Origin of the sequence: Ruminococcus sp. Marseille-P328 (genome assembly GCF_964249465.1) — a bacterium.
In the GTDB taxonomy this organism is placed as follows: domain Bacteria; phylum Bacillota; class Clostridia; order Lachnospirales; family Lachnospiraceae; genus Blautia_A; species Blautia_A faecis.
Genome location: NZ_CAXUBQ010000024.1, coordinates 1 through 57671, shown reverse-complemented (window position 1 = coordinate 57671; position 57671 = coordinate 1). Strand labels below are relative to the sequence as shown.

Annotated in this window: 54 protein-coding genes, 1 tRNA gene and 1 pseudogene; 13 read left to right on the top strand and 43 right to left on the bottom strand. The window is 43.8% G+C overall.

The genetic code is table 11. The features are described 5' to 3' along the window. Positions 1-62: 62 nt before the first annotated feature. Positions 63-476 (bottom strand): Rrf2 family transcriptional regulator, encoded by a 414-nt coding sequence (locus ACESTK_RS16020; RefSeq protein WP_118581465.1) that lies wholly within the window; start codon positions 474-476, stop codon positions 63-65. A 154-nt stretch (positions 477-630) separates the two neighbouring features. Next, entirely contained in the window at positions 631-1152 is a 522-nt protein-coding gene (locus ACESTK_RS16015) for a shikimate kinase (protein ID WP_148462237.1), read from the bottom strand. A gap of 296 nt (positions 1153-1448) precedes the next feature. Between ACESTK_RS16015 and ACESTK_RS16010 the strand changes: the two genes are divergently transcribed. Further along, positions 1449-3089 (top strand): ABC-F family ATP-binding cassette domain-containing protein, encoded by a 1641-nt coding sequence (locus ACESTK_RS16010; protein WP_118581462.1) that lies wholly within the window; start codon positions 1449-1451, stop codon positions 3087-3089. Positions 3090-3243: 154 nt separating this feature from the next. On the opposite strand, the gene ACESTK_RS16005 is transcribed toward ACESTK_RS16010, so the two are convergent. From ACESTK_RS16005 to ACESTK_RS15990, 4 genes are all read right to left on the bottom strand, one after another. Then, positions 3244-4074, bottom strand: coding sequence for a hypothetical protein (locus ACESTK_RS16005; RefSeq protein WP_373120226.1), 831 nt, complete (start codon positions 4072-4074; stop codon positions 3244-3246). 224 nt (positions 4075-4298) lie between these two features. Further along, positions 4299-4781 carry a Cys-tRNA(Pro) deacylase gene (gene ybaK, locus ACESTK_RS16000; RefSeq protein WP_118581456.1) on the bottom strand — a complete coding sequence of 161 codons (483 nt, stop codon included), beginning with the start codon at positions 4779-4781 and terminating at the stop codon, positions 4299-4301. A 669-nt stretch (positions 4782-5450) separates the two neighbouring features. Further along, positions 5451-6461 (bottom strand): GGGtGRT protein, encoded by a 1011-nt coding sequence (locus ACESTK_RS15995; protein ID WP_118581437.1) that lies wholly within the window; start codon positions 6459-6461, stop codon positions 5451-5453. A 27-nt stretch (positions 6462-6488) separates the two neighbouring features. Then, positions 6489-7181 carry an iron-sulfur cluster assembly scaffold protein gene (locus tag ACESTK_RS15990; protein WP_118581434.1) on the bottom strand — a complete coding sequence of 231 codons (693 nt, stop codon included), beginning with the start codon at positions 7179-7181 and terminating at the stop codon, positions 6489-6491. Between the two features lie 271 nt (positions 7182-7452). Between ACESTK_RS15990 and ACESTK_RS15985 the strand changes: the two genes are divergently transcribed. Next, positions 7453-8196, top strand: coding sequence for a TraX family protein (locus ACESTK_RS15985; protein ID WP_187565583.1), 744 nt, complete (start codon positions 7453-7455; stop codon positions 8194-8196). Positions 8197-8255: 59 nt separating this feature from the next. On the opposite strand, the gene ACESTK_RS15980 is transcribed toward ACESTK_RS15985, so the two are convergent. Next, complete coding sequence (locus tag ACESTK_RS15980; protein WP_373120224.1) at positions 8256-8438, bottom strand: DUF6783 domain-containing protein; 183 nt, start codon at positions 8436-8438, stop codon at positions 8256-8258. On the opposite strand from ACESTK_RS15980, the pseudogene ACESTK_RS15975 reads away from it, so the two are divergent. After that, positions 8355-8681: pseudogene (locus ACESTK_RS15975) on the top strand (DUF6783 domain-containing protein); the annotation flags it as partial. The gene ACESTK_RS15980 and the pseudogene ACESTK_RS15975 sit on opposite strands and share 84 nt — an antisense overlap. 465 nt (positions 8682-9146) lie before the next feature. On the opposite strand, the gene ACESTK_RS15970 reads toward ACESTK_RS15975, so the two are convergent. From ACESTK_RS15970 to selD, 3 genes are all read right to left on the bottom strand, one after another. Continuing rightward, a complete protein-coding gene (locus tag ACESTK_RS15970) occupies positions 9147-11240 on the bottom strand; it encodes a DNA topoisomerase (protein ID WP_187565585.1) in 2094 nt (697 codons plus the stop codon). A gap of 1 nt (position 11241) precedes the next feature. After that, positions 11242-11997 carry a formate/nitrite transporter family protein gene (locus ACESTK_RS15965; protein ID WP_118581426.1) on the bottom strand — a complete coding sequence of 252 codons (756 nt, stop codon included), beginning with the start codon at positions 11995-11997 and terminating at the stop codon, positions 11242-11244. Positions 11998-12085: 88 nt separating this feature from the next. Continuing rightward, positions 12086-13234 carry a selenide, water dikinase SelD gene (gene selD / locus ACESTK_RS15960; protein WP_243243638.1) on the bottom strand — a complete coding sequence of 383 codons (1149 nt, stop codon included), beginning with the start codon at positions 13232-13234 and terminating at the stop codon, positions 12086-12088. Here selD and ACESTK_RS15955 point away from each other — a divergent pair. Further along, complete coding sequence (locus tag ACESTK_RS15955) at positions 13233-13442, top strand: DUF6783 domain-containing protein (RefSeq protein WP_373120223.1); 210 nt, start codon at positions 13233-13235, stop codon at positions 13440-13442. The genes selD and ACESTK_RS15955 overlap by 2 nt on opposite strands. 28 nt (positions 13443-13470) lie before the next feature. Here ACESTK_RS15955 and ACESTK_RS15950 read toward each other — a convergent pair whose 3' ends face one another. The 7 genes from ACESTK_RS15950 to ACESTK_RS15920 form a co-directional block, all read right to left on the bottom strand. Next, complete coding sequence (locus tag ACESTK_RS15950) at positions 13471-13677, bottom strand: DUF6783 domain-containing protein (RefSeq protein WP_373120222.1); 207 nt, start codon at positions 13675-13677, stop codon at positions 13471-13473. Between the two features lie 16 nt (positions 13678-13693). Then, positions 13694-14779, bottom strand: coding sequence for an aspartate-semialdehyde dehydrogenase (gene asd / locus ACESTK_RS15945; RefSeq protein WP_118581417.1), 1086 nt, complete (start codon positions 14777-14779; stop codon positions 13694-13696). A gap of 223 nt (positions 14780-15002) precedes the next feature. After that, positions 15003-16382 (bottom strand): argininosuccinate lyase, encoded by a 1380-nt coding sequence (argH, locus tag ACESTK_RS15940; RefSeq protein ID WP_118581414.1) that lies wholly within the window; start codon positions 16380-16382, stop codon positions 15003-15005. A gap of 290 nt (positions 16383-16672) precedes the next feature. Beyond that, the gene (locus ACESTK_RS15935; RefSeq protein ID WP_173716235.1) at positions 16673-17332 is read right to left on the bottom strand and encodes an epoxyqueuosine reductase QueH; all 660 of its coding nucleotides are present in this window, start codon (positions 17330-17332) and stop codon (positions 16673-16675) included. After that, complete coding sequence (locus tag ACESTK_RS15930) at positions 17301-18182, bottom strand: phosphatidylserine decarboxylase (RefSeq protein ID WP_373120221.1); 882 nt, start codon at positions 18180-18182, stop codon at positions 17301-17303. The genes ACESTK_RS15935 and ACESTK_RS15930 overlap by 32 nt, the downstream gene beginning before the upstream one ends. Positions 18183-18359: 177 nt before the next feature. Further along, on the bottom strand, positions 18360-19013 hold the full coding sequence (locus ACESTK_RS15925) for a CDP-alcohol phosphatidyltransferase family protein (RefSeq protein WP_330602409.1): 654 nt from the start codon (positions 19011-19013) through the stop codon (positions 18360-18362). A 9-nt stretch (positions 19014-19022) separates the two neighbouring features. Then, entirely contained in the window at positions 19023-20057 is a 1035-nt protein-coding gene (locus tag ACESTK_RS15920) for a YbhN family protein (RefSeq protein WP_373120219.1), read from the bottom strand. Positions 20058-20202: 145 nt separating this feature from the next. On the opposite strand from ACESTK_RS15920, the gene ACESTK_RS15915 reads away from it, so the two are divergent. After that, complete coding sequence (locus ACESTK_RS15915) at positions 20203-20970, top strand: ABC transporter ATP-binding protein (protein WP_270431806.1); 768 nt, start codon at positions 20203-20205, stop codon at positions 20968-20970. Further along, positions 20963-21661: an ABC transporter permease gene (locus ACESTK_RS15910; protein WP_373120218.1), complete on the top strand. Its 699-nt coding sequence runs from the start codon at positions 20963-20965 to the stop codon at positions 21659-21661. Before ACESTK_RS15915 ends, ACESTK_RS15910 begins: the two co-directional genes overlap by 8 nt. A gap of 107 nt (positions 21662-21768) precedes the next feature. Here the strand turns inward: ACESTK_RS15910 and ACESTK_RS15905 are convergent, their stop codons facing one another. The 16 genes from ACESTK_RS15905 to ACESTK_RS15830 all read right to left on the bottom strand — a co-directional run bounded on the left by ACESTK_RS15905 (position 21769) and on the right by ACESTK_RS15830 (position 39094). Continuing rightward, positions 21769-22266, bottom strand: coding sequence for a GNAT family N-acetyltransferase (locus ACESTK_RS15905; protein ID WP_373120217.1), 498 nt, complete (start codon positions 22264-22266; stop codon positions 21769-21771). Continuing rightward, positions 22263-22343: a DUF6783 domain-containing protein gene (locus ACESTK_RS15900; RefSeq protein WP_373120234.1), complete on the bottom strand. Its 81-nt coding sequence runs from the start codon at positions 22341-22343 to the stop codon at positions 22263-22265. The genes ACESTK_RS15905 and ACESTK_RS15900 overlap by 4 nt, the downstream gene beginning before the upstream one ends. Positions 22344-22397: 54 nt before the next feature. Further along, a complete protein-coding gene (locus ACESTK_RS15895) occupies positions 22398-23966 on the bottom strand; it encodes a recombinase family protein (RefSeq protein WP_373120216.1) in 1569 nt (522 codons plus the stop codon). Continuing rightward, a complete protein-coding gene (locus ACESTK_RS15890; RefSeq protein ID WP_255610631.1) occupies positions 23963-24085 on the bottom strand; it encodes a hypothetical protein in 123 nt (40 codons plus the stop codon). The genes ACESTK_RS15895 and ACESTK_RS15890 overlap by 4 nt, the downstream gene beginning before the upstream one ends. 169 nt (positions 24086-24254) lie before the next feature. Then, complete coding sequence (locus tag ACESTK_RS15885) at positions 24255-24491, bottom strand: hypothetical protein (RefSeq protein ID WP_118581393.1); 237 nt, start codon at positions 24489-24491, stop codon at positions 24255-24257. A 63-nt stretch (positions 24492-24554) separates the two neighbouring features. Continuing rightward, a complete protein-coding gene (locus tag ACESTK_RS15880; RefSeq protein WP_148462252.1) occupies positions 24555-25925 on the bottom strand; it encodes a DUF4832 domain-containing protein in 1371 nt (456 codons plus the stop codon). Continuing rightward, positions 25922-26593: a DUF4956 domain-containing protein gene (locus ACESTK_RS15875; RefSeq protein WP_373120215.1), complete on the bottom strand. Its 672-nt coding sequence runs from the start codon at positions 26591-26593 to the stop codon at positions 25922-25924. Before ACESTK_RS15875 ends, ACESTK_RS15880 begins: the two co-directional genes overlap by 4 nt. Before the next feature lie 106 nt (positions 26594-26699). Next, positions 26700-27428 (bottom strand): VTC domain-containing protein, encoded by a 729-nt coding sequence (locus tag ACESTK_RS15870; RefSeq protein WP_178090631.1) that lies wholly within the window; start codon positions 27426-27428, stop codon positions 26700-26702. After that, complete coding sequence (locus ACESTK_RS15865) at positions 27418-29223, bottom strand: CotH kinase family protein (RefSeq protein ID WP_373120214.1); 1806 nt, start codon at positions 29221-29223, stop codon at positions 27418-27420. The genes ACESTK_RS15870 and ACESTK_RS15865 overlap by 11 nt, the downstream gene beginning before the upstream one ends. After that, positions 29210-30679, bottom strand: coding sequence for an exopolysaccharide Pel transporter PelG (pelG, locus tag ACESTK_RS15860; RefSeq protein WP_373120213.1), 1470 nt, complete (start codon positions 30677-30679; stop codon positions 29210-29212). The genes ACESTK_RS15865 and pelG overlap by 14 nt, the downstream gene beginning before the upstream one ends. Then, the gene (gene pelF, locus ACESTK_RS15855) at positions 30660-32084 is read right to left on the bottom strand and encodes a GT4 family glycosyltransferase PelF (RefSeq protein WP_195992172.1); all 1425 of its coding nucleotides are present in this window, start codon (positions 32082-32084) and stop codon (positions 30660-30662) included. The genes pelG and pelF overlap by 20 nt, the downstream gene beginning before the upstream one ends. An 84-nt stretch (positions 32085-32168) precedes the next feature. After that, complete coding sequence (locus ACESTK_RS15850) at positions 32169-34010, bottom strand: DUF2194 domain-containing protein (protein WP_373120211.1); 1842 nt, start codon at positions 34008-34010, stop codon at positions 32169-32171. Next, a complete protein-coding gene (locus ACESTK_RS15845) occupies positions 33986-34891 on the bottom strand; it encodes a hypothetical protein (RefSeq protein WP_373120210.1) in 906 nt (301 codons plus the stop codon). The genes ACESTK_RS15850 and ACESTK_RS15845 overlap by 25 nt, the downstream gene beginning before the upstream one ends. Beyond that, the gene (locus ACESTK_RS15840) at positions 34888-37002 is read right to left on the bottom strand and encodes an NAD-dependent epimerase/dehydratase family protein (RefSeq protein ID WP_373120208.1); all 2115 of its coding nucleotides are present in this window, start codon (positions 37000-37002) and stop codon (positions 34888-34890) included. The genes ACESTK_RS15845 and ACESTK_RS15840 overlap by 4 nt, the downstream gene beginning before the upstream one ends. A gap of 330 nt (positions 37003-37332) precedes the next feature. After that, entirely contained in the window at positions 37333-38058 is a 726-nt protein-coding gene (locus tag ACESTK_RS15835; RefSeq protein WP_187565593.1) for a hypothetical protein, read from the bottom strand. Positions 38059-38353: 295 nt separating this feature from the next. Further along, positions 38354-39094 carry a DUF3825 domain-containing protein gene (locus tag ACESTK_RS15830; protein ID WP_118581369.1) on the bottom strand — a complete coding sequence of 247 codons (741 nt, stop codon included), beginning with the start codon at positions 39092-39094 and terminating at the stop codon, positions 38354-38356. A 300-nt stretch (positions 39095-39394) separates the two neighbouring features. Here ACESTK_RS15830 and ACESTK_RS15825 point away from each other — a divergent pair, with 300 nt between their 5' ends. The 4 genes from ACESTK_RS15825 to rfbD all read left to right on the top strand — a co-directional run bounded on the left by ACESTK_RS15825 (position 39395) and on the right by rfbD (position 43686). Beyond that, positions 39395-40591 carry a methyltransferase domain-containing protein gene (locus tag ACESTK_RS15825; RefSeq protein ID WP_118581366.1) on the top strand — a complete coding sequence of 399 codons (1197 nt, stop codon included), beginning with the start codon at positions 39395-39397 and terminating at the stop codon, positions 40589-40591. A 195-nt stretch (positions 40592-40786) separates the two neighbouring features. Further along, positions 40787-41683: a glucose-1-phosphate thymidylyltransferase RfbA gene (gene rfbA, locus ACESTK_RS15820; RefSeq protein ID WP_118581363.1), complete on the top strand. Its 897-nt coding sequence runs from the start codon at positions 40787-40789 to the stop codon at positions 41681-41683. 27 nt (positions 41684-41710) lie between these two features. Continuing rightward, a complete protein-coding gene (gene rfbB, locus ACESTK_RS15815; protein WP_373120207.1) occupies positions 41711-42730 on the top strand; it encodes a dTDP-glucose 4,6-dehydratase in 1020 nt (339 codons plus the stop codon). A gap of 14 nt (positions 42731-42744) precedes the next feature. Next, entirely contained in the window at positions 42745-43686 is a 942-nt protein-coding gene (gene rfbD / locus ACESTK_RS15810; protein WP_173718598.1) for a dTDP-4-dehydrorhamnose reductase, read from the top strand. Positions 43687-43839: 153 nt separating this feature from the next. Here rfbD and ACESTK_RS15805 read toward each other — a convergent pair whose 3' ends face one another. From ACESTK_RS15805 to ACESTK_RS15790, 4 genes are read right to left on the bottom strand one after another with little or no spacing between them, the layout of a single operon-like run. Next, entirely contained in the window at positions 43840-44814 is a 975-nt protein-coding gene (locus ACESTK_RS15805; protein WP_195992179.1) for a DUF4203 domain-containing protein, read from the bottom strand. Positions 44815-44835: 21 nt separating this feature from the next. After that, a complete protein-coding gene (locus ACESTK_RS15800) occupies positions 44836-46080 on the bottom strand; it encodes a transglutaminase domain-containing protein (RefSeq protein WP_173716250.1) in 1245 nt (414 codons plus the stop codon). Between the two features lie 9 nt (positions 46081-46089). After that, positions 46090-47601: an AAA family ATPase gene (locus ACESTK_RS15795; RefSeq protein WP_373120205.1), complete on the bottom strand. Its 1512-nt coding sequence runs from the start codon at positions 47599-47601 to the stop codon at positions 46090-46092. Then, positions 47598-47756, bottom strand: coding sequence for a DUF6783 domain-containing protein (locus ACESTK_RS15790; RefSeq protein ID WP_308768409.1), 159 nt, complete (start codon positions 47754-47756; stop codon positions 47598-47600). Before ACESTK_RS15790 ends, ACESTK_RS15795 begins: the two co-directional genes overlap by 4 nt. Between ACESTK_RS15790 and ACESTK_RS15785 the strand changes: the two genes are divergently transcribed. Beyond that, positions 47688-47894 (top strand): DUF6783 domain-containing protein, encoded by a 207-nt coding sequence (locus ACESTK_RS15785; protein WP_319017806.1) that lies wholly within the window; start codon positions 47688-47690, stop codon positions 47892-47894. The genes ACESTK_RS15790 and ACESTK_RS15785 overlap by 69 nt on opposite strands. Here the strand turns inward: ACESTK_RS15785 and ACESTK_RS15780 are convergent. Then, entirely contained in the window at positions 47854-49314 is a 1461-nt protein-coding gene (locus ACESTK_RS15780) for a VWA-like domain-containing protein (RefSeq protein ID WP_373120204.1), read from the bottom strand. The genes ACESTK_RS15785 and ACESTK_RS15780 overlap by 41 nt on opposite strands. Then, positions 49311-50198 carry a leucine-rich repeat protein gene (locus ACESTK_RS15775; protein WP_173718603.1) on the bottom strand — a complete coding sequence of 296 codons (888 nt, stop codon included), beginning with the start codon at positions 50196-50198 and terminating at the stop codon, positions 49311-49313. The genes ACESTK_RS15780 and ACESTK_RS15775 overlap by 4 nt, the downstream gene beginning before the upstream one ends. A 130-nt stretch (positions 50199-50328) precedes the next feature. On the opposite strand from ACESTK_RS15775, the gene pduL reads away from it, so the two are divergent. Continuing rightward, the gene (pduL, locus tag ACESTK_RS15770; protein WP_118581346.1) at positions 50329-50967 is read left to right on the top strand and encodes a phosphate propanoyltransferase; all 639 of its coding nucleotides are present in this window, start codon (positions 50329-50331) and stop codon (positions 50965-50967) included. Between the two features lie 226 nt (positions 50968-51193). Here the strand turns inward: pduL and ACESTK_RS15765 are convergent, their stop codons facing one another. Beyond that, positions 51194-53398 (bottom strand): C40 family peptidase, encoded by a 2205-nt coding sequence (locus ACESTK_RS15765; RefSeq protein WP_270431846.1) that lies wholly within the window; start codon positions 53396-53398, stop codon positions 51194-51196. A 344-nt stretch (positions 53399-53742) separates the two neighbouring features. Next, a complete protein-coding gene (locus ACESTK_RS15760; protein WP_118581340.1) occupies positions 53743-54339 on the bottom strand; it encodes a zinc dependent phospholipase C family protein in 597 nt (198 codons plus the stop codon). Positions 54340-54750: 411 nt separating this feature from the next. Here ACESTK_RS15760 and ACESTK_RS15755 point away from each other — a divergent pair, with 411 nt between their 5' ends. After that, a complete protein-coding gene (locus ACESTK_RS15755) occupies positions 54751-56184 on the top strand; it encodes a polysaccharide deacetylase family protein (protein ID WP_202187721.1) in 1434 nt (477 codons plus the stop codon). 205 nt (positions 56185-56389) lie between these two features. Here ACESTK_RS15755 and ACESTK_RS15750 read toward each other — a convergent pair whose 3' ends face one another. Both ACESTK_RS15750 and ACESTK_RS15745 read right to left on the bottom strand, forming a co-directional pair. Further along, the gene (locus ACESTK_RS15750) at positions 56390-57316 is read right to left on the bottom strand and encodes an SH3 domain-containing protein (RefSeq protein WP_226855122.1); all 927 of its coding nucleotides are present in this window, start codon (positions 57314-57316) and stop codon (positions 56390-56392) included. Positions 57317-57368: 52 nt separating this feature from the next. Then, positions 57369-57440 (bottom strand) — tRNA-Arg (locus ACESTK_RS15745). Positions 57441-57671 lie beyond the last annotated feature (231 nt).

The window sequence follows — 57671 nt, the reverse complement described above, 5'->3', positions numbered from 1 at the left end:
AGTAAGCATAAAAAAAGCCAGCCAGATACTCCTTTATGGAGTCTGACCAGCTTTTTAGCATATTACATTTCCGGCATGAGAACTTCCTGAAGGGATTTTCTCTTAAGCATTTCCCACACCCCCTGCTGAATCTCACAGAGTTCTCTGTGCATGTAGCAAGGAAGATGATCTCCTTTTCCATCTGTTGGACACTCATAACCTGAAGCCATACATTCTATAATGAACAAATCCGGGTCAATAGCCTTATATACGTCAAACAGAGTCAGTTCACCAAGTGATTTATTCATGGCATATCCACCATGGACTCCGCGATATCCTTTCACAATACCGGCTTTCTGAAGTTTCTTTAGTATCTTATAGGCAAAGGGAGCGGTAATGGATTCCTTCTCGCAGATTTCATTAACGCTAAGGCGAGTTTCCCCTGACAGTGCCCGAAGAACTCTTGCTGCGTAATCGCACTCTCTTGTAATAAACATGTCTGTACCTTCTCCTTACTGGACACAAATCATACTGATTCTTATATTATGTCCCTTTTCTTCTCTTCCCCTCCCAGTATGTTCAAATTATAGCAATTTTCAACTTCTATTTCAATAGTTTTTTAATTTTTTTAACATTAATTTCACACTATTTTTAGTTATCGACCGTTTTTAGACGTTTATTTATTTCCAGGCAGATTTCTTCCGCTGTCCGATTGTCTGTTTTTATAACAAAGTCTGCAGCAGCTTCATACTTGGGACGCCTTGCCTCCATCAATTCTTTTATGTATTCCGGATTCATATTTTTTTCCAGAAGAGGTCTGTTGTGGCTGCCTTTCACTCTTTCGTAAACAGTCTCTGGTTCTGCTGTCAAAAGAACAATCGTTCCATTCTTCTTCATCTCATCTACATTGCACTGACGCATTACAGTTCCTCCGCCACACGATACTACGATATTATCCATGGCAGAAATTTTTTTTACAAGTTCGGTCTCCAGATTCCGAAAATATTCTTCCCCTTTTTTTTCAAAAATTTCTGGAATGCTCATTCCCTGTTCCTGAACAATCTGCTCATCCATCTCAATTTTGTCAAAACCGCATACCTCATGCAGGCAATTCAGGATCATACTTTTACCGGTTCCCATAAAACCGGTAAGATATATCTGTTTCTTCGGCATAATTTTTCCTCCAGTTGAATGCCAGGGAAGCAGCACCGTACACTACCTTTTAGAAAAAACTTCCGGAGCTTTTATTCATTCTGGCATTATATTCAGCCATTATAACAGCGGCTTTTTTTTTTGTAAAGTCTAAGGTTTTTGGATTTTGTAAGTTTTCTCCATGTTTCTGCTGTAAAACAGCCTTTAAACAAGAAATAATTGTTGCAAATTTGCCAGTTTACGATAAAATGAAAATCGGCTATACTTATCATTATATGTGTATTTATAAGGATAACGTTTTAATATAGGAGGAAAATATGATTTCAGCAAACAATATTACTTTGCGAGTTGGAAAGAAAGCTCTTTTCGAAGATGTCAATATCAAATTTACAGAAGGAAACTGCTACGGTCTTATTGGAGCCAACGGTGCAGGAAAATCTACATTTCTGAAGATTCTTTCCGGCCAGCTGGAGCCTACCAAGGGCGACATTGTGATCACACCAGGACAACGTCTCTCTTTTTTACAGCAGGATCACTTCAAATATGATGCCTATACAGTTCTCGACACTGTAATTATGGGTAACCTTCGTCTCTATGAGATCATGAAAGAGAAGGAAGCCATTTACGCCAAGGAGGATTTTACCGACGAAGACGGAATCCGTGCCAGCGAGCTTGAAGGTGAATTCGCAGAGATGAACGGATGGGAAGCAGAATCCGATGCTGCTACTCTTCTGAACGGTCTTGGAATTGACACTGAATTCCACTATGCACAGATGGCTGACCTGACCGGTAGCATGAAGGTCAAGGTTCTTCTTGCACAGGCACTTTTCGGAAATCCTGACATTCTGCTGCTGGATGAGCCTACCAACCATCTGGATCTTCCCGCGATTGAGTGGCTTGAAGAATTCCTGATCAATTTTGATAATACTGTTATCGTGGTATCCCATGACCGTTACTTCCTGAACAAGGTTTGTACACAGACTGCTGATATTGATTATGGTAAAATTCAGCTGTACGCAGGTAACTATGATTTCTGGTATGAATCCAGCCAGCTTCTGATCAAGCAGATGAAAGAAGCAAACAAGAAAAAAGAAGAGAAGATCAAAGAGCTCCAGGAATTTATTTCCCGATTCAGCGCTAACGCTTCCAAGTCCAAGCAGGCAACCTCCCGTAAGAGAGCCCTTGAGAAGATCCAGCTGGATGACATGCGTCCTTCCAGCCGTAAATATCCCTACATCGACTTCCGCCCAAACCGTGAAATTGGAAATGAAGTTCTCATGGTCGAAAATCTTTCCAAAACCATTGATGGCGTGAAGGTTCTGGATAACATTTCCTTCACTCTTGGACGTGAGGACAAGGTTGCTTTCGTTGGTGCCAATGAGCAGGCGATCACTACTTTCTTCAAGATCATCACTGGAGAAATGGAACCGGATGAAGGTAATTACAAATGGGGAATCACTACCACCCAGGCTTATTTTCCCAAAGACAATACTCAGGAATTCGATAACGATCTTACGATCACAGACTGGCTGACACAGTATTCTGAGATTAAGGATGCCACTTATGTACGTGGTTTCCTTGGACGTATGCTCTTCCCTGGTGAGGATGGTGTGAAACGTGTCCGCGTACTTTCCGGTGGTGAGAAGGTTCGCTGCCTTCTTTCCAAAATGATGATTTCCGGTGCCAACATCCTGATTCTGGATGAGCCTACTAACCATCTGGACATGGAGTCCATCACTGCATTGAACAATGGTCTGATCAAATTCCCGGGGGTAATTCTTTTCACCTCTCATGATCATCAGTTTGTTCAGACAACTGCAAACCGTATTATGGAAATTCTTCCAAATGGTACTATGATTGACAAGATCACTACTTATGACGAATATCTTGCAAGTGATGAGATGGCTAAAAAGCGCCATGTCTTTGAGATTACTGAGGAAGACGCTCAGGATAATTAAAGCGCGTTTGAAAAGTCTTTTCGCAAGATGTACCGCACAAATTTTCCAAACGCATTCTTAAAAAGCTCCTCCTGCCAAATCAACTGGCAGGAGGAGCTTTTTGCAGATATCACTGTTTACTTTTCTAGAGCGTGTTTAAAAAAGGGTTCAGGGTTTATTTACTGTTTCCTGCATATCCGCTTACCTTGATATAATCAGACGGATAGTAATAAGTTACATTGCCTTTCTTCGTGGTCAGAACACCTGTATAGGATCTTCCGGCAGAGCTCTGTGGAATCAGCATAAAATGATACTTGGTTCTTCCATTGGTAGTCAGATATTTTCTCTTATAGAGTTTGCCGCCCTTCTTATTGGTGTAGCGTCTGAATGCCACATACTTGGACTTGAAGCTGTAATTTTCATAAGAGGTTGTGTTTAATCTGCGATTAATGTTAGCGCCCTTCTTAGCTGCAACAATTAATGGTAAAGTAGAAAGATTGCTTCCGGTTCTTGTCATCTTGATCCACTGACCTTTCTTGATGGTCCTTGTGTTCTTCAGTGGACTATGGCTGGAGCTCTGGTATGCTGCTGTAATCTTGCTCTTGGCATTCGGTGAGGTGATTTTCACGCTAAGTTTCACAGAACCTGATGTAACCTTAAGGCAGGCGATCATTCCTTGATTGGAAGAGGTGCTGCTCTTAATGTATGTGTTGTTAATAATCTGGCCAGAATCTGTTCTGGCGCCCTTCAAAGCTTCTGCTTCTCCGCCATATGCATATACAATATCATATCTGGTGCCGGAACTCTGCGGCTGAATGCGGTAACTGTAATTCGTAATCGCATTTGACTGAATATTGGTATTCAATAAATGAATACATCTGCCTGCTTTTACTGTGATTGGTTTAAACGATTTGGTTGCCGCTGATACCGGCAAGGTACAAAGCATGGTCATAGCAGCCGCTGCGACCCCGATCAATAGTTTCTTAAACTTCTTTCCTTCTCTCATAAATCCTCCTTGCTGCTCGTCTTGCGAGCTTAATATAATACATTTGCTGGTGGCTTTTGCTTACCGAACCCTTATCAGGAACACTTTATCATTTGTTTCTGATTCGCACTGCTGACTGTGCCAGAGTGTGTTTGAAAAAGGCATTTGGCATATAGCAGCATGCAGTGTTTTCTTTATAAATATTTTAGCATATTTCGCTTTGTTTTCTGTAAAATATATGTTTCTTACTCTTCTGCTGTGATTGCAGCCAGTTTGCCGCCTGTCACTTTCAGAAGATCCGCTACCGGCACTTTCAAGGTCAGGCCGATTCTCCCCCCGCTTACATAAATTTCCTGAAAATTTCCTGCCGAAGCATCAAAAACCGTGGGAAAAGGTTTCTTCATTCCAATAGGGCTGCAGCCACCGCGAACATAGCCTGTGATCTTCGTAATATCTTTCACATGGATCATATCAACTGCCTTCTCTCCTACTGCTTTGGCAGCTGCCTTACGATCCACTTCTTTCTCAATCGGAACTACAAATACATAATATCCGCCGCTTTTCCCTTCCATCACAAGCGTTTTAAAGGACTGCTCATAAGGTGCTCCTGTAATATCCGCACAATGGATTCCATCAATAAATTCATCACATTCATAAGCAAGTGTTTCATACTTTACCTTCTGTCTGTCCAGCATTCGCATTGCATTTGTCTTTGCTTCTTTTGCCATTTCGGGTCAACCTCCTGTAATGTATTGGCATAGTAAAGTTTTACCATAGAATTATGTTTTCGTCAATGGAATCTGTCGGGCTGATTTTGTCCCAGAAAAAAAAGGAGGGCCAGGACTTATCAAAAAGTCCTGGCAAGTATGAGAAAGAAAATATGATCTATACGATTAAAAAGGTTATCGCCTTTGTTTGATTATTAATATACCTGGAATCTGTGATGAAATTGTGAGGGAGATTTGATGGGTTTGTGAAAATTTCTGTGAGTAGAAGTCAAATTTTAGCACCCACATTATATGATATGAGTGTCAAAAGGTCTTTTGACACTCATTTGATACCCGGATTGCTACGCAGCTACGCTGCTCCCGCAATCCTCCAAATATTCGAAATCCGCTGATTTACTGCGTAAATCGCTACTTTCTCATATTTGGCGTGTCCCAAGCTCAAAAGCCTTATCGTGCAAGCACGAACAGCTTTTTTGACCTTTTGACACTGGTATCATTATATATATGCATTCAGAATTCCACTCTCATTTTGCCCACGCGAAATTGTTTGTGTGGACATGACGCAGGCAGAGCCTGCATGTTAACTTTGTGGATAAAAAATGAGCACCCTGTATTTTGTACAGAGTGCCCAATTTTATTGCTATATAGCAATTATAGTTTATTCAATTATTAGAACTTACCAGCCTTAGCAGCTTCCTCAACAGAAACAGCTACAGCAACAGTAGCACCAACCATCGGGTTGTTACCCATTCCGATAAGACCCATCATCTCAACGTGAGCCGGTACGGAAGAGGATCCAGCGAACTGTGCATCAGAGTGCATACGTCCCATAGTATCTGTCATACCGTAGGAAGCAGGACCTGCTGCCATGTTGTCTGGGTGAAGAGTACGTCCTGTACCACCGCCGGAAGCAACGGAGAAGTATTTTTTACCCTGCTCGATACATTCTTTCTTGTATGTACCTGCAACCGGATGCTGGAAACGAGTCGGGTTAGTGGAGTTACCAGTGATGGAAACACCAACGTTCTCGTGATGCATAATAGCAACACCTTCCTGAACATCATCTGCACCGTAGCATTTTACAGTAGCACGAAGTCCGTTTGAATATGGTTTCTCATAGATTACGTTTAATTTAGCTTCTTTGTAATCGTATTTTGTCTCAACAAATGTGAATCCGTTGATACGAGAAATGATCTGGGCAGCATCTTTTCCAAGTCCGTTCAGGATAACACGTAATGGTTTCTGACGTACTTTGTTTGCTTTCTCAGCGATACCGATCGCACCCTCAGCAGCTGCGAAAGACTCATGTCCTGCTAAGAAGCAGAAGCACTCTGTCTCTTCCTCAAGGAGCATTTTACCAAGATTTCCATGTCCAAGACCTACTTTTCTGTGGTCAGCAACAGATCCAGGAATACAGAAAGCCTGAAGTCCTTCTCCGATAGCTGCAGCAGCGTCAGCAGCTCTCTTGCAACCTTTCTTGATTGCGATTGCAGCACCTACTGTGTAAGCCCATGCAGCATTCTCAAAGCAGATCGGCTGAATTTTCTTAACCTGGTCATATACATCAAGACCAGCGTCTTTTGTGATTTTCTCAGCTTCTTCGATAGAGCTGATTCCATAGCTATTTAATACAGAATTGATCTGAGCAATTCTTCTCTCATATCCTTCAAATAATGCCATTTCTGTTCGTCTCCTTTCGCTTGTGGCTTACTCTTTTCTTGGGTCAATAATCTTAACAGCATCAGCTACACGGCCATACTGACCTTTTGCCTTCTCCCATGCAGTGTTAGGATCATCACCTTTTTTGATAAAGTCAGTCATTTTTCCAAGAGAAACGAACTGATATCCGATTACTTCGTTGTCTTCGTCAAGAGCAATACCTGTTACATAGCCCTCTGCCATTTCCAGGTAACGAACTCCTTTTTCCTTGGTAGCGTACATTGTACCAACCTGGGAACGAAGGCCTTTACCAAGGTCCTCAAGACCTGCACCAACAGCAAGACCGTCATCAGAGAAAGCACTCTGAGTACGTCCGTAAACGATCTGAAGGAACAGTTCTCTCATTGCTGTATTGATTGCATCACAGACAAGGTCTGTATTTAATGCTTCAAGAATTGTCTTACCCTGAAGAACCTCTGCTGCCATAGCTGCAGAATGTGTCATACCGGAGCATCCGATTGTCTCAATAAGGGCTTCCTCGATTACACCATTCTTAACATTTAAGGACAGTTTACAGGCACCCTGCTGAGGAGCACACCAGCCTACACCATGTGTAAAACCAGAGATATCTTCAATTTTCTTTGCATGGACCCACTGGCCTTCTTCCGGGATCGGAGCTGGCTCATGTTTTGCACCCTTAGCTACTGGGCACATGTTTTCAACTTCAGTAGTGTAAATCATTTTAAGACTCCTTTCAGTGTTGATTACTTAATCGTTGTTAAAGACCTAACAACCTAGTGTTATTTTCTCACAAAATCCTTCATTCGTCTAGTCATATTTTGCAAAATTTACGAAAAAGTTGTCGGTACCATTTATTGAACTTGTCTTGTAGAAATTTCATTTTCATGATAAACTACATAAGAACATTCCGATCACAGCTGCCACCTGGAATTTTCATAGCAAAAAGCATCCGGAAATACTTTATATTCAAAACAGGAGGACTTACATAGATATGTCATCGCAAACCTCAACTTCTTTTATGCCCGAAAAACTGAGAATCCTAAGCGGAAGTACCCTGAAGATGCTGGCTATGGCGATTATGCTGATCGACCATACCGCTTCTTTCCTTCTGCGTCACTACCCGCCAGCCATTGCACCCTGGTTTCAAATAGGCAGCACCACTTATTCCCTATACCGGGTAATGCGTGACGTGGGGCGTGCAGCTTTCCCTATTTTCTGTTTCCTGCTTGTGGAAGGATTTCTTCACACCCATAACCGTTTTAAATATGGAAGAAATCTTCTGATTTTCGCCTGTATTTCAGAAATCCCATGGAATTTTGCACAAAATGGCACTCTGCTGTATCCAGATAAGCAGAACGTTTTTTTCACCTTATTTCTGGGATATCTTGCATTCTGCCTGGTCGAACGCTTTGAAAAAAATGCTTCCATGCAGCTTTTCTGCATGTTGTTGCTTCTTGCAGTCTCCTATTTTCTCAAAGCAGATTACGGATATAAAGGCTTTGTATTTCTCCTGATCATGTACTGGCTGCATCAGCACAAACCTGCACAGGCAGTTATTGGAAGCTGCTGGCTGATCTATGAATGGAAGGCTTGCTTTGCTTTTATCCCTTTGAATATGTACAATGAAAAACGAGGATTTATTCAGGGGAAATGGGTAAAATATCTCTTCTATGCTTTTTATCCGGTACATATTGCTATACTGACCGTAATCCGCAAGATGTGGTTTGGAATTTAGAACAGCTATGATATAAAAATTATTTATGGACATGTCCAGAAAAAACGGCTTGACAGAATTCATTTTCTGCCAAGCCATTTTATTATACTAGAGCCTGTTTGAAAAATCATTCCCGCAATCTGCACGCCCCACTTTGCGGGAGATTTCACCCGAATTCGGTTGCCGTAGCCCGCTACGGCGCCCTCATCCGGGCGAAATCTCCCACAAATTGTGACGCGCATCTTGCAAAAAGCCTTTTTCAAACACGCTCTAGTTTAATTCTTTGTTACAATCTCGTCTTTATTCTTATAAATGCTGTTTGCCGGAACGCATCCACGTACTGGAGAAAGCGGATAAATGTTAGTGTTTCTTCCAATCACAGTTCCCGGATTCAGAACCGAACCACAGCCAACTTCTACATGATCTGCCAGCATGGCACCAAACTTCTTAAGTCCTGTCTCAATCTTCTCCTCGCCGTCTTTTACAACAACCAGTTTCTTGTCTGACTTTACATTGGAGCAGATGGAACCTGCACCCATATGGGATTTGTAACCCAGTACAGCGTCTCCTACATAATTGTAATGGGGAACCTGCACATTGTTAAAAAGGACTACATTCTTAAGCTCTGTGGAGTTTCCCACTACACAGCCCTCTCCTACAAGAGCTTTGCCGCGGATAAATGCACAGTGACGCACTTCTGTATTCTTGCCAATGATGACCGGTCCGTTAATGCAGGCGGTAGGTGCAACCTTGGCAGATTTCGCAATCCAGATATCCCCCTCCAGATAGTCATATTCCTCTGGATCCAATGTTTTTCCCAATTTCACAATGAAATCACCAATCTCCGGAAGAACTTCCCACGGATAGGTTTTCCCCTGGAAAAGCTCTCCTGCGATGGTCTGGGTCATATCCAGCATGTTTGCGATGGTAAAATCTTTTAACATAATACATCCTCCTCATATAAATCTAATTTAATGAATGATTTCCTTTATTCCCAAATCTGTATCAGAGCGTGTTCTGCCTTTTTTCACAGCAGTTTCCCGCTCCGGCTTCTTATAATACTGCGCAGCTGCATCAAAAAACTGCCTCAGCGCATACTGAAAATGACTGTCCTCCACCTGTTTGGTACGAATCCTTACAAAGTGCTCCAGCTTATCCATATATTCCTGCTCTGTAATAGATCCCTCTGCTACATAGGTAAGTCCCTTCTCCCAGCTGGCAGTCAGTTCCGGGTTCAGAAGCTGACGGATAGAACAGTTTACCACATCATAAATCATTTCTCCCTGAAGGGTAGGCGTGATCACCTGGGTTTTCTTATTCAGAGACAGATATCTGATATTAAACAGCTTCTTCAAAATCTCTGCTCTGGTGGCGCTGGTACCAATTCCGCTTCCCTTGATCTGTGAACGAAGATCCTCATCCTCGATCAGCTGACCTGCATTCTCCATTGCCAGGATCATAGAACCGGAATTGTATCGCTTCGGTGGAGATGTCTCTCCTTCCTTGATACCAAGACCATTTATGTTTAGTATATCACCCTTTTTCAGTTTCTGCAATGCAGCTAACAAAGCTTCGTCGCAGGAAACCTCACCTTCTCCTTCACTTTCGGGAGTTTTTCCGGAAGCTTCTGCCATACTCTTTTTTGCAAAAGAATTTGCAGCAATCTTCAGATACCCTTCACTAAGCAAAACTTTAAAAGAAGAAAAGAAAGATTCATTCTCCATTTTCGTCACAAGGCTTACCTTCTGATAAACAGCCGGTGGATAAAAAATGCTTAAAAATCGTCTCACAATCGTCTCATACACCCGCTGTGCTGTCAGAGAAAGTCCCTTTAGTGCGCCAAGTCCCTGGCCAGTAGGAATAATAGCATAATGGTCTGTAATCTGTTTGTCATTGGTGTAACGTGTCTTCGCGATATTTTTGTATGCGCCAAGCTCTAACGCACCTTGCGCAGCTTCCCCGGCCTGAGGATAATTCCGAAGCCCGGAAATATTCTTATAAATCTCCTTTGCCACAGCTGTCGATAAAACTCTGGCATCTGTTCTGGGATATGTGACCAGTTTCTTTTCATAAAGATCCTGCACAATGGAAAGAGTCTCATCCGGACTGATCTTGAACAGTTTGGAACAGACATTCTGAAGCTCTGCCAGATTAAACAGAAGAGGCGGATTCTTATTTTCCTTCTTTCGCTCAATCTTCTCCACCGTACATATAAGAGGCTGCTGTGTACTTAATTCACAGATCAGCTTCTGGGCATCTTCTTTTTTCTTAAAACCATTTTCTTTATATAAAACAGGGGACTGGAAATAGCGGCTGCCTTCTACAGCTCTCCACTCTCCTTCAAAGCTTTCTCCTTCAAGAGCAATGCTGCTCACAACTCTGTAAAAAGGTGTTTTCACAAATGCGCGGATTTCCCGCTCGCGGCGAACTACCATCCCAAGGACACAGGTCATAACCCGTCCAACGGAAATTGCCTGGTATTTGCCTCCAAGATAATTGGTTACGCTGTTTCCATAACGCAAAGTCAGTACACGTGAGAAATTAATTCCCATCAGATAATCTTCTTTTGCCCGAAGATAGGCGGCTGCGGCAAGGTTATCATATTCTGAGATGTCCTTTGCCTCACGGATTCCCCGAAGAATCTCTTCTTCAGTCTGGGAGTCGATCCACACACGCTTCTGCGTCCTGTCCTTCACTCCCGCCATCTGTGCTACCAGGCGGTAAATATATTCACCTTCACGCCCAGAGTCGGTACACACATAAATGGTATCAATATCAGGTCTGTTTAAAAGCCCTTTCACGATCTGGAACTGTTTTTCCACGCCAGGTATCACTTCGTATTTAAAATCATGCGGCAAAAAAGGCAGGGTATCTAAACTCCACCTTTTGTATTTCATATCATATTTCTCAGGATAGCTCATGGTGACCAGATGTCCCACACACCAGGTCACCACGCAGGTATCAGACTCGATATAGCCATCCCGTCTTTGTCCGCCAGATTTTAAAGCTTTCGCAAATTCCTGAGCCACGCTGGGCTTCTCTGCTATGTATAAAGCTTTTGACATATTATTTATCTGCGCTCATCTTTCTTAATGGCCATGCCAGTAAAAGAGCACCTCCCACCATATTTCCAATGGTTACGATCAGCATACTCTTCAGCATGAGACCAACGGAAAGGCCATCTACCAGACCAAGGCTTACTACAAAAATTCCCATGTTTGCAATGCAGTGCTCAAATCCGCTGAAAACGAATGCAGAGATACACATTACGATCATAAGGAATTTACCGGTTTCACTTTTCAGCTTAATTCCGCAGAGTACACCAAGACATACGAAGAAGTTACACAAAATTGCACGCATGAACATCTGTCCCATAGGGATCGTCAGCTTGTTGTTAATAAAGCCTGCGAAATAATCTGCTGAGCCGGATGCACCTGCTCCTACAAAAAGAAGTGCCATAATTGCACATCCAACGAAATTGCCAAGGTAGCTTACCAGCCATACCTTGCCTGCATCCCCCCAGGATACACTTTTGTCAAAGGCGCCGAATGCCATTACCATGTTATTACCGGTAAACAGCTCGCCGCCAACCAGGCTGATCAGAAGAACAGCAATGGAGAACACTACAGCTCCAAGAAACTTGCCCCAGGCAGGATCTGATCCTGAAAATACACTTCCTATAACATTGCTGTAAATAACTGCCACATCAATAAAGAAACCAGCCATTACAGCCCGAAGAAAGTACTTCAGGAAATTGCCGTTCAGCAGCCCGATTTTGTTTTTGGCTGCGTTTGAAAGTTTTTGCACATCTTCATAGTTCATAAAAAACACCTCCGTATTGTTTTTTACAATTATAACACTTTGATGTATTTTTCACAATAGAAGTTGATAATTTTTTATCAATTAGGAACTATTTCACAAAAACAAGATGTTTCTTTTGTAAATTAATTACCCGTCCAATCACAGCACAGGGAAGCGACAGAGAAGACAGTCGACTAATTGCCTTGCCCGCATCCTGAGAATCTATACTCAGGAGAAGCCCTCCGGAAGTCTGCGGGTCAAATACTATATCCTCACGGGCAGCAAGCTCTGCTTCATTTATGATGGTTTCACTTCTGCCTGTTTCATTTTCCACAGCTTCACACCTGGTCTTTTCCAGCCAGAAATTCTCACTGCTTTCCCCACTGTGATTCTTCCATGAAAACTCGCACTCTCCCCCTGCAAATTCCCGATTGCGGTATGCACCTGCAGGAATAAATCCCATAGAAGCATAGTCAAGTGCTCCTTTCATAATCGGCAGGGAACCAAGAGAAATACAAAGGGTCTTCCCACTTCCCTTCGCCATTTCCAGGGCATGTCCGGCAAGACCAAAACCTGTTACATCCGTGCAGGCATGAATCTGCAGATCTGCCACTTTATCTCTGGCATACCTGTTCAAAGTCGCCATCACAGAAGCTGCATAGGCAGTCTCTTCCTCAGATGCCATCTCTCCTTTCACTGCAGTAGAAAGAATTCCGGTTCCAAGAGGCTTGGTAAGGATCAGAACATCTCCAGTCTCTGCTCCAATATTTTTCCACATTGAGGCAGGATTTACAAATCCGGTAACGCACAAGCCATATTTCGGCTCATCGTCCTGAATCGTGTGTCCTCCCGCAAGAGAAGCACCAGCCTCCATTACCTTGTCTGCACCTCCCCGCAGAATCTCGCCCAGAATCTCCGGATCAAGACAATTAGGAAAGGCTGCAATATTCAATGCCAGCTTAGGCTCTCCACCCATAGCATACACATCACTTAACGCATTTGCCGCTGCGATCTGTCCGAAAGTATAAGGATCGTCCACGATCGGTGTAAAAAAATCCACGGTCTGGATCATGGCCAGATCATCAGATATACGATATACAGCAGCATCGTCGGAAGATTCCGTTCCGACCAGTAAATTCGAATCATAAAACTTCGGCAGCTTACCCAGAACCTGGGCAAGGGTCCCCGGACCTACTTTCGCCGCTCAGCCAGATGTATGAGAATACTGGGTAAGGCGGATTCGCTCTCTGTCGCTCATGGACTCACCTCCTGTCAGTTCTAGAGCGTGTTTGAAAAAGGCTTTCTGCAAGATGTGCGTCACAATTTGTGGGAGATTTTGCCCGGATGAGGGCGCCGTAGCGGGCTACGGCAATCGAATTCGGGTGAAATCTCCCGCAAAGTGGGGCGTGCATATTGTGGGAATGATTTTTCAAACAGGCTCTAACGTGCTATCTATTTTAACATGAATCTCCCCTATCGTAAACGGTCAGTTTTTTATTTTAGTTGTTTATCTGCTACTATTCTTGAAAAAGGTGCAAGATGTACGTCATAATTTGCGGTAGATTTCACTCGAATTCGTCTGCCGTAACGGGCTACGGCAGACGAATTCGAGTGAAATCTACCACAAAGTGGAGCGTGCTGATTGCCGACTATCCCCAAAAAGGGAGAATGCCGCCATATCCGGCAGCATTCTCCCTGCATTTATTCACTCTTCAATTTATTTCGCCTGGATATATCCCTGCGCCTTCAATGTCTCTGCGCAAAGAACAGCACCGCCTGCAGCACCTCTTACAGTGTTGTGGGAAAGTCCAATGAACTTCCAATCGTAAACAGTATCCTCGCGAAGTCTTCCGATTGATACACCCATTCCGTTCTCGAAGTTCACATCCTCTGTAACCTGTGGACGATTATCCTCCTCAAGATACTGAATGAACTGCTTCGGTGCGCTTGGAAGATTCAGTTCCTGAGGAACTCCCTTGAACTCTACAAGTGCTTTTACAAGCTGCTCTTTCGTAGGTTTCTTTCTGAATTTTACAAATGCAGCTGCAGTGTGTCCATTCAGGATCGGCACACGAACGCACTGACATGTGATAACAGGCTCTTTCGCCGGAACAATCACGCCGTCCTCAACTTTACCCCAGATACGAAGTGGCTCTTTCTCGCTCTTTTCTTCCTCGCCACCAATATATGGAATGATGTTATGCTCCATTTCCGGCCAGTCCTTAAATGTTTTTCCAGCTCCGGAAATTGCCTGATATGTAGTAGCAACTACTTCATATGGCTCAAATTCTTTCCATGCAGTAAGTGCAGGTGCATAGCTCTGAATAGAACAGTTTGGCTTAACAGCGATGAAACCTCTCTTTGTTCCCAGACGCTCTTTCTGATGTTTGATAACTTCGAAATGCTCTGGATTGATTTCCGGAATTACCATCGGCACATCAGGTGTCCATCTGTGAGCGCTGTTGTTGGAAACAACTGGTGTCTCAGTCTTGGCATATGCTTCCTCGATGGCTTTAATCTCGTCCTTGGACATATCTACAGCAGAGAATACAAAGTCAACAGTTGACGCAACCTTCTCTACCTCATTTACATTCATAACAACAAGCTTTTTCACTGCTTCCGGCATTGGAGTATCCATTTTCCATCTGCCTCCTACAGCGTCCTCGTAAGTCTTTCCAGCACTTCTCGGGCTTGCTGCAACAGTTACAACTTCAAACCATGGATGATTCTCTAACAGGGAAATAAATCTCTGACCCACCATTCCGGTAGCACCTAAAATACCAACTCTAAGCTTTTCACTCATAATATTCTCTCCTCATTCTTTCCTCTGCGTACATGTGTATTTCTATGACATACTATACCATGTTCTGAGAAAATGCAAGTACTTTCTTAAATTTTATCATATTAAAGCAATAAATTTATCTGATTTACCAAAAAAATCCTGTAAAACAAGATTCTTTCGTTACTTTCCACCGAACTGCCCAGAGCATGTTTGAAAAAGGCTTTCTGCAGGATGTGTCCTCTTTTCAGTTCGCTTCCAGATACTTTTTATTTCCTGCAATTACCTGCTCCATCACATCCGGACCGGGAGCTCCAAGAGTCATACGTTTCTCCACACAGGTCTTCATGCTGATAGCCTCATAAATATCCTGTTCAAACACAGGACTGATTTCTTTATACTCTTCAAGGGACAGTTCATCCAGGGAAATTCCCTTTTCAATACATTTTAAAACCAACTGCCCAACGATTCCATGCGCATCACGGAAAGGCACGCCATGATTTACCAGGTAATCTGCCGCATCAGTAGCATTGGTAAAGCCATTCTTTGCGCTTGCTTCCATGTTCGCCTTGTTAAACTGCATGGTGGATATCATGCCGGTAAAAAGAGCCAGACAACCTTTCACAGTATCAATAGCATCAAATGTAAGTTCCTTATCCTCCTGCATATCCTTATTGTATGCCAGCGGAATTCCCTTCATGGTAGTAAGAATTGATGTCAGTGCTCCATAAACACGTCCTGTTTTTCCTCTTACCAGCTCAGCAATATCCGGGTTCTTCTTCTGAGGCATAATACTGCTTCCGGTACTGTATGCATCATCGATTTCCACAAAACGGTACTCATTGGAATTCCAGAGAATAATCTCCTCGGAAAAACGGCTGAGATGCATCATAACCGTAGAAAGTGCGGACAACAGTTCAATCACATAATCTCTGTCAGATACAGAGTCCATGCTGTTTCTGGTTGGCTCATCAAAGTCCAGAAGCTGTGCGGTGTATTCTCTGTCCAGCGGATAGGTAGTTCCTGCAAGAGCTCCCGCGCCAAGAGGACAGGTGTTCATTCTCTTGCGGATATCAAACAGACGTCCTCTGTCACGGCGGAACATTTCAAAATATGCTCCCACATGATGCGCCAGCGTAACTGGCTGGGCTTTCTGGAGATGGGTAAAGCCGGGCATATACGTATGCACATTCTCTTCCATGATCTTCTGAAGAGCCTCAAGCAGTGATTTTACTTCCTGGTCAATCTCATCGATCTCATCACGCACATAAAGTTTCATGTCCAGTGCAACCTGGTCATTACGGCTTCTTCCCGTGTGAAGCTTCTTACCCGGATCACCAATACGGTCGATCAGGTTTGCCTCTACAAAACTGTGGATATCCTCATATTCTGATGTGATTGCAAGTCTGCCTGCTTTCACATCTGCCAGGATTCCCTCCAGTCCTTCTAATATCTGATCTCTCTCTTTCTCTGTCAGAATCCCCTGTTTTGCAAGCATCTTTACATGTGCCTTGCTGCCACGGATGTCCTGTTCATAAAATTTCTGGTCAAATGAAATGGATGCATTAAAATTATAAACCAGTTTATCGGTTTCCTTAGTGAAGCGTCCGCCCCAAAGCTGTGCCATAATATTTTCCCTCATTTCCTGCAAAGTTCCACGAATTTTTCAATATTTTTATTCCAAAAGCAAGATGCTTAAGAATTTTACAGAAATACACTTTGAAGTATTATAGGAACCTTACAAATTCTTTCTAACTTTACTACAATCAAGTGCTAGTTTATCACACTTTCTGCTAATTGCAAAGAGTCTTTCATTATGATTTTCGCTATACATTACTGCATCAAACCGTTTTGCAATGCACAAAATTCATGCAAGTGCATGACTCTGCACTATTGTTTGCAAAATATCAGATGGTTTCACTGACAGTCCATGCAGCTCTGTTGTTTCTGCTTTTCCCGCTCCATGCTCTCCCGCTTAGAAAACACACACCCGCAATAATTCTGCCGATACAGCCCATATTCATGGGAAAGTTCTATAGACCGCTTATATCCGTTCTTTTTCTTGAAATCAGACGGAAGATGCTCCACTTTATAGATTTGTGCAAGTTCCTGGCCTATCTCATTGATCTTTCCTGCATTTTTTAAAGGACTGATGGAAAGTGTGGTGGTAAAATAATCATATCCGCCCTCCTGAGCCAGCTTTGCTGCTGCCTCCATTCGAAGCCGATAACATTTGAAACACCGTTCTCCTCCCTCCGGTACATCCTCCAGCCCTTTTGCCATGGCATAAAAATCCTCTGGTCTATACGCGCCTTCCACCAGATCGACTGGATGAAGAAACTCCATCTCGCTGATCAGCCTGCGGATTTCTGCCACCCGCTTCTCATATTCCTCCTTGGGAGAAATATTGGGATTATAAAAAAATACTGTAACAGAAAAAAACCTGGAAAGATATTCCAGGACATAACTGCTGCAGGGCGCACAGCATGCATGAAGAAAAAGTCTGGGAACCTTTCCTTCTTTCTCATGCTGTTCGATTAATTTTTCAAGCTCTTTTTGGTAATTTACATTTGCCAATTCTCTCACCCATTCTTACAATCGTTTCATATCCATTTTCAGAATTCTCTATCAAATCAGAATCCAGCCTTACCTTTCCATGCTGAAGAAGCAGGACAATGGTAGAACCTCCGAATTCAAAATAACCTTTTTCTTCACCCTTTTTCACTTCACAGGCACCAGGTTTCAGATTGGTAATTTTCCCCACCATCATAGCTCCGACTTCCATCATAGCAATGGTTCCAAACTGCTCTGTTTTTAACAGGCAATACTCTCTGGTATTCTCATGATAAATCTGGCATACGTCATTAGCAGCAGGATTTACCGTATGAAAAACACCGGGGATCTTTACATCCGGAGATTTCTCTCCATCTGCCACATAGCAGTAATGGTGATAATCATCGACTGTCAGCCTGAGGATCACTGCATAACCGCCAAGATACCGCTTTGCCAGCTTTTTATTCTTCAGCAGGCGTTCCAGAGTATACAGAGTATCTTTTATATAAAATCTGGAATCACTGCCAATACGGCTCACGGTAACCTTTCCGTCACAAGGACTGACCAGTACGCTGTCATCCGCTGCTACAGGCCGCTGCCCCTCTTTAAGCCTGCGGGTAAAAAAGTCGTTATAGGAAGCAAACTCCTGTCTGGTGCAGCTGGAAAGATCAATGTGATTGCGCTCCACAAATCCAGGAATCATCCTCGCAGAAAGCCTGGTATTCAAAAACCAGCCGCCCAGTCTGGTAACAAAAGGCTGTATTATGATCTTCAGGCAAAGACGTCCGCCCCAGTCATTATACAGATGGCGCAAAAATTTATCCTGTCCGTTCTCCTCTATTGTGATGTTGCCTTTTCTGTCTATATATTTCATAATACCTCCCCTGCATTTGCTATAAAAGTTCCCGATGGCATCCACAAATGAGCCATGCCTGCATGAGCGAATTCATGGATATCGTCTGGCGACAGCCCGGATTACGAATGCAGCCGGCAGCTGCAGGAGCGCAAAAGGCGCCAGACAACTGACTTTCATATATGGTGAATATCCGTTTTATAACAGATGAAACATCATGGAAAGCGCCAGTGCCACAAGGGCAACCAGAAGGATCACCATTGGATTCTGAGGTTTTTTCACCTTAAAATCACTGATAAACAGCACTCCGACTACTAACACTGCCACATGGATCACCAGAAGGAAATTCTTCCCGCATCCTCTTCTCAGCAGATAAAGGAACGGAAGGATGATCGCCATCGAAGTGATTGGCAGACCCTGGTAATAGTGACGAAGCTCGGAGGTCTCGTTCTGTCTCTTCTCTTCCATTACGTTAAAGTAACCCAGACGGATTACAGAAGCTACACAATACAGGCAGAGAATGATCACACCCGGAATATGGTTCATTCCCAGACAATAACAGATCATTGCCGGAAACACACCAAAACATACCACATCACACAGGGAATCGATCTGAATTCCAAATTTCTTCTCATCCTCTGTACGGTTCTTCTTTGTACGGGCGATTTTCCCGTCAAACATATCACAAAGTCCGGACAGTGCCAGACACAAAATTGCAACTTTGAAGTCTCCCTCCAGTGCTCTTGTCATTCCAAATACGGAAACAGCGAGACTGATGTATGTAAGCACCACCGTATAATCATAAAATCCAAGCATATCCTGTTTCTCCTTTTTCAAACGTTCTTCCTTCATTGCAGTTAATTACATCCTTTGTATCTCTTCGTTTTTCCTTCCAATGGTAAGATGTGCCACACAGGTCATAAGTGCACTGATCAGCATCTGTCCGTAATAGGAAATCCCACGGCTGAGCAGCATAGATGGCAGCAAAAGCGGTCCAAATACGGGTACAAACATCACCATATATAATGTCTCGCTGATTCCCATGCCTCCCGGAAGAGGAAGCATATCCACAGATACGGAAATCACCGCCTGTAAAATAGTAACGGTCAGGATTCCATACTCATGGAGTCCCAGGGCGCGGTACACCCAGTAAGTGACCGTGAAAAGAATACACCTCTGCACAAATGTAATGATAAATACATTCAGTATGATCCGCTTATGGCTGGCCCAGAAGGCTGCCGTTGCGTGATACTGGTCCATGGAAGCCTCCAGCTTCTCAAGCCTTGCCTTTTTAGGCTTCAGAATCCGGATATGCTCAATGATCTTCAGACCTTTTACCATGATCCATTTCGCAAGGCCGGGAGCAAATACCAGTATCATCATAAAGGTAACGCAGAACACATTCAGACCCACGCCAAGATAAAACACCCACATATAGTCCCCAAGATAGCCTCTCAGGAAATCACCGCCCAGAAAACAGATCAGAACACCGATCACTACCAGAACTGCCTTGTAGGTGATGGTAACGATCATCAGTATCAGAGTGGTTACCGGAATAGGCAGTTTATCTTTTTTCATGTAAAAGATCTGCATGGGCTGTCCGCCTGATGCAGACGGAGTAATACAGCTGAAAAAAAATCCAACAAAGGAATACAGTGCACAATGAGTCATTTTCACACTGGCTCCAAGTGTTTTCATCATATAAAAAATGATAACCGATTCGCCAAGAATAAAAAATACCACGCACACAAGACTCAGAAGCAGATATCTTCCATCAGCTTCCCTGGCAGTACGGATAATATCCCCGATGTCCTTGCCGCGAAAAACCAAGTACATGGTAAGACCGAAAACGATCACCAGAAATAACAGGTTGAAAACCGTTTGCTTTTTACTCATAATATTATTTTCTTTCTAAAAAAATTGTCGGTACAGGAACCGCGAACTCCGCTTCGCTACACTCTGCACATAGATAAATCACTTCATTATAACACACCCCACCCCAAAAGCATATCATAAATTATACGAAAATGGAGGTTTGATTATGAATCCGCTTCTGGAAGTAAAGGATGTGTGCCTTTCTTACCATAGCTTATCCGGGGAAACGGCTGCCCTTTCTCATATATCTTTTCATCTTATGCCAGAAGAGTTCCTGGCTGTCGTGGGTCCTTCTGGTTGTGGAAAGTCCACTTTGCTGAATCTGATCTGCGGGCTTTTACATGCGGAAAGTGGAACCATTCTTATAAATGGAAAGCCACTGAACAAGGACAGCGCCCGTATTGGCTATATGCTTCAAAAAGACCACCTTCTGGAATGGCGCAGCATCTACCGCAATGTTCTCCTTGGACTGGAAATACAAGGCGAACTCACAAAAGACAATCTTTCCTATGTAGATGAACTGTTAAAGATTTATGAGCTGGACAAATTCCGTGACAGTCGTCCAAGCCAGCTCTCCGGCGGCATGCGGCAGCGGGCGGCACTGATCCGCACGCTTGTATTAAAACCGGATCTTCTGCTTCTCGACGAACCATTCTCCGCACTTGATTACCAAACACGGCTGAACGTAAGTGATGACATTGGAAAAATCCTGAAAAAACAACGAAAACCGGCTATTCTTGTCACTCATGATATTTCCGAAGCCATCAGCATGGCAGACCGGGTACTGATTCTTTCAAAGCGTCCTGCCACTGTAATAAAGATCGTTCCCATTGATCTGGATATGAAAGACCGTACGCCCCTTTCTTCGAGAAATGCCCCGGCTTTCAAATCCTACTTTAATCTGATCTGGAAGGAGTTGAATCAGAATGCATGAACCTTCCCCCGCTCAAAAAGCATATCTTGCCCGTCAGAAAAGGGACCGTCGCCTTGTTGTAAGCGCAAGGCTTCTGGTCTTTCTTATTTTTCTGGCACAATGGGAAATCCTGGCAAGGGCTGGCTGGATCGACTCTTTCATCTTCAGCAGCCCCTCCATGATCTTCAAAACCTTTGTGGAGATGGCCCAAAACCACTCGCTGTTCATCCACATTGGCGCCACCCTGAAAGAAACTCTTCTTAGTTTCCTCTTCGTAGTAGTCCTGGGTCTTGGCATTTCCATTCTGCTGTGGGGATGCCCCAGACTTGCAAAAGTACTGGAGCCTTATCTGGTAGTGCTGAACAGCCTTCCTAAGTCTGCCCTGGCCCCCCTTCTCATTGTATGGCTGGGTGCCCGTCAGCGGACCATCATTGTTGCAGGTATGTCTGTGGCAATTTTTGGATCGATTCTGAACCTGTATACAGGCTTCGGGGAGATCAGCCAGGAAAAGCTGAAGCTGATCCGCACACTTGGAGGCGGTAAAAAAGACGAACTTTTAAAAATTGTTTTGCCCTCCTCCGTGCCCCTTATTCTTGCAAATATGAAAGTAAATATCGGTCTTTGCCTGGTAGGGGTGATCATAGGCGAATTCATCGGTGCAAGACAGGGGCTTGGCTACCTGATCATATATGGCAGTCAGACATTCCAGTGAGTACGCATTCTGACAGTTTCCACAAAATGCTGTCCTCTTCTCTTTCCAATTTTCTATAACGAAGTGCAGTCCCGTATTTCTTCAAAAAAAAAATTTAATTTTATTTTTCAAAGCCACTCTTTCCGACAGTCAAAGGCAATCCTCTCCGCTCCTCTTTCCAGATGGATCACACCGCATTCCCTGAAACCAAATTTCTTCAAAGCGCCCTGCATGGGCTTGTTGTCCTCATGGGTATCAATGCGCACATATCCACTTCTCTCCAACCCATAAGAAAAAGCAGCCCTGGTCACACCCTTTGCCACTCCATTGGAAGCAACTCTGTGAATCACACCGTAGGGCTCCCTGTCACTGTGCCATTCACCATTTTCGATCACACGGTAAGTAGGATCTTCTCCTGTAAAAAATACAAATGTTCCCACAATTTCCCCATTTTCCACGCATACATGGGAAATTCCTGTTTTTATATCATTTTCTACCGTGGAAACTTCCGGGTAGCGATCCTCCCACTGGTTTGGATTGCCGTTGTTTTTCATAAATTCCCTGGCAATTTTATATAAGTTCAGTATCTGTGGCAGATCCTGAAGTGTAGATTTTCTGATGTTCATAATCCTGTTCCTTTCTGCCTGTTCGGACAAAATATACCGCACAGCAAGACGTGCAGATTGCGGGAATGATTTTTCAAACAGGCTCTAAGTAATGTCTGTAACTGCAGACATGACGGGCAGTTACGATTTTTTCAGTATAGCATATCAAAGGTCTCTGCCGCAATAATGCATTTTCCCTGTTTCTTTACCACTTTCAGATGATCCGGATAAATCAGGATTTTCTCCACCATTTTTAACTCACATAATACGCAGGCCTTTAGAACCACATGATGTTCTTTTAAAAACTGCTCTGTCTCCCGAAGCCTTTTTTCCACTTCTTCCTGTTCCTCTGCCAGAAAATCCCTGTTCTTCTGCCTGCACGTTCTGCTGCCGGTGTTGTTCTTTAATTTATTTTGCAGTTCCCTCTCCTTGAGCTGGTAAAGAGATTCTTCCACCAGGCCTTCCAGATATTTGTCCAGCAAAAGCTGTTGCTGGTATTTAATCTTTTTTTCCAGCTGTTCGTGCTTTTCCAAATTCTTCTTTTGGTTTTCTTCCAGACTTTCCTTCAAAAGCTGCATGAAAAGATCCGTAATCTCCCTTTCCTGATCTGGCAGGATTTCTTTTCCTCCGGACCTTTCCAGAAGAAGAAACAACTTTTCCTCTTCCAGATGGATATTGGCACAGCCGCCTGGCTTTTCCTCCTTTTTTCTCCCCTGTTCCAGATAAATTTTGCATTTCCATTCATGGATTTTATAGTTTTTTCTCTTTCTTGTTGTCCGGTAAAAAGGAGCCCCGCACAAACCACAGACCAATTTTCCGCTAAACACATGCTTTCCCGGATTTACTCCAAAGCACCTGGCCGTTCTCTCCTGATTTCCGACAGGTTTCTTTCTTTTGTCGATTTCTTCATTGGCAGCCTTCCACAGTTCTTCTGACACAATTGCCGGAATCCGGTTTTCATAAATATAAAACTGTTCCTGTGGATTTTTTATCACCTGCCTGGTATCAAAATCATAATGCTTCCGGTTCATGACCACAGTGCCTTTATTGACAGGATTTCGGATCATGCGGCGAATATCAGAATCGGTAAAAAAGCTTCCATTTCGTTTCTGCACACCATCCTCCCGCAGGATCCGGGCGATACATCTGCTGCCAAGACCTCCTGCACAAAGCTCATACATTTTTCTTTTCACCTGCGCTTCTTCCTCTATGATCGCCAGGCTTTTATCTGGCAGCTTCCGATATCCATAGGTATTGGAAGTAAGCATCAGGGCACTTCCAATCTTTTGCCGGTTCCGGTGGGCGTTATTGATCTTACGGCTTAATTCCCGGCTGTATTCCTCTGCCAGAATTGCCTTGATTCCAGTGATCAGACTGTCATCGGCACTGTAAAAACGGTTTTCCAGATAGAGATACAGTCGTTTGCCACAAGTCACAAGCCGATCCACAAAAACATACCAATCCTTTGTGTTTCGCATCAGTCTGTCCTGGGATTTTATCACCACAATCTCAAATTTATCTCTAAGAAGGTCAGAAAAAAGCCGCTGGTACTGTTCCCGTCCCCGGGTGCTGGTGCCGGACCTGCTTTCTATATATTCATCCTCTAAGGACCAGTTCAGGCGGCGGACGCATTCTCTTGCCTCCGCCGCCTGTCTGATAAGCGCATCCTTCTGGCACTCCTCTTCTGTACTGCACCGGCAGTAGATCACCGCCCTGGTCATAAAGTGCCACCGTATTTTTCTATTTTTTCCTTCAAAACCAACAATTCAGCTGAGGTAATCCATTTTTCCTCTGCAAGAATATCTGCGATTTTCTTTAATAATTCCTTTTTCTCTGACAATTTTAAATTTTCCTGATTTTTCCGGTTGGTAACAGACCGTGGAAAAACGGATGTGCACTGCTCTTCTTGCTCCCAATTTAAGGATTCCGCCAGACTCATACTATCAACTCCGGTTTTCATGCCTTATGGTATAATATGCAGTTCTTCCTGTCTCTGCCGTAATTTTTTTCTATCTTCCAGGCGGATTGTCCAGCATATGCCACTCCCACTCCGGATCAATAACGGCATCCGCACTTTCCATAACTGCACAATCCTTATCACAGCCATCCACTGCACAGGAACAGGCCATACCCGCTTTCTCAAAATGCCCTGGCACACCTTCATAACGCACGCACCATAATCCACGGTAGTGCATCCGTTTACACAGGCCATATTCATACTCGTATTTCACTATTTTTTCTGACATTTCTCTACCTCTTCCAACTTTTTATTACCGGTTCTTCCGAAAGCAAAGGGACCGAAAGCCACTCTATTTTTCCTTCTGCCATAGTATATTTCTGCCATTCTGATAAGCACATTCCATTGCCAGCCTTACGCCAGGCTTTTCTGTCATGGGATCTTCAATTCCCACAGACAGAGCATATCCCTCCTTCAAAAGTGCCGGAATATCCCGGGTTTCAAATACAGTCCGAGTAATAAGCTGTGTATCTGGTAAAACAGAAGAAAGAAGCATATTGATTTCAGTCTTCTCCACTGTATTTCCAGAGGGATCCTCCAGATACAGATATACCGGCCATTTTTTGTAAAGCGGAGCAACGCCGTCATTATTCCAGGTCAGGCACAGGCAATCTTCCTGCCCCTCCCTTTTCCAGGCAGCTTCTGAGATCCACAGGCGGTACCCCATATTCAAAAGCACTTTGTCATAGCCATCTTTATACTGACTGTCTGCATATTTCGGACCTAAAAATGTAGTGTGAGACTTCCGGACCAATTCTACAGTCTGTTCCAGATCTGTCACCAGCATCTGTTCCATGGAAACAGAGCTGGTAAATTCACCGCCCGATGGAGCTGTCTTCCAGAAGTCTGGCATACTGCCAAGCGCATCTTTCTCCTCTGCCTGTCCATAATCTCCACCTTCCTGAATCCAGGTCAGCCATTCTTCTGTGGACTCTTTATGCCCGGTCATATCATTATAAAGCCCCATTCCATAAGCTTCTGCAATATGAAAAGGTCTTCTCATAAGCATGTTTACGCCGGGAAAAGCTTCCAGCCAGGGCATAATATACTGGTTTCTTACAGCTTCCTCAGGGATTCTCGTAATCCCATCGCTGTAATTTACATGCCACTCTCCCCAATGTCCAAGACTTCCCAGCTCAATATAACTGATCAGCCCGTCTTTTCCAAAATGCTCTCCAAGGGCTTTGATTGCCTTCTCATGCTCTTCTATAAAAACCTTATTGTTGTAATCCGGTGAATATCCTTTTCCATATTCACCGTCATACCAGGTTCCGTCTTCCCCCGTCTTCTCATACAGCCACCGGGGGATATCCATATGTTTCTCATCACCTGGAATGTCACAGACAAAACGAAGGATCAGATGCTTTCCTTCTTTTTTCCACCTGTTTATCTGGTTTTCCTCTTCTATGGAATCCCAGGCATACACCCCTTCTTCCGGCTCTAATTCTGCCCAGGTAATGTCCATATACAAAAGCGAAATATCCTCTGACACATTCTCATACCAGGCACTTGGTGCATATCCCATAAGCGGATTTCCAAAAATCTCCTGGGATTTCTGAAACTGCTTTTTGTTTCCATTTCCGGAAGACCACCATTGATAACCTGCGCCAGCTGCCAGAATGACTATCAGAATCAGCAACATTGCTGCCAGAATCTTTTTCATCCGTGATATTCCCCATTATACTGAATCAGAGTGACATCTTCTACATCTTCAATGCTGCGGATTTTTTCCATAAAATCCATGTCATTTTGTCGGCAGTACAATTCCACTGCCATCTCTGTTTTTTCTTTGCGCATGGTCTTGGATTTGACAAAATACTTTCTTTTTCCAAAGCAGCGGATTACCTCATCCCCTGCCTGGTCTCCTGTATAGCGGATCACTGCAATATAGATTTTTCCTCTCTGCTGTTTGTGATAAAACAATACAATCATCAGGATCATAATCGCAGCCGCCAAAAGCGCCAGGACATACATTCCCGCTCCAGCCGTAATTCCTGTGGTGATTGCCCAAAACAAATACAAAAGATCCATAGGATCCTTAATTGCTGTACGAAAACGGACAATGGACAACGCTCCTACCATACCAAGTGAAATTACCACATTGGTACTGATAGCCAAGGTTACCATACAGGTAAGCACTGTCATTCCAACCAGAGTAACAGCAAATGTTCTTGAAAAAACAACTCCTGCGTAAAACTTCCGGTATACCAGATAGATCAGCGCCCCTAACAGCAGAGCCGCCGCAAGAGCTGTGAGAATCCCCGGAACATCATAATTGGTAAACGCTCCGGATTCCAGAACTGATTTTTTGATCATGTCCTTTACACTCATAAAAAATTCCTCCACTTATCTCTTTGTGCTTTTTTGTAATTATTCAGAAGGCAGTATTTTGCAAGATATTTTTTGTGAACATAGTTCACAGTTATACGTTTTCTTTTTATGTCTCATACCAGTACTCGAATCCATTCATATACCTGGTTTTCTCATAACAGAGTACATATTTGGAAACTGCTGTAAATTCCGCTGCTGGCGGTGGCAGAACATCGCGTAAAAGCTGGGGAAGCATTTCTGTAAACTTCACTTCCAGAATCAGTTTTCCAGGTTCCAGCACAGACAAAGCAGGCAATCCAGTATCAAAAATATCATAACTGCCAATAGCCGCTCTCACATCTGAATCAAAGGTGATCCTTACCGTTCCGGCATCCAGGATCCAGGGAATCCGTTCGTAATCCACAATGGTCCTTGGCCGCATCATATTGCAGGTACATTCTATGTAAAATTCCCGGCATAGAGAGTGGGGACTGTACAAAAGGAACGCATAGTCCCCCTTCAGGATTTTCTCCACCTCTTCTCTTGTAAGCGGTGCACTCTCTTTGTAAATATAACTTCCAAACTTCTTTTTCCGCTCCAGTTTGATAAATTTGTCATTATTGTTATAAATCCGGATCCTGTATTTTTTTCGCATCAGTACCCCGGCTTCCTTTTCCGCGTATGCACTGTTCCAGTAATCCTCAAAATACAGACTGCGGATATAATATCCCCCTTCCCCGGCATGGGGATCCGGCTGTAGAAATGGCTTCAGCCTGAGCATAAGCATTTCTTTTTCACTGGTACTGATCAGATACTTCCATTCATTTCGAAATGCTTCCCTGCTTTTATTCCTCATAAATATCTTCCTCGATCTGACCATCTTCCGTTACATAGATGCACCTCATGCCATACTGCTTTCCTTCATCTGTAACATAATAGTCAAAAGCATCCTGTGTTTTTCCCTTTTCATTGGTTGCACGCACACGGATAAAATACTGTCCTGCTTCCGGAAGCTCCAGCTCCGTTTCCGGGATCAGAAGACCATCCTGTGTATAGATCACATCCTGAAAAAGATAATCCTTTGCTATCTCTACAGAATAAGTAATATCCTCCGCGTCAAAGGAATAGGAATTATCCCAGTTTATTTTCATTTTATTTCCCTCTGCAACAGGAACACCAATAAAAAACGGCATAGGCTTACTAAGACTTTCTACATAGAGCTGATAATTTTTTTCTATTTCTTCCGGAAGTGATGCAGCAAGCTCATCATATTGTTCACTGGTAAGAGGTGCATAAAACACATCCGGCATCTCATAAATATACGGCTTCACCACAGTCTTGTATTTTTCAATCATAGTGCCCAGTCTCTCTTCACTGAGATATTCTTTCAGATCCAGAATGGCCTCATCCAGCTTTTCCCGGAAACGCTCTGATTTCAGACATCTCTGGAACAGTACATTTCCCCAATAGTTACTAACGCCGGATTCCCAGCTTTTCTGATCACTAAAACCGGTTATCTTATATTCAGGTCTCATCAGACTGCCATCATTATCCCAGGGAATAAAATACCAGGTATCTGAATTTAATGGACTATATAAATACACGTTTCGGCTCTGGGTATCCACATTTCCCATCAAAATCTGAAATCCCATCCAATATGTAATATTTTCCTCATCAAAGTATTCTTCCAGAACCGTATCAATTGGAATACTGTAGTCATTTACTGCTTCAAGCATCTGAATCAGTTTCCTATGCTCGGTACTTCCCTTTATCTCCAGCAATTTTTCAAAAGCAGCACTGTCGTAGGATGGATCATCCTGGAGTTTTATCACATCTTCATATCTGTAAAATTCAAAAGAATTAATTTTATAAAGCTGTCCATTGGAATCCAGTCCATGATTCTTCAATCCAGTCTTATTCAGCTGCTCTACCTGGGTATACAAGCCATAGTCCTCAAATTTCGCGTCAGCAGAACCATCTGTAGTATCTTTTACATACAGATGGACGAACTGTGTTCTCAGACTGATCAGCTGGGGAATGCCCTTCAGCAGGTCATAGGCAAGCTTGTTTCGAAACCGCATTCCTTCTGTCATATGCTTGTTCAAATTAATGGTTCTCTGCCCGCGCCAGGTTCCTTTATTTTTCTTCAGCTCAATCTTATAGTTTTTCTGGGCATTCCGGCTTGAAGTCTGCCCACGGATCTGTACCGTGGCATTGGGAATATTCTCCCCATATCCTACCATTCCCTCTGTCGGACCATTCTCATTCCCTATCTGTAAAAGTGCAGCCGCCTGATATCTGTCTACTCCCATCTCTTCATAATCATAGACAGAATAACTATTGATTTCTTCCCATGTATGATCTGTATTTTCTGAAGAATTCCCCTTTGAAACAGTGAGGTACATGGTAACCACGCTGGTATCGTCATCGTTTTCATAAAGACTGTCCTTATCTCTTAAATGAACCTGGTCAATATCCCGGGATTCTGCTTTTTTTATCTCCTGTGACGTTTCGGATGCTGTCGGTTCTTCTGTATCTGTGCTCTCATTTTTTTCTTCCGGCACTACATCTCCATTCCCTATACAGCCTGCGAATAAAGACATGGTCATACTTCCGGCAAGAATACATGCAAGTTTTCTATATTTTTTCACTATTCTGACTCCTTTCCAGTTTTTTGCTGAGGAAAAAACCAAGTCTGGAAAACTTTCCTCTTCTTTCCCTGGCCACCACAGGCTGTACACTCAAAATATAATAGGGCAGCCTCTTTGTGTAATAGTCCAGACGAAAGGCTGCAATCAGAAAAAACACTGCGCTGCCTGTGAGAAACCCGAAACCATAATATACTCTTGGAAAAAACAGGGATATTACTGTAAACAGCACAGTTCCTCCTGCAAAACATCCAGAGGCCGCCAGCGCTCCTTTGTAATCTGTAAAATATAAAAGCAACAGAAGCATGGTATTTGCCACCGCATAAATGCCATATCCCACACAGAGGGTTCTGAAATACCCTTCCATAAGATCGTTAAATCCAAGCGGCACATACTCCAGGAGCAGTCCGCCAAGAGAAATAGCAAGTGCTGTAGCAAGGAGCTGCTTCAAGGCCGTGTATTTCAATTCCACATTCAATACCTTTAACATTTCCTCACCTGCCTGGGTAATATCTCCTACAGCACCTTTATCATTAAATAAACTGTAGTAGTTTTTATATTTCGGATAAAAATTCACCTCCACAGAAACCACAAAGTTTACTGTTGTTACCAAAATCGTAAGAAATGCCACAAGAGCTGGCACATCATGGTAGGGTGCACCAACAAACAGTCCCTGCACCTGTACCTGAAGCGGTCCGACCCACATGATCACCAAATGGGCAAACAGTCCAATATTGATAAAAAAACCGGTAAATGCTAGAGGCAGAAACTGATCCACCCATCTTAGGAAAAGGAAGGCACCCTTTTCCCCTTGTGGAAAATACTGATACAAAAGGATCACATCCCACAAAAGCATCACTCCGTATCCCACAGCCACTGCAATCAGAAGAGCTTCCACATGGGGAATTCCCAGCATCAGCAATACCCAGCCGGATATAAATGTGATCACAATAGCAGCTGTAAATGACAGCATGATTCCTCTGTAATCTTTTATTGCAGTGAGATAACTCATTGCATTCCAGGTAACGGTCAGCTCTCCAAAAAGCCACAGACACAGCAATCCGTCCAGAAGTCCTGCTCCGGAAAAGATAAGGAAAATTCCATACAGGATCCCGCCGGCCACCAGCATGATCCCTGTAGAGCCCCAGAAAGAAGGCAATACCATATCGTATTTTTCTTCGTACAGCATATCCGCAATAAACCTGGTAACTACCATAGACAAAAAACTGGTAACTGTCAGGGAAAACAAAAGGGTATACGTGATCATACACACCAGAAGTTCCCGGCTGTGTCTGCTGCCTCCTGTTTTATCACAAAGATACATAACGCCAAGAAGCAATACAATTCCAAGAAGCATCGGACCGGTACATACGACTCCCGCATATCCGTAAGCTCTGAAGGAAGCAAAAAGTCCCTGTCTGTTAAACAGTTTTTTTAGTTCAAATCCGATTCCAGCCATTCTTTTGTATCACCTCCTCATAAAGCTCCCGGTACAGACGGATCATGCGTTCCTGTCTGTAATAAGCCTTTACCCGCGCCTGTCCGTTTTTCCCCATACGAAGCCGCCTGCTTCTGGATTCACACATTTTCTCCATGGCAAGAGCCAGTCCGTCACGGTACATAGGTGCCACATAATAACCTGCCTTTCCATACACATCCTCTTCCTTTCCCTCCAGAAGTTCCCGACAGCAGCCTACATCTGTGGTAACACAGGGACGTCTTGCAGCAAAGGATTCCAGCACAGACAGGGGTTGTCCTTCTGAAATGCTGGTAAGGATGGTAAAATCCAGTTTCTCCATATATTTTACAATGTCCACACGCCCTGTAAATATAATGTTTTCCAGCTTCAGCTGTTTCACCAGCTCGTAACACTCCTGTGCATATTCTTCATCATCGACTCCTCCCATAATGTGAAGGCGTACATTTTTTACATGTGCAGACAGTTCAAAAAAAGCGTAGATCATGGTCTTGATATCTTTGATAGGAGCAAGCCTTACTACTGCTCCAATATCTACCCAGCCATCCTCTTCTTTCAAAGGGATTCCGGACAACCTGTCATAGTCGATCCCATTTTCAATAACCCGGCACTTCCCAGGTGCACAGCCCATCTGAATCTGAGTGCGCATTGCATTTGTAAAAAGACAGGTCACACGAAATGCCCTCTGATAGATCATATCTGACAGCATATAAAAGAAAGCGATCCACTGTTTCTTAAAGGATGGAACCACCCACTTGGCACGGATAATCTCCTCCTCTCTTTCCCTTGTATAAATTCCATGTTCTGTAAGAAGAACATCCTTTTTGTACACATAGCCGCCCAGACAGGCCAGAAGTCCGCCGTACCCGGTACATATGGCATGATACACATCCGCCTCTGGCACTTCACTTCCCATAAGATACAGAACAGGAAGGAGCATGGAACGCATGGTGTGAAAGGCATCTGCAAAAGCAATATACGGATACTGTTCCTTACAGATTTTTATAAGAAGCTCCAGGAAAGTCTCACTTTTCAAAAAAGCCATAGGGTTTAAATGTTTATCATGATACAAGGAAAACAACGTCTCCCAGTCCGGTCTCCTCATCTGCATCAGCTCGCTCAGACTTTCTAGTTCTTTTTCGGAAAAAATATGGGACATTTTCCCCTTTTCTTTCACCTGGAGAGCATCATCCAGAAAAACCTCATGAACCTCCACAACATTCTCTGGAAGTTCATAGACAAATTTTCCTCTTTTTTCTGCATTTGCCCCAATAACCCAGAGCACAAATTCATGCTCCTGCATCTGATTGATATACTGGTGCATCCATGTGGAAACACCGCCGAACACATAAGGATAACACCCTTCCAAAACCAGACAGATTCTCACTGTTTTCTCCTTTTATCTGCATTTTCAATACATATATTTATGTTACCAATAGCAAAAGACCTTTTGACACTGCTGTCATTATATTTATTCGAACTCAATGTACACATCTTCCTGTTCTGCGCTCAGCAAATACAGATTCCCAGCAGCCTGAGTCAAGTCTCCACCAGTCACACGCACCGGAGTTCCTTTATTCATTCTCACCATCAGATACGCCTGATCGTAAAAATTTCCCAGATGAAGATGCACTTCCTTGTCTGTAATGTCTTTCTCCACGGTCAGGGCATCATATCTTTCAATGGCACCGGATAACTGGGAGCCTGTAAGATTTCGGAGTGCCGGTGCTGCTTCATTCAGCCAGGTCATGTACTCATCCAGACGGTTTTTCAGCTTTTCCCAGCCAAGGGCAGCGCCTCTGTCCTCATCCAGAAGGTCATCCGGATGCATAAAATGTGTATTTACAAAATGCATATTCAACTCAGACAAAGCAGCCATCTGCATATAATCGTCAATGATCGCACCGGAAATAATACGCGGCTGTTCTACGATTCCATCTTCAGCCACTTCAAACTCCTGCACATAAGCATAGTCGCCGGAAAAATAATTGCTGGCAATAGTACGAATCTTGGGATACAGGGAACCCAGCAGTTTCCTTCCCGCTTCTGACAAAACATTAGAAGGAGGAACATAAACAGACATGGTAGTCTCCGGAAACATTTCCGTTCCAAAATCCATCAACTCTTTCATTGCTTTTTCCATAGCAGAAAAACTTGTCCAGGTTTTATAGGGAAGTACATCTCCATAATCCGTGTCTGATAAGCTGAGCGGCTGATGGTTATAACCGTGATAACCCAGTTCTCCGCCCTGATGAAGGATCATATTTCCAAAATACTGGAACCGCTGTACATCATCCTGGCGTTCCGTCTCTCCGTCTGTTTCGTCCTCATAATTTTCTATTATAACTCCTGTATATTGCACATTGTGAGCCGTAGCAAGGGCGATCATATCCGGCCACCAGATATTGGTATAGAAATCTGCAATACTGGTGCCATAATCCCTTTTTACATAAGTTCCATCTCCATTTGGAACAGGGGAGGGAAAATCATCCAGATAAAAGACGGATCCGTTGATCACCGGATATACCCCCACATCTGTAAGAAGACTGTAGGATGCAGCAAAAAAGCCTCTGAAAGCTTTTTCATAAAACCCAAAATTATCTACTACAAACTTTCCGTTTCCATAATCAGCTTCCCAGATCAAAGGAATGCCTGACGTATCATCCGCCCAGGCGTATACCCTTGCACGCTGACTCAGCTCCACTGCCCAGGCCGATTCGTAGCCGTCTGTGACTTTGTATGCTTTTCCTCCTCCGACGAGAAACTCACTGTCGAAATAAATGCTGTTTACCATGGCATTTGTGTAACCTGAGGATACAATTCCAAGCTTCTGCTCAATAAGGGATACATAAGTATCCTTTTGAAGAGTAAGAGCGAACATGGCACTTCCGCCTTCTTTTACCCAGTCGCTGATCTTCAGCACATTTTCTTTCAGCGGATTTAAATCGCTTAAAAGAACGACCACAGTCTCATAATCAGACAGATCAGCCGGTACACTTTCATAATTTACATCTACCAGATCAGTACCCACCTTCATTTCCTTAAAGATCTGCTCGAACTGGATCCACGCCACGGTGCTGTCCGCCTGACTGCTGTCTGTAAGAACAAGGCAGGTTGGCTTTAGTGTCTTTACCGCAGTCTCTTCCGTAACCACTTTATCTGCATCCAGATAAGTCAGTTTCTTTGCCTTTTCCCGGTAGGGCAGACCAGAGCGTTCTGCAAACAGAATGGCTCCTATAAGCAGAAAACAGCCCAGGATCACCAGAATTCCCTTAAATTGAAAAGCTTTCACTTTTTTGATCCATCCAGCCAAAATCCCAGTGCCTCCTTTCCTCTGGAAGAAAGATAGATATGCTCTTCCTTCAATGCCTGTAAGCTCTGTTTCAGTTCTTTCCCCATTTTTCGTTCTGCCAGATACCGAATTTTCCAGATCCAGTATTCTTCACCTCTGTGCCAGTTCTGATCCATGATTTTCAATATTTTTTCTGCCAGGAAAAAATCTCTTTGCACCATAAGATTTTCCATCAGGCAGACACAGGTATGGAGATTCACCCTTTGCTCCAGCTGTTTTAACAAAAGCTGGGTATACTGGTTTCTGTAAATCTGTTCCATCTGCTTCTCCATAAAGCCCTGACTCAGATATTCTTTCAGGAAATCACAGTACTCCTCCAGAATAACAGGATCATCTGGATCATTCGTATATTTTTTCTCAATTTTTTGTAATCTGTAATCATATTCTTTGGACAGTTCCACCATGGCTGTAATCGCATAATGGACTACCTCCACATCCTCATTCATTCGTGCCTGCTTTAATAATTCCACATATTCCCCCGGGTTATCATTCAGAACGTTCATGATCAGTTCCCGGCGCCTGGAAGGATCATTCAGAAGAAGGGCCTCCTCCAGAGGAACCACATCCCTGTCATTTTCCTCCATGGCCGGAAACATGTTCTTATAAATTTCCTCGTTAACCCTGAGCTTTTCAACTCCCACTGTTTTCACCTGATCCGTACCGGAAAAAAGCTGAAAATGTATGAGCAGGACACACACCGGTCCCCAGACTGGTACAAATACGGCAAGAGACAGCATGTACATCTTTGCTTTCAGAAATCCTGTGCGTATTCCTGACCAGATCAGTATGCAGATGATCAGATGAATCGCCAGTGCCGTGATTCCAATTGCTGTTTTTGTCATGATTCCACTCCTGCTGTCTCTTTTCCTACCGGAACATCAAGCACCTTTCCCTCAAATCCATTTCTTTTCAGACGTTCAAGGATGACTGGCAATGCCTTGTCATCTGCCTGGGTCAGGATCAGATACAACTCCCCTTCCGGAGAAATACCACGGATATCGTTTTCTCTGATACAGCGGTCCAGTGCCTCATCCGCATCCTCAATGGTCATATTCCCATACTTCAGTTTCAGAAGGATATAGGATGCCATCTTCTGCTCACGCATAGAATGCTGAAGCTCCAGACTTTTTTCAAAGTATTCCGGCTTCAGGATCCTCGTATTCTCTACATATTTCTTGTATTCCGTGGCTTCCTGATATTCAAGAGCACGTAAAAGAGATGTTTCTACAAGACCACATAAAATCTGAAACAGATTCATATAATATAAAGTCAGCTGCCCGTTTCTTACCTCCTGAATACAGATCAGCATCACCAGACTGCCTTCTTTCCTGATACCAGCCATATACATGGGATAACCTTTTACGAAATCCCGATTTGCCCATACCTGCCCTTTTTCCAGGGTTTCCATGGCAAACGTATACTCGCTTAATCTGATAGAAGCAGAGTACATTCCCTGAGACTTAGGGGATGCCGCTTCCAATCTGCCGTATCCATTTTTCTGACTGATGGAATAAAACGCAAAAGTTTCATTCTCCAGAACTTCTTCCATAATGTGCATAGTTTCAATAAACAGTTCCTCTGGCTGTACAATATCCAGCTTTCTGGTAATGTCAAAGATCTTTCCGAAGCTGTCCTTACTGCCCAGAATTTGTTTTTTGTATCTTTTTTTGTCCTGAAGGGTCGCCTGGTACAGATCACGCATAAAGAGAAATTTTTCCCGGATCAGCTGATTCTCCTCTGATATAAATTCCAGATTTTCCCTGTTTTTCATTCGCACATAACCACACACGGCACCTGCAGCAAAATAAAAGATAAATGGGATCCAGTTAGCTGGTTCGTAAAAAAGGGTATACCACTTTATTCCCTGGCTTTCATATGCCAGAAGCAAGGATACTGTCTGGGCTGCTGCTCCGGCAATTCCATATCCCAGACCGTAAAGACTTCCAAACAAGACAATAAACACAAGACGCAGATCAATCATCTTAAACTGAGCCTGATTTCCCAGAAGACGCTGCAAAAATTCGAACGCCAGAAAGCAGAGCACAAACTCACATGCCCGCAGCCATCTTTGGTTCTGATTGAAAAGTCTGGTAAGCCAGCTTACTTTTCCCCCATTGTTTTTTGTGTATTCATTATATTCTTTATACATTTCCGAAATATGATCTAATACTGAAATCTTTGGAAACCAGTTATAGTTTGTTCGGATCTGTCTGTCGTCTTCTTTTATTTTTTCTACAACGGCACTGCTTTTATAGATAATGGAGACCGGGGATAAAACCTTTTTCAGTTCTTCGGTCACATCCTGAAAACAGATGGCAAATACATCTGGAACATTCAATACCTCTTCCTCATCATTCCAGTTATCAAAAAGCTTGTACATCAGTTCTGCCAGATCCATAGAATATAAAAAACAGGCTTTCTGCTCCGGAGCTTCCTGAAAAAACAGCTTCTGGCTCTCTTTCGAAGCTTGGAAAATTCTGTAAAAAAAATCTTTTTTATAGATTCCGGAATATAAATAGGGTACCCGCAGTATTTTTACCTTCAGACCGTACAGTCCCGCATAGCGTCTGCACACATCCTCTGCATTTTGCACCAGCAGAGTCTTGCCTGTTGGTACATCATACATTCCCTCTGGTCCTGTCACGTAAAGGAAATGGCTTTGAACCCCTTTCCTGCAGTATTGCAGGATCTTGCGCAGATTCTCTGCTTCCCCTTCCAGTTCTCCATGTAAGGTCAGATAATTAGAAAAGTATACCACAGCTTCAAATTCGTATGTTCTGAAAATATCTCCAAGTTCCAGTTCCGTCCTGGGAAATGGTCTGGAAATAAGTTCCCTTCTCCGGACTGTCTTTATCATTTTATTTCCAAGTACCATTACCTGACATTCTGGAAATGCTTCTTCTACAAATTCTTCTGTCACATAGCCGGTATTCCCGGCCAGCAAAACCTTCATATTCTTCTCTCCTGTTATCCTTTAGAATCTCTTCTGTCTGTTTAGGATACCTTATTTCGGTCAAATATCCTATTGACATTTTTACAAAATTTTTTCTGAATTTTATATAGTTTTCTTTCAGATTGCAGACACACTTCTTCAAGCTTACCTGGGTGCTGATGTCCATTGTGGTTTTGTGTCTGATTGCCATGGGGCTATATGGAGTTCTCTCTTTTATTGAAAAACACTATCTGAAAAAGCTTTGATGTGAAATGCACCCAGAAAATCCGGCCTATTTTTACAGAAAAAGGAAGGGGGACGTGGCAGCTTTCACACGTCTCCCTTCATTATTTACGATAATTCTTCTGCCAGTTTCGTCAGCCATTTCACTGCATTCTCCACATTCTCTGAATTAGCGAGAACTCCGATCCTAACAGGCTCATAGGTCACCTCAAGTTCCTCTGCCAGTTCATCAGAATCAATGGTAATGCTGTATTTGTCATTCTGCTCCCCAAATACCTGGTAAACATCCTCTGGCAAAAGCTCTGTCAGATCCATAAAATACTCATCTTTGAACTCAAAACCGTCCATATAATCTTCGGAACCAATAAGCACATCCACTGCCCTAGCAGATACTTTGGTGGTAAAGGCCATCTGGCTGTAGGATTCCAATGCAACTCCGTCTTCACCGGTGCGCAGGCTTTCGTCTACTGTGACGATTTCATATGGATCATCCTGGATTCCCAGCGCTTTCTGTACCTTTTCTTCGGCTTCCTCCTGCTTCGTTCCGTAGGAGTCAATTACCATAACCGTAAGTGCTGTATGGATCCTGGAATTTTCGTAAAGATCTTTTACAAAAAAGGCTATGGCGATCACCGCCACAATGGCTGCCATCTGTGGCTTATAATAGGCCCAGATATACTGAAGCTTTCCCTTCCAGCCCATACTGGCAAGCTTCATTTTCTCAAGTTCACGCTTCTCTTTCTTCGTCAGATCGGTCTCGTGTTTGTAACGGATGTCGTTCTCATCAATTTTCTGCGGTTCTTCCTGATTTTCGTCTTTTAATTCGATTCTCATACATTCTCCTGTGTTCCATAAGAAAATCCAAGGTCTGATTCCTGCCTCTCTGATCAATCCAGGACTTGCTGTCTTATGTAGTCCTTACCTCTGATTTTCTCTCTGTGATAGTTTTATATTGTAACACGTTTTATATATTTTGAACAGGTTTTCCGAAAGAAAGTCACAGTTCTTTCACACTCTTTATCCCTGTTCACAATCTGCCCCATAACAGCAGGACATTGCCAGGAAACTGCAGCTTTCCGATTGCTGTTCCAATATCCTCTTTGAAGGTATTTCATTTTCTCTAACTTCTTCACGCCCTCAGCCAGCTCCCGTCCAGCCTTGCAAGCAGTCTGGCATTGTGATAGGCCATCCGGAGAGTCAGACAGGTTCGTCCCAGATATTTGGTCCCATCCGGAGTTTTCATACAGGCCAGTGCCAGATCCGGAATTCCCGGATTCTGAAGGCAGATTGGGATTAAAAGCTGAATGGAATGGTTATAATACTGAGGAATGGCAGCCTTGTAGTCTGACTCCAGTATCCGTCTGGTCTGCTGTAAGGCTCCATCAAAAAGCTGTACCCGCATGCCGCTCTCCCTCACTGCAGAAGGAAGCCGCTGCACATTTTCCTCATCATCAAAAATATGCTCATACTGAGGCACCACCGGCAGCTTGGTATCAAACACCAGATCGGAAGGATTTTCCACATAAGCAGCCCTGGGCGGCAGATCCGTAATTTTTATTTTTAAAAGCGAGTAGTCTGTATAAAATCCTTCCAGATACCATTTCTGTCTGTCCGGTACTACATTTGGAACAAAATAAGCATAAATTGGCTGATAATACTGATTAAAGAGTCCTGTATGAAAAAGGGCATATTCTTTCTCTTCCCGTACTTTTCCTTCCTCATACAGTCTGCGGAATGTATTTTCCAGATAACCTTTCAGGATCCCGTTATCCCCGGACTGCCCAAAACTCCACTTCTCAGGGGATATCCTGGCCAGGTTCTGGATCTGCCGGTTATAATTACCGCAGTAGGTAAAATCGAATAGGTTCATGTTAACCTCCTGTCCTTTTTTCTTCTCTTCCTTACATTTTATTGTGGAAAAAGACTGACAGAACTGCCAGTTTTAAGATTCATCTTCGGCCCCGCTGGCCTTGCTTAAAGGGTAGCACACAGATAAAAAAAGCACAAGGAAAAGCGTTCGCCTCTTTGCGACAGGATCTGCCAGTAATATTCCGCAAGCTGTTCTTTTGTAAGTGTAATAAACCATAACCTGCCTCAAACTTTCCATTGCACCCCAGATAAATTTTCCCTATAATATAATATAACATTTGGCAATCCAGGAGGTGTTTTTTTGAAAAAAGACGGCTACTACTCTTCCGGTCAGTTTGCCCGGATGGCTGGAGTAACACTGCGGACCATCCGCTATTACGACCAGCACGATATTCTGAAACCTTCTCTTGTATCCGAGTCCGGCGCAAGATTTTATACTGACACGGACTTTGCAAGGCTGCAGCAGATCCTGCTACTAAAATATCTTGGATTTTCCCTGGAGGATATCCGGGAGATGACTATCGAAGACCCGGACAGCCATTTTATGCTCAATGCCCTGAATGTACAGCTGAAGCTTGTACAGGACCGGATTGAACAGATGCAGCTTGTGGAAAAAACACTGAAAGATACTGCCCAGGCCATTTCTGAGGAGCATACCGTGGACTGGAGCCGTATGCTGGACCTGATTCATCTGACTGTTATGGAAAAAAGCCTGAAAAATCAGTACCAGAATGCTTCCAACATTTCTTCCAGGATCAACCTGCACAGTCTTTATTCTGTAAACCAGGAAGGCTGGTTTCCCTGGATCTGCCAGCAGTGCCAGATTCATGAGGGAATGAATATTCTGGAGCTTGGCTGCGGTGACGGAGCTCTCTGGACCCAGAACTTATCAAAGCTTCCAGGGAACATACACATTACCCTTTCTGATATTTCCGAGGGTATGCTCCGTGACGCCAGGCGTGCCATTGGCGGAGAAGATCCCCGTTTTTCTTTCAAAGCTTTTGACTGTCACAACATTCCTCCAAGGATTGGCACCTTTGATCTGGTCATTGCCAATCATGTACTTTTTTACTGTGACGACATTGGAAAGGTGTGCAAAAATGTAACAAAAATCCTGAAGCCAGGCGGACGTTTTCTTTGCAGTACCTACGGTTCCAGACATATGCGGGAGGTCAGCCTTCTAGTCCAGTCCTTCGATGAAAGGATTGCCCTCTCCGCAGATAAACTGTACGAACGCTTTGGCAGGGAAAATGGAACGGATATCCTTTCCCCTTATTTTCAGCAGATTACCTGGAAATCCTATGAGGACGAACTGATTGTCACCGATGCGGAACCTTTAATTTCCTATATTCTCTCCTGCCACGGCAATCAGAACCAGTATCTGCCAGACCGTTACAAGGATTTTCGCGCCCTTGTTAAGAAAAAAACAGAAAATGGGTTCCATATCACCAAGGATGCAGGGGTATTTCTTTGTGAAAAAGTAACAAACTTGAAATAATTGTAAAAAAGGTCTTGAAGGTAACGTAAGGTCACCTTTTATAATGTAGCTACAGACTCAGGTTAGGGCAAACAAATGCTGCCCAAAATCCGGCAGCATTCATGAACGACTACGAAATTATGCACCTGACAGCATAAATCAGATATTGTTCGCAATAGGAACAATATAGCAAATCCAACAAAGGAGAACGAAATTATGAAGGGAATTATTTTAGCCGGTGGATCCGGTACCAGACTTTACCCATTGACTATGGTCACATCCAAGCAGCTGCTTCCAATTTATGATAAACCAATGATCTACTATCCAATGTCCGTTCTTATGAACGCAGGGATCCGTGATATCCTGATCATTTCCACTCCACAGGATACCCCACGTTTCAAGGAGCTTCTTGGTGACGGTCATCAGTTCGGCGTATCTCTTACTTACGCTGTACAGCCAAGCCCGGATGGACTTGCACAGGCATTTATCATCGGCGAAGAGTTCATTGGAAATGACACGGTTGCCATGGTTCTTGGAGACAACATTTTCGCAGGACACGGTCTTAAGAAGCGTCTGAAAGCCGCTGTTGAGAATGCAAGCTCAGGAAAAGGTGCTACTGTATTCGGCTACTATGTAGACGACCCAGAACGATTCGGTATCGTTGAATTCGACCAGGAAGGCAAGGCCATTTCCATCGAAGAAAAGCCGGAGCATCCGAAGAGCAACTATTGTGTAACAGGTCTTTACTTCTATGATAACAAAGTTGTTGAATATGCAAAGAACCTGAAACCAAGCGCCCGCGGTGAGCTGGAGATCACAGACCTGAACCGTATTTACCTAGAAAAGGGTCAGTTAAATGTAGAGCTTCTTGGTCAGGGCTTCACATGGCTTGACACAGGTACACATGAGAGTCTTGTAGACGCAACTAATTTTGTAAAAACAGTGGAAACCCATCAGCACCGTAAGATTGCATGCCTTGAGGAAATTGCTTACTTAAACGGCTGGATTTCCAGAGAAGAAGTTATGGAAGTTTACAACGTGCTGAAGAAGAATCAGTATGGTCAGTATCTGAAGGACGTACTGGATGGCAAATATATGGACGTACTTCACTAATTATAAAAATCAAAGGAGAATTATATCATGAATATTATCGTTACCGGCGGTGCCGGATTTATCGGAAGCAACTTTATTTTCCACATGTTAAAAAAGTACCCGGACTACCGCATCATCTGTCTGGACTGCCTTACCTATGCAGGTAATCTTTCTACTCTGGCACCGGTTATGGATAACCCGAATTTCCGTTTTGTAAAAGAGAGCATCACAGACCGTGAAGCAGTTTACAAGCTTTTTGAGGAAGAACATCCGGACATGGTTGTAAACTTCGCGGCTGAGAGCCACGTTGACCGTTCCATCGAAAACCCTGAAGTTTTCCTGAACACAAACATCATTGGTACTGCTGTTCTTATGGATGCCTGCCGCAAATACGGAATCAAACGTTACCATCAGGTTTCCACTGACGAGGTTTACGGTGATCTGCCACTTGACAGACCGGACCTGTTCTTCACAGAGGAGACTCCGATCCACACAAGCAGCCCATACAGCTCTTCCAAGGCTTCTGCTGACCTTCTGGTACTTGCTTACCACAGAACCTATGGACTTCCTGTATCCATCAGCCGCTGCTCCAACAACTACGGCCCATATCATTTCCCGGAAAAACTGATTCCGCTTATGATCGCCAACGCATTAAATGACAAACCGCTTCCTGTTTATGGAAAAGGTGATAATGTTCGTGACTGGCTGTATGTTGAGGATCACTGCCGCGCCATCGACCTGATCATCCACAAAGGACGTGTTGGTGAGGTTTACAATGTAGGCGGACACAACGAAATGAAAAATATCGACATCGTTAAGATCATCTGCAAAGAGCTTGGAAAACCAGAGAGCCTGATCACATACGTAACAGACCGTAAGGGTCATGACATGCGTTATGCGATCGACCCAACCAAGATCCACAACGAACTGGGCTGGCTGCCAGAAACCAAATTTGCAGACGGTATCAAGAAGACCATCCAGTGGTATCTTGACAACAAGGAATGGTGGGAGACCATTATTTCCGGAGAGTATCAGAATTACTACGAAAAAATGTACGGCAACCGCTAAGGAGGGCTGTTTTTATGAAACTGTTTGTAACAGGTGTGGCCGGTCAACTTGGTCATGATGTAATGAACGAACTTAACAAACGCGGATACGAAGGGGTAGGCTCTGACCTTGCCCCGGAGTATAGCGGAATTCAGGATAGTACTGCTGTCACCACAATGCCTTATATTTCTGTAGACATTACAGATGCTTCCGCTGTGGAAAAAGCCATTACAGAAGCAGGCGTGGACGGCGTGGTACACTGTGCAGCCTGGACAGCTGTAGATGCAGCTGAAGATGAGGACAAACAGGAAATCGTCCGCAAAGTAAATGTTCTTGGTACTGAAAATATTGCAAAAGTCTGCAAAAAGCTGGGCATCAAAATGATGTATCTTTCCACAGACTATGTATTCGACGGTCAGGGCACCACTCCATGGGAGCCAGACTGTAAAGCCTACAAGCCTCTGAATGTTTACGGTCAGACGAAACTTGACGGAGAGCTTGCAGTTTATAACAATGTTGACAAATTTTTTATTATCCGTATTGCATGGGTATTTGGTAAAAATGGCAAGAACTTTATCAAAACCATGTTAAACGTTGCCAAAACGCATGATACCTTAAAGGTTGTCAACGACCAGATCGGTACTCCAACCTACACCTATGACCTTGCCCGCCTGATGATCGACATGATTCTCACTGACAAATACGGTTACTATCACGCAACCAATGAGGGTGGTTATATCAGCTGGTATGATTTCACTAAGGAAATCTTCCGTCAGGCTGTTGAGCTTGGACATACCGAGTATGCTGAGGATAAAGTAACAGTTCTTCCTGTTACCACCGCTGAATACGGAGTTTCCAAGGCAGCACGCCCATTTAACAGCCGTCTGAACAAAAAGAAGCTGGTAGAAAATGGATTCACCCCTCTTCCAACCTGGCAGGATGCTCTGGCAAGATATTTAAAGGAAATCGAATTCTAATTCACAAAGCAAAGCGCAGTCAATTTCAAAATCAATTGACTGCGTTTTCTTTATAAGTCAAAATCCTGAAGCATTATTGACTCCAGAATTTCATAGTTTTTATTTACTTTCTTCTGCCTTTCTCTCTAGAGCGTGTTTGAAAATGGATTTCATCTATCTGTTCTTCTGATAAGGGCTGGCGCTGTTTTTCCGCTTGTTCTTACTTTTCCGTCTTTTCTGCGGCTTTCTCTTGTTCTCGCCATAATAATCTTCCAGGTATTCCTCAATCACATCTTCCTCGTCCACGCCATACTCATCCAGAATCTCATCAATTTCCTTGTCATCTGCATCAGACAGATCATCATCTAAATCATCATCTTCATACTCTTCCTGATACTTTCTGTACTGCTCCCTGGAAGGATTCTTTTTATCATCACGCTCTTTTTTCCCTCTGCGCTTTGTCTCGTTTTCAACCTCCTCCCAGTCAGCTTCTTCCCGTTTCTGTCGTCTTTCTGGTACTTTACCCAGATCCTCATCTTCATCGTAATCATCGTCATATTTCGGCTTATTAATGGCAAACTGGATCAACATTCCCACAAGGGCGAACCCAATGGAAAAAATGATTCCAAAAGGAATTTCCTCCATTTTTGCCAGCTTGGCAGCAGAAAAGCCACTTAAGATACCACCCAGTATACTGGTTCCCACAATGATCACTTCTCTCTCATAGCGAAGCGCCAGCATTCCGAGACCTACTCCCGCCAGAAGACAGATGAAAAAGCTGAAAGAAGTAGTCGGATGGATAATATATACAGTAATCGTCAGCCCAATTCCTGCTCCCATAATAAAAATACCGGCCTTAAACACTGCAAAAGAAAGAATGGCAAGTACCAGTCCTACCCCGATCATTCCCACTGCATAATACATCTTTTCCCCGAATCCGATCTGATGAATGGCAAATAATCCGATTCCTGCTCCAATGAGAAATCCAAAGATCATCATCCAGAATCTTAAAAGACGGTATCCGAGTACACAGTTCATAATTCCGAACACAAGCACTACTCCAAATAACGCCATGGACAAAGTACCCGCGATCTGCATATCCCGAACTCTGTATGCAATATTCATAATATTTTTTAAAATATCAACCATATCTGTTTATACCTCTTCCTTTTAAAACATATAATAGATAGTTTTCATGTTTTCCAGAATTCCATAATGATACTCTACCTGACTCATTCCATATATAGTCATATAATATCTTGCAGCCTCCTGAATGGCATCTCCATTGATCCAGTCTGCTCTGGCCTGTTCAAAAGCTTCCTGTGATGAGAATTTAAACCTCACTACTGCAGCCCCGTTATTCAGCCTCATCTGACAGTATGCCAGAATTTCCTGATAGTCATAACTGTCAAAGCAGCCCTGGTTCAGCACATAAAAATTCATATCTGTTGCAGAACACGCCGGAACCGTAAATTCAGCAGAGGGTGTATATGTCATCTCATACTCCTCCGGGAATGGACACAAATAATCATATAGGATTGTCTTATGTTCTGCAAGCTGGACTGCATCGCCCTCCAGAAATTCCGGCTGGTCACCGTTGGTCGCATCAAAATAGTAATCATTTCCATTTAAAGTAATAATGTTCCAGGCATGTCCCTCTGTACTTCCGGCAGTACTGCCTTCCACGTAAATACAGGGCACTCCAAGATATTCCAGCAGATACTGGGCAGCCCCTGCATATCCGGCACACACTGCCTGCTTCCTCCAAAAGATTCCTGCCATGCTCTGGTCGTCCTCAGATTCCTGATATTCGGCAGTATCGATCAGATAAGTATAAACTGCTTTCGCCTTTTCATAATCATCCGCCCCCTCTGAGACCAATGCACTTACCTCCTGACAGGCATTATCAGCAGCTGCCTGTATCTCCCGGATTTCCTCATCCGTATAACTGTAGCCGGGAGAAAACATACAATAATTGGCATTTGAGAAGGTTGTTTTATATACCTGCTTCCGGTTATGCACCCAGAACAGCTCAGGATGATCCATAAGCACCGCATGGTAAACTTTATTTACGGTGTCATCATCATAGATCGTAAGATAAAATTCTTTCTCTCTTGACCGGATTCCTTCTATCATTTCCCGATATCCCCGCTGTTCTTCTTCATTCAGCTGACCAAAATAGTATTCTTGGCGCAGTCGCTGTGTGTCGGTGTCTGCCACCTCCTGCGTCCGCAGTTCCCGGACTTCTTTCGGCTCTCCGGAAAAAATCTCCGGAGCGTTATCCAGAATTCCCTCTCCCACCTTCACAAACAAATCGGCTGGCTCATACTGCTGCTGATAAACATAGATTCCCAGGGAAATTGCCACTGCAAACAGAAGAATAAAAATAAATTTCCATGGTTTTCTTTTTCTCATTCAGCCTCCTTATCCAAGCTGCCGGATCCGTTCCAGAATATCTCTGGTGTTTTCCCGGAATAAAAGTTCCTTATTGTAGCGGTAATATCTTTCACAGGAATATTCCTGAAGAAAAGCCACTGCAGGACTGCTGGTATTCAGTTCTGTAATAAACACCACCAGTTCCTGTCCGCCCGCAAAAGCACTCTCCATAAAATCAAAAGCATATTCAAGCTGCTTCGCCGCCTTGTCAAAACCATTGTCATATTCTTCTTTTTCCGCATTAAACCAGACTCTGAGAAGGGAAAAAGCAGACTCGCCATCCTGTACATTTTCTTTCTTCAGATCCATCACATATTTTTCCAGGGTGTCCAGAACCTGCTGGTCATGATGGAGGTCCTCCCTGGACAAAAGCCCTGCTTTCTTCTTTGCCAATGAGTCTGACTGGAAGCGGTTCTTTACATCCTCCAGATAAACCAACGGCTGCTCCTTCTGCGCTCCCATAAGAGGCTCTTTCGCCTCTTTTAAAATATCAAAAATGCTGGCAAGCTTCTCTTCTTCTTCCTGCACCTTTCCAAAGACTTTGTTCAGTCTGGAAAGAAGAAGTCCGGTGACACTCAGCTTTTCATCAAAGGAAGCATGTGCCGCCTTTTTTACCAGAATATCATCAATATGGCCGCTTAAAACCTCATCGATCTGATAATCCGTACGGTACTTGTAGAAAAGTTCCAGATAGCTGGCGAAATCTCTTGCAATCTGCGGATGCTGGATATACTGGACTACCACGTCCTTATCCACGGTTTTCTCCAGTTTTTCATATACCTGTATCAATTTGGACAAATCTTCCCATCCTCTTGGTGTAGCAAAATTTCTGCCATCCACAGTGCTCTCCATCTTGTAAAAATTAGCCGGTCTTGTATTCAGATAGGAAATCACTGCAGGATGAACGCCTTTTGCGTAAGCATACTCTCTCCATGCGTCAAAATCCGGCTCCACCTGGATTTTCTTCACACGGTCCATAGTCACCACATCAAATTCACGGACCGATTTATTGTACTCCGGCGGATTCCCGGCAGCTACGATCAGCCAGCCTTCCGGAATCTTGTGGCTTCCAAAGGTTTTACACTGAAGAAACTGCAGCATGGCAGGTGCCAGTGTCTCGGAAACACAATTGATCTCATCAATAAACAAAATCCCCTCTCGAAGGCCGGATTCCTGGATTTTCTCATAGATAGATGCTACGATCTCGCTCATGGTATATTCTGTAACTGCCATCTCTTTTCCGTCAAAATTCTTTCTGGAAATAAAAGGAAGTCCGATTGCACTCTGTCTGGTATGGTGGGTAATGGTGTAAGAAACCAGTCCCACCTTACATTCCCGGGAAATCTGCTCCATGATCTGTGTCTTGCCGATTCCAGGGGCGCCAATAAGAAAAACAGGGCGCTGGGCCATAACCGGGATCTCATACTCCCCGTATTCATTTTTCAAAAGGTAAGCTTCTATTGTATTGCGTATTTCTTCCTTCGCTCGCTTGATGTTCATAATATTATATTCTCCTCGTCTTTACAGATTGGCTGTACTATTCTAGAGCATGTTTGAAAAAGGCTTTCTGCAAGATGTGCGTCACAATTTGTGGGAGATTTTGTCCGGATGAGGGCGCCGTAGCGGGCTACGGCAACCGAATTCGGGCAAAATATACCGCAAAGTGGGGCGTGCAGATTGCGGGAATGATTTTTCAAACAGGCGCTAATCTACATATCCTGCTTTACATGAGATCTGACACAGAAAGACTTTTTAAACAGACTCCAGGTCCTCTTCATCAAGGATCAGCCTGATCGCCCATGGCGGCACATCAATGTCCTGGTAATCCTCCTTCATAAATACAAAAGCAGTCTCATAAGGAGGCATTTTTGCCGGATAAATTCCATAACCATCTGTAAAATAAATCAGTCCCCGAAGTTTTGTAAACTTCTTCGCTCTCATAAGCTGTTCCACATAGGCAAAAGCAGGGCGAAAATCTGTGCCGCCCCCTCCTTTCACTGTGAAATGGGACATATATTCCTTCAACTGCATGGCATTTTCAATCACCACATCAGACTGGATTTTCTCGTCACACTGAAGAATGTGTACGTGAATCCGCCTGAAAAAGCTCTCAGATTCACTGAGCACACTGTAGGTTTCCTCCAGAAACTTCCGGACAAGCTCTCCTTTACAGGACATGGAAGTGTCAATAACGATCACAAAATCTTCCACCTTCCGCTCTTCTTTCGTTTCTAAGGGCTCGATCAGCGGCATATTGCCATACAGATTCATTCCATAATTGTAAAATATATAATCGAAAGTGTCCATATCAACTTTCATTTCTTCTTTCAAAACAGAAAATTTCCGCAGAAATTCTTTATAATCATAGCGATTTTGATTCTGGGCACGCAGCTGGTCTACCAGAGTTTCTCCGCCTTCTCCCGCTTCTTTTGAAAAAGTTTCCATCTCTGTCTGCATGCGGTTGCGGATGTCGTCCCAGTTCTTTTTCCGCTGGGACATCTGAGGACTGTTTGGATGGTTTTCATACCACTTACCATGGTCATCCTGAGTAAACTCACGGCGCAGCTCCTGCATTTTATTTTCCGGCAAATGAAGAGTCTGAAGCCTTCGGTAAATTCTCTGAGCCGTCATTACCTTTCCCTCTTCCAGTATCAGCTTCAACGCCTGCCTCTTCACCATAGATGCCGGCTGATGCACACATTTCAGATAAAGCCCGTCAATGATATTTTCCACTGTAATGTCACATGCAAGATTCCAGTACTGGACATCCACAGCAGGATTTCCTTCTTCATCCTTCTCTGGAAAACAGTGGAGAAAAATGCAGTGTAAAAGGCTGTGAAGATAGATTCGATTCACCTTTTCCTGGCTTCTCCTGAACTGTTCCATCAGTTCTTCCGGCTGATAGTACAGGACAGTTCCATCCGTTCCAACAGGATGAACGCCCATATCTCCCTGAAAGAAAAGTGCTGACAATGCGCAGTCCATAAAGCGCATATTCAGGTACAACTGGTTTCTGGCACTGGACAAAATATCCTGGCAGATGCTTTCTGCCGCCAACGCACGATCCCAGGCGTCATGTACCGGATTTACCTTGTACAAAGTATTTTGCCCATATGTCGGACTTATCTGGTAAGCAGCTTTTCCCCCCTGCGCTTTATATAACGAATCTTCCCCATGTAATGAATTCAATTTTTTCTCTTCTGAACCACTCATAGTTCAAAACTTCTCCTTTTCGATGGAAAATGCAGTCTCTGGTACTCCATAAGCATACTTAAAATCTCCGGAGATTTCACTTTGTCTGCCAGATTTACCAGACCTGTAAACAGTTCTTTCTGCCCAGGTTCCAGGGGATACGTGTGAAGAAGCCATTCCAGCTCTTCTCCTCTTTTCTGACGGATAAAATCAGAAGCAATCTGTTCTATATGCTCCTTCAGGTACTGCTCGTACTGTATTTTCGCCTGTTCAGTCAGCCCTGTCGGCCAGTTCAGTCTGCCATATACCATTTCTCTCAGGAAATCTGATGATTCCTGGGCTCTCGCCATCTCAAAACGCTTGTCATACTCCAGAAAATGAAATACTTTTCCCTGAAAGCAGTTTCTGTAATACAGACCGCTTCCATGCACCTCAGTCATCAATATCCTGGCAGGAGTATTTTCCACACCTTCCTCATAATATTCCGGAAACCAAAGCATGGCTTCCACTTTTCCATATAAATGTACCCGCAGCTCCTCCCCAACTTCTGAAAGGATCTCTTTCAGCCCGGATTGTTCATCATTCATCAAAACTTCCATTCTTCGGATCCTGTGGCACCCTGTAAAAGCTCCACTTCCAAGATCAGTAAAATCACTGGAAAACCATAGCTCTTCCAGATTCCGACAGTTATAAAAACCGTAACGGCCTATTTTCTGAACTCCCAAGGGAATCCGTATGACCTGACAGCTTTTCCCGGAAAAAAGATATTCAGCCAGTTCTGTGACCGGTACTCCGTCGATCTGTTCCGGAATTTCCACAATCTGGGGATCCCCATCAATTTCCATTACTGCAGCATGATCTTCCTTAATATCAAAGGTAAAACCGCTGTCTGTATGTTTTTTCATTTCATACACTCCTGTATATGTGCCTGTAAAAAAAGGCTTGCTATTTTTTCTCATTAATATTAAACTTAATCTATTGCAGTGTTAAAACAGTACTGATGTTCACACTCTATATAATATCGGAGGAATTTCCATGAGCATTAAAATACCGATTGAAACCTCAGCACGGCATATTCATGTTTCCCAGGAGGATTTCCAACTCCTGTTTGGAGAGGATGCCCAGCTTCATTACATAAAGGAATTAAGCCAGCCTGGACAGTATCTCTGCCAGGAACGTCTTACCGTAAAGGGGCCTAAAGGTGAGTATCAGAATATGGCCATTCTAGGTCCTTTTCGTAAAGAAACCCAGATTGAGCTTTCCCTTACAGATACCCGCAAGATCGGTCTTCCCGGTCTTATCCGCCAGTCTGGTGATACTGTCGGCTCCCCTGGCTGCACTCTCATCGGACCCAAGGGCGAACTTATCCTTGCTCACGGTGTCATTGTTGCCAAACGTCACATTCACATGACTCCGGCAGATGCTGTTACTTTGAAGGTCAAAGATAATGACGAAGTTTTTGTCCTGACCAAAAGCTTCGGCCGCGCTCTTATTTATGCAGATGTGGTAGTACGTGTAGACTGGAGTTACCGCCTTGCCATGCACGTAGATACCGATGAGGCCAATGCTTTTTCCAATGAAAAAGAGCCTTATGGGGTAATCGTAAAATTCTTTGATGATAACTATAATACAGATAAATGGATTGAAGACGTATTGTCCGGTATTAACCGCTAAATGTCAGGGCATACTCTGTGACTCCATTTTATTATTGTTCACTGGTGACATTCCGCAAGGTGTTTTTTGTGAACAGAGTGAACAGTAATTCCATTTTCTTGCAGCAGCATATGCCAGTCACAGCCTCCCGGAGCCTGTCTGAAAATCAATTCTGTAATCTGTTCACTCAGTCTATACAAATGAAAAGTGCTTCCTGCCCGAATCCGGGTGTGGAAGCACTTTTGCGTCACTGAATTCCAATTGTCGCCGCCAACAGCTCCTGAAGAGAATTGGTAACCATAATTCTGGAAAAATCTACTGTCTGGGCTTTATTAACTCCCGCAGTACCTGCTGCCTCATTACTGCCAGCTTCCATCTCTGCGGCATCTCCGTATGTCACCTGACTAAATACACTTACATGCTGTCCTGCATCAAACAGTTCCTGAAGGCTGTTTGCGACATAGAGGCTTCCCGGTGAAACAGTTCCGTCTCCGGAAGCATCTATGGTAACCGTATCCATATCTCCTGTTGTAACAAGGTTCGCCTTGATCAGATCCTGAAGGTTATTGGATACGTCAATTCCTGTGATATACTGGGTATTGGCTATAGTTTTACCACTCTGTCTCATTTCCTCTACCTGCTGTGCGTTCGGATAGAAGGATGGCTGACGGATGTAACGAAAGCTTGCACTATAAGCCTCTCCTACTGTAACACCATTCTTGCTGGAAGAACAATGTACGACGATCCAGTCTCCTGCGTCAGTTTTTCCACAGATAATACCAACATGGTTGGCACTTCCTGCTTCTGGTCCTCTCTGAAAAACCAGGTCACCTGGCTGGGCATCCGCCTCACTTACCACGTTCGCTCTGCCCCACTGGTCTGAGGTACCGCTTCCTACAGCTGCGATCATAGCCTGATTCTCATAGCCATTGATCACTGCCCAGGTAACAAAACCGCTGCAGTCAAGGCCATAAGCACGTAAAGTACCGGTACTCTGACTTCCCTCTGCGCTTACCTGCTGTACTGCGCCCCAGCTTGGATCCATTCCGATCACAGTAGACTTGCCGCCCCAGAAATACCCTACCTTACCAACCAGTGAATAAGCAGCTGCAATTACGTTTACACGCTCTTCTGAAACGTCATCGCCAACACTCTGTCTTACAAAGCCCTTGGCTGCTGTAACGGTTGCACAAAGAAGCTTGCAGTCTGTTTCAAGATATTTCTTCAAAATCCCCCTCTCATCCTTGGGGATCTTATTCTCTTTAATGTAATGGTTAATATGGTAATTTCCATATGTAACTCTGTTAGAATTACTTTCGTCCTTCACAACAGGATTCATCCTGGCAAAAATAGCTGCCAGATCATCCTTACAGGAAGAATCCAGCGTAAAAGAAGTGGCACCATCAAGGCTCTTCTCATAGACATATATGGCAAGTATATCCTGCCAGTTGCGTACAAGAAGGGTATCTGCGGATGTGGTAACACCACCTTCGGAATCAGATACATCTGTCAGTTGATTGGCAGCTTTATACTCTGTCTCAATCTGCTCCATAACATCTGCAAAATCATCAGAAAATGACAGCTGATAGTTCTCCTGCAGGCTGTTCAGATAAAATTCCTTGCCTGCATGAAGATTAGATGCATAGTAGACTGGGGTTCCATTAAGTGCCTGCGTTGTGGTGCTGTCAATCTTATCTGCATCTTTATCGTCTGCTGCCCCGGACAGCTGGCTGATCGTCTTCTCCATATCGATAAGAAGCTTGTAATTAGTAACAGCAGCCTTCTCCTGGTCTGAAAAGCTGTTATAGGTCTTTCTCAGGGCTTTGACTTTTTTCTTCTTTTTCTTATCTAATTCCTGCTTGAAGGTTTTATCAATGTCTTTGATCAGGGCACTTACCTTCTGCTGGCTCTCTGCTGAAAGTCCAGGAGTCACAGTGGGTGTCACCTCAGGTGCAGCACTAGGCTCTGGTGTCACTGTGGGGGTATCGTCCGGCGTTGCACTAGCTTCTGGTGTCACGCTTGGTTCTGGTGTCGCACTTGGTTCTGGTGTCAACTCAGGTGTATGATCTGGCGTCACACTTGGAGCCGGTGTCACTGTAGGTGTATGATCTGGTGTTTCACTTGGAGCCGGTGTCTCTGTAGGTATATGATCTGGTGTAGTAGGCTCTGATGGGATCTGTGTAGGCTCAGCTGGTGTTTCTGTGGGCTCTGATGGCGTCTGTACAGACTCTGCTGGTACCTGTGCCGGCTCTGACGTTGTCTCCGGAGGTGCGGAAGGCGTCTCTGCCGATGCCTGCTCTGATGAAATCGGCTCTGCTGCCGCTTCCCGGGCAGCTGTTTCTGTTTCTGACAAGGCTGTCTCTTCTGAGGCAAAAACACTGGCCGTTCCTGTAAAGGATATCGCAGCTGCCATAGTAATACATAAACATTTTGTCAGATATTTATTTTTCATATTCAAAAGATGCTCCCTTCTATTCATGAACATCCCTTTACTCCCCTATATAAAGGTATGCATTCTTACCTTAAAGACAGTTCGCATTAAGTATTAACATGCATTATTGTAGCATACTAACCCTTCTAAATCAACTATCCTCAAAATATACAGACGTATTTTCGTGATTTTTCATTTTTTCTTCACAATTTCTGTACAGATTTAAGTGAAAGCGTTTCCCACTTGCTAAATACCGTTTTTATCGCAGCAGCGAATAATTCATTTTTTCTGCTGTACAAAAAAATACCAGTCCCGGTACTCACAGACAAGCTGCTGTGATCTCCCGGCACTGGCTCTTCCCATTATCAGCATGCAGCCGGAATCAGAATATCCTCTCTGCCAAACTGCTTCGCAGCCAGCTGCAGGATTCCATGAATAACCTGTGAACAGATTCTGAGAATATACTGAACATCCTCTGCAATATTACGCTCCTTAAGAAGATATCTTTCATGGGCATTTCCAATATACTCCACCAGTTCCCTGAAGCTTCCGAAATTCACTGGAAGAATGACCATACGATCTGCTGCCCCACTCTCTATGTAGCGCTTCAGATGGTTCTTAAGATGCTTCTCGTATTTATTATGCTCGTACAGATTCCCGGTAAAGTTCTTATTATGGGGAAAAGTAAAATAATCTGCCATATAATGCATCACTTCGCCAAACCTGCGCCAGTAAACGCGCTCCTTGCTTTCTTTGGGATCATTGTCAATAAGAGCTTTCATCTTACCCTGGATTTCTTCGAAGGTGCCGAAATATTCATGCTTCTTTGTAAGAAAAGATGGCTTAATATCCGGAAGAATGCTTCCAAGGCAGAACGCCTTTCTGTGGGACTGCAGACTCTTAGTGGCAGGCATCTGGTCTGCCAGATATCTGGCTACCAGTATATGGGATTTTTTACGCAACCGCTTCCTCTTCTTTCCTGTTCTTATCCATTGTAACAGATAAAAAACAATAAACTGTAAAAAGCTTTTGTATCTGCTTTTCAAATCATCGTTATCACAACTTAATATAGCAGAATCTCTGTCAAATTTCAAATAAACATTTTCTGATTTTCTGTAAAATATTTTCCAATATATCGTTAAATTGCACAATTATATCCTGCGTGTAAGCCGGTCTTGTTTTTTTTCGTCATATATTGTATTATTAGGTTACTGTACAGCTGAAAATCATGCAGACCCATGATTTCTGTACATTGCAAAGTGTGTTGCTGGTCACAAAGTGAACCGTAACATGATCCAAAAAATGAAATGCTGCCAGCGAACAGTAATGAAATACACTGGCATCATGAAATCGTTACATAAAGGAGGAATTATATGCCTGGCCATAAACCACGGACGAATAAAGGGCTGGCTATAGCTGCTGTTCTTATGTGTCTTGCATGCGGAGTTTCTTTTACCCAGTCTTCCGCTTCGCACTCACCCATTACAGATACCCAGACCCCAGACATGTTCGTAGCTGGAAATACAGATGATTCCCAGATTCAATCTGATGGTGCGGCAGCTGAAAATACTGATGCAGGAGAGGAGAACACACCGGAGGATGTCATTCCCACCGAAGCGCCTGCCGCAGATACCCCGGCACCTGATACCCTTTCAGGTTCAGACACTTCTTTCGAAGTCTCTCCGGAAGCTTCCCAGGGGGTGTGGACGCCAGTTGACAGTAACTGGTATTTCATGGTAAACGGAGAAGGTTATAAAGGCTGGCTCACAGATACAGACGGACACCGCTATTACTTCAATGACAAAGGCGTTATGCAGACCGGATGGCTTGAGCTTGATGGCAAGCGCTACTACCTCAATGCAGATGGAGTTCTTCAGACTGGTGACGTGACAATAGACGGCGAAATTTATCACTTTGGCGCTGACGGTGCACAACAGGGTGAACCGACGACGCCAGATGATAGTTCCAATCAGGATCTTGTATTCTACATGAATACTACATCAGATTCTTCGAATGCTGACAATCTCACAGCTTCTGCGACAGGTGCTTCCACACCGGCTGCAGAAGCTGATATTTCTTCTGATCGAAATGAAGATTCCAGGAAAGCTTCTTCCGAAGTCGATGAGACTTCTGAAGCCTCTTCTGCAGCATCAGAAGTCTCCCCTGTACCGGAAGCCTCCGTTACTTCGGAACCGACTGTTTCTCCGGAGCCAAAGGGGATGATTGCCCTCACCTTTGATGATGGACCCAGTGATTTTACAGACCGTCTTTTGGATTGTCTGGAAGCAAACAATGTAAAAGCTACTTTTTTCCTGGCAGGTCAGGAAGTGGAATATTTTCAGGAACCTGTAAAGCGTATGGAGGAGCTTGGATGCGAGATTGGAAACCACTCTTATGATCACCCGGATCTCACCACGCTTTCCGCCGATGATGCTGCAAGTCAGCTTTCCCGCACAGATCAGCTGATCCAGGATCTCACAGGGCACATTGCCACTGTTGTGCGCCCCCCTTATGGTTCTTACAATGACACCGTAGCAGAGACTGCAGCAAGGCCTCTGATTTTGTGGTCTGTGGATACTCTGGACTGGGAAACACAGAATGCAGATTCCACAGTACAGAATGTAATGGACAACGCCAGTGATGGACAGATTATTTTAATGCATGATATTTTCAAAGAATCTGTGGATGCTGCTGAAATTTTTATTCCGCAGCTGCTGCAGGAGGGCTATCAGCTGGTAACAGTAAGCGAGCTGGCTGCTGCAAAGGGAATTACATTGGAAAACGGAACCGCTTATGGATCGTTTTGATTTGGCGTGTCCCAAGTTCAAACTCCTTATCGTGCAAGCACGAACGGCTTTTTGACCTTTTGACACTGGTATCATAATATAGCACTATATAAAAACCAGAGTATCGTTTTCAGGAAATCATCAACTATACTCTGGTTTTATTCTATATATTTTTTTCAAACACGCAAAAAAAGGAACTGCCATCATGACAATTCCTCTTTTATACTTATTCAGCTTTCTCTTCCAGAAGGCTGCTGTGAACATACGCCTCAGAGCCTTCATAGTCAATCTGGATCCAGTCTCCGCTCTCACCTTTCTTGACCACTTCTGTTCCAGCGGACAATCCACCAATCACTTCTGCATCACTGCTGGCTGCTGCACGGACATTACAATCCTCTGTCACTACCAGCGTAGTTCCATCGGCTGTCTCTGCAGATCCTGTGACATCCTCACCAAGACCATCAAGGAAAGCAGCAAGTGCAGGATCTGCAGTCTGTGCATCCTCATACTGCTTCTGTACCTTGGCCTTCAGCTCCTTCACGTCGTCATCCTGACGCAAAGAAACTTCATATTTCGTTATCTCGTCGCTGTCATCGTGAGCAGCGCCGTCAATCTTCCAGTTCCCGTCTGTATCCTTTACCACATAGAACTCAGCAAGCGCAGGTACCTTTGTATCAATCCCCTGACAGATGTAGTAAAAACAGGAATATACTACATAGGAATCGTCATCAAGCCCCTTTTTCGTGTAGATATCACCAGCTTCATACCCTTCAATGTACTTGGCATTGGTAATCTTAGACTCGTCTGCCGGTGCAAGATTATCTACCAAAGTACGCAATGTGGTAATATCTTTATCCCCCAGAGCTGTGTAATAGCTCTTGATCAATGAAGTAATCTCTTCATTAGCTTTTTCCATGGGATTGGCGTCTTTCTTCCCGTCAGTCTCCCCATCATTTGCCGGAGAAGAAGGAACATTTCCCTGGTCGTTGTCTGCTGTTACCTGCTCATCGGCTGTATCCTTGCTGGAATCGCCCTTCCCGCTTCCCATAAATGCACGGATACCGAAAAACAGGACAACCACGATTAACAGAATCGCTCCGCCAAGCATAAAATAGCGAAGGTTATCTGATAACCATTCTCTGAAATTATCCAAGTTCTTGTCCTCCTTAATACAACGCACCGGAACGCCCGATCGTTCCAGGCAACACACCTGAAGGGAATCGAACCCCCGCACATGGTACCGGAAACCACTGCTCTATCCACTGAGCTACAGGTGCATAAATTCGAAAGCTGCATTATCATTCGTTACTGTCTAGCGTTTAAACAGCAACCTTATATACAACCACTTCGACTAAAAAATTATAGCACAATATCGACTGGATGTAAAGTTTTTTCTTTTGACGGAATAGTTATGTCAGTTTTGAAAAAGGGGCTGTCCTGAAAACGTAGTTCAGCGATAACCTATAAACAAGTATTCTAAATAAGCTCGCCTTTTGGCGGGCTTATTT

Coding starts and splice junctions, on each gene's coding strand:
- ACESTK_RS16020 (WP_118581465.1), bottom strand. CDS start 476: ATGTTTATTACAAGAGAGTGCGATTACGCAGCAAGAGTTCTTCGGGCA.
- ACESTK_RS16015 (WP_148462237.1), bottom strand. CDS start 1,152: ATGCCGAAGAAACAGATATATCTTACCGGTTTTATGGGAACCGGTAAA.
- ACESTK_RS16010 (WP_118581462.1), top strand. CDS start 1,449: ATGATTTCAGCAAACAATATTACTTTGCGAGTTGGAAAGAAAGCTCTT.
- ACESTK_RS16005 (WP_373120226.1), bottom strand. CDS start 4,074: ATGAGAGAAGGAAAGAAGTTTAAGAAACTATTGATCGGGGTCGCAGCG.
- ybaK (WP_118581456.1), bottom strand. CDS start 4,781: ATGGCAAAAGAAGCAAAGACAAATGCAATGCGAATGCTGGACAGACAG.
- ACESTK_RS15995 (WP_118581437.1), bottom strand. CDS start 6,461: ATGGCATTATTTGAAGGATATGAGAGAAGAATTGCTCAGATCAATTCT.
- ACESTK_RS15990 (WP_118581434.1), bottom strand. CDS start 7,181: ATGATTTACACTACTGAAGTTGAAAACATGTGCCCAGTAGCTAAGGGT.
- ACESTK_RS15985 (WP_187565583.1), top strand. CDS start 7,453: ATGTCATCGCAAACCTCAACTTCTTTTATGCCCGAAAAACTGAGAATC.
- ACESTK_RS15970 (WP_187565585.1), bottom strand. CDS start 11,240: ATGTCAAAAGCTTTATACATAGCAGAGAAGCCCAGCGTGGCTCAGGAA.
- ACESTK_RS15965 (WP_118581426.1), bottom strand. CDS start 11,997: ATGAACTATGAAGATGTGCAAAAACTTTCAAACGCAGCCAAAAACAAA.
- ACESTK_RS15955 (WP_373120223.1), top strand. CDS start 13,233: ATGGACTCACCTCCTGTCAGTTCTAGAGCGTGTTTGAAAAAGGCTTTC.
- ACESTK_RS15950 (WP_373120222.1), bottom strand. CDS start 13,677: ATGCAGGGAGAATGCTGCCGGATATGGCGGCATTCTCCCTTTTTGGGG.
- asd (WP_118581417.1), bottom strand. CDS start 14,779: ATGAGTGAAAAGCTTAGAGTTGGTATTTTAGGTGCTACCGGAATGGTG.
- argH (WP_118581414.1), bottom strand. CDS start 16,382: ATGGCACAGCTTTGGGGCGGACGCTTCACTAAGGAAACCGATAAACTG.
- ACESTK_RS15930 (WP_373120221.1), bottom strand. CDS start 18,182: ATGAAATATATAGACAGAAAAGGCAACATCACAATAGAGGAGAACGGA.
- ACESTK_RS15925 (WP_330602409.1), bottom strand. CDS start 19,013: ATGAAGGAAGAACGTTTGAAAAAGGAGAAACAGGATATGCTTGGATTT.
- ACESTK_RS15920 (WP_373120219.1), bottom strand. CDS start 20,057: ATGAGTAAAAAGCAAACGGTTTTCAACCTGTTATTTCTGGTGATCGTT.
- ACESTK_RS15915 (WP_270431806.1), top strand. CDS start 20,203: ATGAATCCGCTTCTGGAAGTAAAGGATGTGTGCCTTTCTTACCATAGC.
- ACESTK_RS15910 (WP_373120218.1), top strand. CDS start 20,963: ATGCATGAACCTTCCCCCGCTCAAAAAGCATATCTTGCCCGTCAGAAA.
- ACESTK_RS15905 (WP_373120217.1), bottom strand. CDS start 22,266: ATGAACATCAGAAAATCTACACTTCAGGATCTGCCACAGATACTGAAC.
- ACESTK_RS15895 (WP_373120216.1), bottom strand. CDS start 23,966: ATGACCAGGGCGGTGATCTACTGCCGGTGCAGTACAGAAGAGGAGTGC.
- ACESTK_RS15885 (WP_118581393.1), bottom strand. CDS start 24,491: ATGTCAGAAAAAATAGTGAAATACGAGTATGAATATGGCCTGTGTAAA.
- ACESTK_RS15880 (WP_148462252.1), bottom strand. CDS start 25,925: ATGAAAAAGATTCTGGCAGCAATGTTGCTGATTCTGATAGTCATTCTG.
- ACESTK_RS15875 (WP_373120215.1), bottom strand. CDS start 26,593: ATGAGTGTAAAGGACATGATCAAAAAATCAGTTCTGGAATCCGGAGCG.
- ACESTK_RS15870 (WP_178090631.1), bottom strand. CDS start 27,428: ATGAGGAATAAAAGCAGGGAAGCATTTCGAAATGAATGGAAGTATCTG.
- pelG (WP_373120213.1), bottom strand. CDS start 30,679: ATGGCTGGAATCGGATTTGAACTAAAAAAACTGTTTAACAGACAGGGA.
- ACESTK_RS15845 (WP_373120210.1), bottom strand. CDS start 34,891: ATGACAAAAACAGCAATTGGAATCACGGCACTGGCGATTCATCTGATC.
- ACESTK_RS15840 (WP_373120208.1), bottom strand. CDS start 37,002: ATGAAGGTTTTGCTGGCCGGGAATACCGGCTATGTGACAGAAGAATTT.
- ACESTK_RS15835 (WP_187565593.1), bottom strand. CDS start 38,058: ATGAGAATCGAATTAAAAGACGAAAATCAGGAAGAACCGCAGAAAATT.
- ACESTK_RS15830 (WP_118581369.1), bottom strand. CDS start 39,094: ATGAACCTATTCGATTTTACCTACTGCGGTAATTATAACCGGCAGATC.
- rfbA (WP_118581363.1), top strand. CDS start 40,787: ATGAAGGGAATTATTTTAGCCGGTGGATCCGGTACCAGACTTTACCCA.
- rfbB (WP_373120207.1), top strand. CDS start 41,711: ATGAATATTATCGTTACCGGCGGTGCCGGATTTATCGGAAGCAACTTT.
- rfbD (WP_173718598.1), top strand. CDS start 42,745: ATGAAACTGTTTGTAACAGGTGTGGCCGGTCAACTTGGTCATGATGTA.
- ACESTK_RS15805 (WP_195992179.1), bottom strand. CDS start 44,814: ATGGTTGATATTTTAAAAAATATTATGAATATTGCATACAGAGTTCGG.
- ACESTK_RS15800 (WP_173716250.1), bottom strand. CDS start 46,080: ATGAGAAAAAGAAAACCATGGAAATTTATTTTTATTCTTCTGTTTGCA.
- ACESTK_RS15795 (WP_373120205.1), bottom strand. CDS start 47,601: ATGAACATCAAGCGAGCGAAGGAAGAAATACGCAATACAATAGAAGCT.
- ACESTK_RS15780 (WP_373120204.1), bottom strand. CDS start 49,314: ATGAGTGGTTCAGAAGAGAAAAAATTGAATTCATTACATGGGGAAGAT.
- ACESTK_RS15775 (WP_173718603.1), bottom strand. CDS start 50,198: ATGAAAAAACATACAGACAGCGGTTTTACCTTTGATATTAAGGAAGAT.
- pduL (WP_118581346.1), top strand. CDS start 50,329: ATGAGCATTAAAATACCGATTGAAACCTCAGCACGGCATATTCATGTT.
- ACESTK_RS15765 (WP_270431846.1), bottom strand. CDS start 53,398: ATGAAAAATAAATATCTGACAAAATGTTTATGTATTACTATGGCAGCT.
- ACESTK_RS15755 (WP_202187721.1), top strand. CDS start 54,751: ATGCCTGGCCATAAACCACGGACGAATAAAGGGCTGGCTATAGCTGCT.